The organism is Streptomyces siamensis (assembly GCF_039543605.1).
Taxonomy (GTDB): domain Bacteria; phylum Actinomycetota; class Actinomycetes; order Streptomycetales; family Streptomycetaceae; genus Streptomyces; species Streptomyces siamensis.
The window spans coordinates 55,728-113,398 of sequence record NZ_BAABKB010000032.1; the positions used below are offsets into that span (position 1 = coordinate 55,728).

Consider the following 57,671-nt stretch of genomic DNA (forward strand, 5'->3'; position numbering starts at 1 on the left):
AACTAAACCGAGCGGTTCGGTATTGCAAGTGAGCCGGGTGGAGAACACCGTCACGGGCGGGACCTGCCCCAGCGCGGCGCCGCCCGACCGGGGGTCTGCGGACGTCACAGCCGTCGTCGACGACTTCGCCGGGCACTTCGCCCGTGCCCGTGGCATGGCGCTCATCGGCCCGTGCCCGGCCGGCGGCGGCGCGTCCGGCCAGGTGATCGGCGGAGAAGCCGCCCAGCAGAGGGACCAGGGCGAGCCCACCGTGGCGAGCGCGTTGCAGGCGGAGGCATCAGGCCACTCCTGAGGCGTCGCGGGAGCGTCAGGGCGCGGACAGGACGCTGTGCACCTTGAGGGCGAGGTGGACCTGGAGGGCGTGGTCGCCGTGGCGCCATTGGTCGCCCAGCAGGGCGGTGACGCGATCGATGCGCTGATAGGGAGTGTTCACGGAGGCCGTCGCGCGCACAGGAGTCGGCAAGGTCGACAAGAAGACGCTGCGTAAGCGTTTCGACATCTGATCCTGCCGTCCCACACGGCGTCTCCGACGTGCAGGACACACCGCCCGCACGCACAGCTCGCCCGGAACTGGAGCCCACCCATGCACCAGAGCCGACGAAGCACCCTCCTCTCCGCTGCCCTGCTCGCCGCGTCCACCGACAAGGGCAACAGTGGCCCCGACTTCTACCCGGCCAGCCGGACTGTTCCCAGATCCGCCTCAGGCGACCTCGTCAACACCCGCTCACTGGACTGATCGTCCGTCGCACCAGGCCTCGGCATGGGCTTCCCCCCTGCCGGGGCCTGCGCATGCCACAACGGTGAGGACCCACACGCCCGACCGCCGCGAGGTGGGGTGCGACTCCATTACGGCCTCCGACAGGCCGGTCGTAGCGTCCCCGTAACCCCCAAGCCATGCAACCGCATTCGGAGCAGGAGTACGGCTGCTTTCAACCTCCCCACCCGTCGCGATCACCCAGGTGGCACGATGAACCCCACATCCCCCCATCCGCTGCCGCGCCGCAAGTGGCGCCGGACGCGGCCGCGCCCCGCCTCCGCGGCCGACGCTGGTCCTGGGACTCTCCCCGGCCCCGGCGCAGGCCGCGAGCCTGCAGCAGGTCACGGGCTTCGGCTCCAACCCGGGCAATCTGCAGATGTTCCAGTACGCCCCCGACAACCTGCCGTCCGGCGCGCCCCTGGTCGTCGCCCTGCACGGCTGCACCCAGAGCGCCGGCGACTACTACAGCCACTCGGGCTGGCCCAAGTACGCCGACATGTACGGCTTCGCCGTGGTCTTCCCGCAGACGACCAGCTCCAACAACGCCAACTCCTGTTTCAACTGGTTCCAGTCCTCCGACTACACACGGGGCCAGGGCGAGGCACTGTCGATCAAGCAGATGGTGGACTACGCCAAGTCCCACTACGGCAGTGATTCCAGCCGCGTCTACGTCACCGGGCTGTCCGCCGGCGGCGCGATGACCTCGGTGATGCTCGCCGACTACCCTGACGTGTTCGCGGGTGGCGCGATCGACTCCGGCATCCCGGCGGGCTGCGCGACCGACCTCTTCAGTGGCCTGACCTGCCAGAACAGTGCGGTCAGCAAGACTCCGGCACAGTGGGGCGACGCGGTCCGCAGTGCCTCCGGCGGCTGGGGCGGGCCCTGGCCTCGCGTCGCGATCTGGCAGGGCACCGGCGACACCACGGTCAACCCGGCCAACGCCACCGAGGAGCGCGACCAGTGGACCAACGTCTGGGGCATCAGCCAGACCCCGTCCTCGACCACCACCCTGACCGGCGGTACCACACAGGCCGTGTACGACGACGCGAGCGGCAAGCCCGCCGTGGAGACCTTCTCCGTCTCCGGCATGGCACACGGCCTCGCGGTCAACCCCGGTTCCGGCACCGACCAGTGCGGCAGCACAGGCACGTACTACCTCAACTACATCTGCTCCTCGTACTGGACCGCGAAGTTCTGGGGCCTGGACGGCGCGGGCGGGGGAGGCACCGGCAGCCTCCCTGCACCGCCCGGCCTCACCGTCACCGGATCGACCGACACCACCGTGGCGCTGGCCTGGTCCGCGGTGACCGGTGCGGCGTCGTACAACGTGTACCGCGGCGGCAGCAAGGTCGGCTCGACCACCGGCACGTCGTACACCGACACGGGGTTGGCCTCCGGCACGAAGTACACCTACACCGTCGCTGCCGTGGACTCCGGTGGCGCGGTCGGCACCCAGTCGTCGGCGGTCGCGGCCACGACCACCGGTCACCAGCCGCAGTGCTTCACGGACAACAACTACAACCAGGTCGCGGCGGGCCGAGCCCATCAGAGTCTCGGCTACGTCTACGCCAACGGCTCCGACCAGAACATGGGTCTCTACAACGTCGCCGTCACTCACACCCTTGAGGAGACGTCGTCCGGCTACTACGTGATCGCCGACTCGGGCTGCCCGTCCTGACGGACGGGGCAGGCCGTGCCGTGCGGCGGTGGCTTCACCCTCGTCCGGTGAAGCCACCGCCGCATGTCGGTCACTTGGCGATCAGCAGCAGCGTCGCGCGGGCATGGAGGGTGTAGACGGTACCGGCGCCGCCGACAAGGCTCTCGGAGCCGGGCCGGGCGACCTGGTCGGGGCCCTCGGCCCAGGAGGACGTGTCGGTGACGCGATACCAGTTCTTGCCGGCTCCCGGCGAGGGCAGGGCGAAGTCGACGTCGCCGGACCAGCCGTTGTAGCCGACGTACAGCGCGGCGGTCGGGTCCGAGAACTCGGTGCCGTCGATGCGCCAGGCGAGAGCGTGGTTGTTCGGGTCGGACCAGTATGTGCTGTCCGGAGTGGTGCCGGCGGGGGTGAACCACTGCAGTTGGCCCATGCCGTTGCCGTTGCCGTTGGTGTCGGAGGCCGTGTAGAAGGCGGTCGGGCGCAGCGCCGGGTGAGCCTTGCGGAAGGCGCTCAGCCGCTGGGCGTAGGTGCGGAAGGTGCTCTGGTCGCCGGTCCACGCCGTGGTGAGCCAGTTGGCGGAGGAGTCCAGGTTGTAGGGATTGTTGTTGCACTTGAGGGAGCGCAGGTACTCGTCGCCGCCGGTGATCATCGGGGTTCCTGCGGACAGCATCAGGAACGCGAAGCCGTTGCGGGCGGCCTTGCGCTGGTCGGCGGCGACACCCCCCTGGTCCCAGGAGAGGTTGTGGTCCGAGCCGCCGTCGGAGGGGCCGTACGGCCAGGGCTGGTTGTCGTTCTTGGTGTTGCACCGGTAGAGGTCGGCGAGGGTGAACCCGTCGTGGGCGACCATGAAGTCGATGGAGTTGGAGGGGGCGCGGCCGTCGTCCTGGTAGAGGTCGGAGGAACCGCTGAAGCGGGTGGCGAGCTCACCGGGGGTGACGTTCTCGACGCCGAGGGTGTTCTGGCTGCGGCGCAGCGTGTCGCGGAACTTGTCGTTCCATTCGGACCAGCCGACCGGGAAGTTGCCCACCTGGTAGGTGCCGCCGCCCAGCGCCCAGGGCTCGGCGATCCAGTCGGTGCCGGTGCCGCCGCCGGCGGGCCGGGCCGGCATGAGGTGCGTGATGCGGTTCAGGGCGGTACCGGGGTCGGTGCGGCCGTACTGGAAGCAGCCGTGCTGGCAGGTGTTGCCGAGGACCGGCGCGAGGTCGAAGCGGAAGCCGTCGACGCCGAGGGAGTCCTTCCAGTAAGCGAGCGAATCGGTGATCAGGTCGGCGGTGACCGGGTTGTAGGTGTTGACGTTGCCGCCCACGCCGGTGTTGTCCCAGGGGCTCTGCATGTCGGACGTCAGCGAGTAATAGGTGGGGTTGTCCAGGCCGCGCAGTGACAGAAGGCTGTAGGTGTTCTTGTCGCTCGCGTTCCAGGGGCCGCCCTCGCCGGTGTGGTTGTAGACGACGTCCGTGAACACCTTGATGCCGGCGTCGTGGTACGCCTTGACCATCGCCTTGAACTCGCGGGTGGGGCCGCCCGGGCTCCTGTCGGAAGCGTATCTGCGGTCGGGCGCGAAGTAGTCCAGGGTGGAGTAGCCCCAGTAGTTGTCCCCGTCGGTGGACGTCGGATCGACGTCGTTGGCGTCGTTCTGGGTCTCCTGGACCGGCAGGAACTCCACGGCCGTGACGCCCAGTGCGGTCAGATCGGCCGCTTCGCGGGCGGCGCCCGCATACGTGCCGCGTTCGGCGGCGGGCACGGAGGAGTCGTTCTCGGTGAGGCCGCGGAGATGGACCTCGTAGACGATGTCGTCCTTGAGAGCGCGCGTGGGCTTGGTGCCAGTGCTCGTGGTGTCGGCGGCCAGCACGATGCCCTTCGGGGCGAGGGCGCCGTCGTCCACCGCTCGGAACGGCGGGCCGGTCCCGTAGGCCGTGCTGTCCGCGCCGCCCGGGGTGCCGGGGTCGTGGCTGAGTTCGCGGGCGTAGGGGTCGGTGAGGAGTTTGTTGGGGTCGAAACGATTGCCGGCCGTGTCGACGTCGCTGACGAAACCGGCGCTCGATCCCTTCGTCCAGGCAGGATCGTACGGCCAGTTGGGGCCCCAGGCGCGATAGCCGTAGTAGACGGCGCCGGTGATTCCGTACTGGCCCTGGATGGTGGACACCGGCACACTGGCGGACCAGACGTCGGTGGTGGAGTCCTTGGTGAGCGGGACGACCGCGGCCTCCTGGCTGCCCAGCGCGGTGCGGTAGAGATACAGGTCGATGCGCGTGGCCCGGGATGAGAAGACCCGGAAGTCGATCGCCGTCCCCGTGGCGTCGTAGTGCGCGCCGAGCGCCCCTCCCGTCGCCGCCACCGCACGTGCCACGAAGGGGCCGGGGAGGGTCGGACCGCCGATGCCGGTGGCCAGAACCAGGGCCGCTGCCACGGTGGCGAGACGGCGTCGCCATCGCGGCAGGGCAGGGCGTATCGAGGTCATGGCGGCTCCCGGGGCAGGCGTGTGAATACAGCCTCGGAGCCGTCCACCGCGCCGATGGCTGAAATCCTTTGCAGAACGTTGCCGCAAGATAGTGCAGGCGCCTCGGGCGGTGAAGACCTCGCGCAGGGTTCCGTGCGTGCTTCGACAGCGAATAGCGGCAGGGAGCAGACGAACCAAACGTGACCGCGGCAACCTGTCGCACGTACCGGGCAATGCTCGGGGAGCCCTGCTCGGATCGCGCCAGTTGGTTCGTCGGTGACCGCGGGGCCCAACCGGCCCATTGTCTGTCCATGCCCGAGGGTCAGGTCTTTGCGCGGTGTGTCGCTGCGAATGGTGGCAGCTTGCTGTCAGTGCCGCAATCGGCCACGGATTGGTCTTCCTCCGGGTCGGCCCGGCCAGCACGATGATCGCTTGTTTGCTGCAGGAACCCGCTATTCCCGGCGGGTTCTTATGACGCTCGGTCAAAGGACACGTATCGTGCAAGCTTTGAGAAGGGCGGCGTTGGTGTTTGCGGCCACCGGCGCGCTTTCCATCGGCGGGTGGCTGCCCGCATCGGCGGCTTCCGGCCATCCGGTCGCCAAACCGGTGCCCATAGCCTCCGGCCAGTCCGTGACGGTCACCCTGGTCACCGGAGACCAGGTGTGGGTACGAAATCCGAAGTCGCCCCACCCGATGGTGAGTGTGACTCCCGCGGCCATCCCGGGCCGCTCCGTGTTCTTCACCACCTCGACCGGGAGCGGCGGGCACATCAGCGTCGTGCCCAGCGACATGATGCCGCTGATGGGCTCGGTGCTGGACCCGAAGCTGTTCGATGTCACCGAACTGATCAGTGAGGGGTACGACAACGCCCACGGCGCGGCTCTCCCGCTGATCGTGCAGCACGCCGCCGGTGTGCGCGGCGCAGCAGGAACGCTTGCGGGTGCGTCCCTGCACACGGTCCGGGAGCTGGGCAGCATCCATGCCACTGCTGTCCGGGAGTTGCACAAGGACGCGGCGCAGGGTCTGGGCAAGTCCCTCTTCGATGCCGGTCGTGCGGCGATGAACCGGCACCGTGCCGTGCGGAACCTGGGCACCGCTGGCCCGCTGGCAGGCGTGACCCATATCTGGCTCGACGGCCAGGTCAAGGCTTCTCCCATCGCCAAGCAGAGCGCCGGTGAGAAGGCCGCCGACGACGCCCTCGACTGGAACCTCACCAAGATCGACGCCCCTGGGGCCTGGGCCACCGGCAACGCGGGCAAAGGTGTCAAGGTCGCCGTCATCGACACCGGTATCGACGCCACGCACCCCGACTTGGTGGGCAAGGTGGTCAACTCCGCCGACTTCACCGGCTCGTCCGATGTGAGCGACCACTTCGGCCACGGCACCCACGTCGCCGGAACCATCGCCGGCACGGGGGTGGCCTCGGACGGTCACCGCAAGGGCGTCGCCTACGAGGCGGAACTGCTCAACGCCAAGGTTCTCGGCGACGACGGCTCGGGCACCATGTCCGGGATCATGGCCGGCATGGAGTGGGCCGCCCAGCACGGCGCGAAGGTCGCCAACATGAGCTTGGGCAGTGTTGCTGCCAGCGACGGCAAGGACCCGATCAGCCTGGCCCTCAACCGGCTGACCGAGCAGTACGGCACCCTCTTCGTCGTGGCGGCCGGCAACCAGCCGAATGTGACGGTGTCCGCCCCGGCGGCTGCAGACGACGCGCTGTCGGTCGGCGCGACGGCCTCCGACGACGAGATGGCGCCCTTCTCCTCGCCCGGCCCCCGCCTGGGCGACTCGATGCTGAAGCCGGAGATCTCCGCTCCCGGCAAGGACATCGTCCAGGCCCGCGCGGCCGACGGCATCATCGGCGACCCGGTCGACCAGTACTACACGATGATGTCCGGCACCTCGATGGCCACTCCGCATGTCGCGGGCGCGGCGGCCACGCTGGCCCTCGCGCACCCGGACTGGACCACGGCGCAGCTCAAGGCCGTGCTCCAGGACAGCTCGGACGCCTTGCCCACCAGCGTCTACCGCGCCGGTTCGGGTCGGCTGAACGTCGCCCAGGCCCTGCAGCAGCAGGTGGTCCCGGACCGCGGCGCCTTCGATTTCGGCATGCTCGACTGCACCGTCAAGGCGCCGCTCTCACGCCAGGTCACGCTCAGCAACACCGGCGACAGCGACGCCACCTACGAGTTGGACCTGAAGATCAGTGACTTCCGGGGCCGCACGGCCCCGGCCGCTGCGGCGAGCCTCTCCGATTCCCGGATCACCGTTCCGACTGGCAAGTCGGTCTCGGTCCAGGTGACCGTCGACCCGTCCCAGCTGGGCACCGGTCCCTACTCCGGACAGGTCGTCGCCACTCCGGTGGGTGACGGCGTCCCGCTCCATCTGGCCGTCGCGCTGTGGTCGTCGCCGCAGTACTGCCCCGTCCACCTCTCCGCGCTGGACCGCAACGGGGCCCCGACTCCGGCCGTGATCCAGATCATGAACAAGGACAACGGCGACTTCGGCTACCAGCCCATCGACCCGGCCGGTACCACGGTGTACATGCAGGAGGGGCAGCACTTCAGCATCGCCGCATCCCTGGCAGGCTCCTCTGCCGACGGCAAACCCGAGGGCGTCCTGCTGGACCTGCCCGAGGTCAAACCCTCTTCGAACGACCACATCGTCCTCGACGGACGCAGGACGCACCCGTTCTCCGTCAGCATCCCGGGGCGCAAGGCTGCTCCCAGCATCAATCAGGTCAGTGTGCGTCACGATGCCGAGAGCAACCACGGGTTCTACGCGAACCTGGCGCTGGGATCGGTCTACGGTTCGCTGGACGGCGGCGTGGACCTGTACGCCGGACAGGGTTCGGACGTCCCGGCGGCACCGGGTACCTCCCACACCATGGCGTACATGCGGCTGAACGACGCCCAGGCTGCCAACCGGCCGTGGACCGCCACCACTGTGTACGACCTGGCCTGGGGCGGCAGCTCCTTCGGCGACGACCTCGCGCACAGGCTCACCTCGCGGGACCTGTCGCGACTGGCCCGGATCGAAGCGGACTTCCGCCAGGCGGGTGCCTACGGTGACCGCCTGAAGGAGTCCCGTGGCCCTGCGATGACGGGTGCGACGTTCGAGCAGATCCTGACGGCCCCGAGCCACCGCACCGACTACGTCACCCCCGGAATGGACTGGGAACACGCATTCCGCGTACAGGGCTCCTACGCCGCCGGCACGGTGGACTTCGACGAGACCGAGCGGTACTCGCAGGGCGAGCAGAGCGAGACCAGGCTCGGCGGACCGTTCGGTGCCACCCTGATGGGCAGGGTCGAGGACCCGGGCGGCAGCCGCAACATGGACCTCGACTTCACGCACATGGCCTCCTCCGGCGGAGAGGGACTCACCGACAGCGCGCCGGGTGTCGGCGAGAACGACCGCAGGCGTTTCGTCTACCAGATCTCGGAAAACGGCGAGCCCTTGCTCAACCAGGAGGGGAGCACGCCGCTCGACTGGACCGTGCCGAACATCCCCGCGGAGAAGACCGACTGGGAGGTGCACGGCGACCTCAACCTGCCGGGTGTGTTCGCCGGATCGGGTACCGAGGCCCACACCACCTGGGACTTCAGCACCGACCTGACCTCTGCCGGCAGCAAGCCGTACACCGCGCCGCTGCTCAACCTCGGCTACAGTGCGGCGCTTGACGGGAACAACAAGGCGAAGGCCCGGAAGGCGATGGAGATCGGGCTGACCGCGCAGCGCATCGCGGGCGCGGGGCCCAGCAAGGTCACTGCGATGAAGGCCGCGTGGTCCACCGACGGCGGAACACAGTGGCACAACGTCCAGCTGGTCCGGACCGGTGACGGCCGCTACAGGATGCACCTGCCCGCTGCGGCGCTGGTCAAGGGTGGCACCGTCTCCCTGCACGTGAGCGCGCGGGACGCCGGTGGCAGCAGCATCGACCAGGTCCTGCCCAAGGCGTTCTTCGTGACAGGCTGACAGGGATAGCCCCAGCGCCGGTGGGCCGGGCATCCAGTCCGGCCCACCGGCGCTCCCCGGCCGGTCGCCTACCGCACTGGCGACCGGCGGTCCGACGGCGCATCGACTGGCTGTGCTTTGCGCACTTCGACTCCCGGGCGGTCTTTGCCCGACTTTTGGGAGCTCAGGCAGGCCATCGGTCGATCCGCTCCGCCGGCCCCTACACCGTCAGGCGGCACCATTTCGAGCGCAGCCTGGTGCTGTGCACGGGTCCTCCGGTCAGTCGGCCGGGCGGCTGGGTGTGCGGCCGGGCGCAGTGGTGGAGCCCAGCCCCAGCAGGTATCCGGCCTGGAAGCGGGTGTTCGCCTCGGTCCGGTCCATCAGGGCGGCGACACGACGGCGCACGGTGCGCAGGCTGAGTCCCAGGTGCCGGGCGGCGGCCTCGTCCTTGAGGCCGGAGGTCAGCAGGTGCAGCAGTTGCCGATCGTCCTCGGTCAGTCCGGCTGCACGCGGCAGCTGATCTGCACCGGTGTAGGGCTTGGCCTTCTCCCATAGCGAGGCGAACAGGCTGCACAGCGCGTCCAGCAGGCCGCAGGGGCGGACGACTATGGCTGCTGCGTCCTGTCCGGAGGACAGCGGTATCAAGGCGATCCGCCGGTCGGCGATCAGCATTTTCATCGGCACCTCGGGCAGGATCCGCGCTTCGTCGCCCGCCTTGCGGAACTGTTCGAGCGTCTGGACGGCGTGGTCCTGGTTCAGTGCTTTGCTGGAGTAGATCACCCGGCTACGGACCCCGCGGGCCAGCAGGCCCAGCTCGTCCTCACTGGGGGTGAAACCGCCTGAATAGGGAGGAGCGCTCAACACCTCTATCTGGCCGATGACTTGGCGCTCTATCAGGCGAACGCGTGCGTCGACCTCGCTGGGGCCTCGGACCACTTCCACGATGTCCCGGGCCTGCCGTCCATGGGCGGTCAGGCGATAGCGGTCGGCCAGCAACGCCGAATGCAGTCGCATGCGTTGGAGCTCCCCCTCTTTGCGCCTGATGAGCGCCTCAAGCGAGAGGTCCGGGGCGATCACCGAGAAGGCCGCCGGGTCGTCGGGATCCTTCACCACCAGTCCCAGCTCCTGCAATGCGTTCAGCAGGTCCTGCACCACGGTGTCCTCCAGGTCCAGCTCCCGGCTGATCTGGGGGCGGTGGCGAACCTGACCTTGCACCAGGTACTCGTACAGGTCAGCCTGGCGGTCCGTCAGACCCAATGCCTCGTACACGATGGGTTTCCTTGCTCGGGGGGCATGCCGGCGTCCGAAGAGGACGAGGCGCCATCCTGCTGGTGGAGGCCGGAGCATTCAAGATCTGTTCCGGCGCCTGCGGAGTGGCAGGGCGTCCTCCGGCCGGCGGCCACAGAGGGGCCGGACGCGGCCCAGCAGAGTTGGCCGGACCGTCTGGACGGCCGCCCACCTGCCCATGAAGGAATCCCAAGACCACCGCGACCCACCCCCGCCTCTGCCACAACCGGCGTTGCGGCGGAGCCCGCCTGGCCCGATCCAAGGGAATTGCGTCCATGTGACGAGCCATGAAGTGGCCAGCCCGGGTGGTTGAACTCCACCGGCGCGCACAGCGCTCGGATGCACGCGTGGGACGACCCGGAAAGGCAATCACCATGTTCTGCTCCCCTCGCCGTTGTTGCCGGTTCCGCGCCGCGAGTGCACATCGGCGGCCGGAAGCCCCGGTTCACGGCCAAGGTGGCGAGTCGTAGCCAACCGCTGACCGTTTCGGCGACCGCTCCACCTGATGTGTCGTCAGGTAGGCCGGCATCTGATCAGCATCCGTCCCTGCATGTTCCGAGACGACCGTTCGAACGGACGCCTGGTCGGCGGCGTCACAACAGCCTGGGGCCCGCAGAAGCGTAGGCAGGGAGCCCTGTACCAGAGTGAACCGGTCTTCCTCGCAATCTTCGAGGCTGACGCGTGCCGGTGTACAGTGAAGAACGCCCTTGACCTGCACAAAGCCGGCAGGGAGCCGTCTTTCAGGAGTCCAACATGCTGCGCACCATGTTCAAGTCCAAGATCCATCGCGCCACCGTCACCCAGGCCGACCTGCACTACGTCGGATCGGTGACGATAGACGCCGATCTGCTCGACGCCGCCGATCTGCTCCCCGGCGAGCTCGTCCACATCGTGGACATCACCAATGGAGCCCGGCTGGAGACGTACGTCATCGAGGGGGAGCGCGGCTCCGGAGTCGTCGGCATCAACGGAGCGGCCGCGCACCTCGTCCACCCGGGCGACCTGGTGATCATCATCAGTTACGCTCAGGTCTCCGACGCCGAGGCGCGGGCGCTGCGGCCGCGGGTCGTGCACGTGGACGGCGACAACCGCATCGTGGACCTCGGCACCGATCCGTCGGCGCCGGTGCCGGGCTCGGACCAGGAGCGCAGTCCGCAGGCTGTCTCCGCCTGAAACCCGGCCGAGGACAGCAGGACAGAGCGACCGAGGCCGCGACGACCCGAGGAGCGTCCATGAGTGACATCGAGATCCGCGACGACCGGGAGGCCGGCCGGCTGGAGGCGTTCGCCGGGGAGGAAGTGGTCGGTCACATCGAGTACTTCGTCCTCGAGACTCCCGCACGGGCGCTCGTCCCGGTGCACACCATCGTGGAGCCCGAGCACGAGGGCCAGGGCATCGCGGGCTCGCTCGCCCGGGAGCTGTACGCGATCGCCGGGCGTGAGGGCGTGGTCGTCGCTCCGCTGTGCCCGTACGTCGTGAAGTGGGCGGCCCGGCACCCCGATGAGGCACCGGCGGCCGACCCGGAGCTGCTCAAGTCGGCGGTCCAGTGGCTCAAGGCGCATCCGGGACGCTTCTGATGACGCGGGCCGGACCGCTCGCCACGGGACGGGAATGGCCCGGACCGCTCGCGCTGCTGCACACCTCGCCCGCGCACATCCCCGTGTTCGAGGGGCTGCGCGACCAGGACCACCCCGGTCTGGAGCTGCGGCACACGGTCTCCGAGGAACTGCTGGCCCGTGCCCGGGCCGAGGGGCCCGACTCGGTGGCCGCGGCGGTGCGGGCCGCACTCGACGCGGCCCTCGCCGACGGTGCGCGGGCCGTGCTCTGCACCTGCTCGACCATCGGCGCGGTCGCTGAGGACGCGGGTGCCGCGCTGCCCGTGCTCCGCGTCGACCGTCCGATGGCCGCCGCCGCGGTCGCCGCGGGCGCCCGGATCGTCGTCCTCGCCACGGTGGAGAGCACCTTCGCGCCGACCGTCGCCCTCGTCGAGGAGGAGGCGCGCCGTGCCGGGCGCCCCGTGGACGTGCGCACCGTGCTCGCCGGAGACGCGTGGGCCCTCTTCGAGGCAGGTGACACGGACGGCTACGCCCGCGCCGTGGCCCGTGCCGCCGACGCGGTCACCGGGGCCGACGCGATCGTCCTCGCCCAGGCGTCCATGGCCCCGGCCCAGCGGCTGACCGCCACCTCGGTCCCCGTGCTGTCGAGTCCGCGGCCGGGTCTCGCCGCGGGGGCGGTGGCCGTGCGCGCCGGGCGGAACGTCGCCTGAGCGGCGCCGACCAGGCCCACCTGGTTGCCATCCCTCACGCGACGGGGTGAGTGGGTGCGCCGGTGCCGGGTACGCGTGGGACAAGTCCAGGGCCGACGTACCGACTGGCTGGAGGACACCATGACGCATCCGTTCCCCGACCCGGTGAAGCCGGGGCCCACCCCGGGGCCGGGCCCCGACCGCCCGCAGCCTTTCCCCGACCCCGTCCCCGACCCGGGTCCGCACCCCGGTCCGGAGCCCGTGCCGACTCCGTCCCCGATCCCGAAACCGCCGGGCCCCGACCCGGTACCGGAACCGGATCCCCAGCCCGGGCCGATCTCCTGAACCGAGCCCGGTCCCGGGCTCGAGCCGACGCCCCGCGCCGGCTCGGAAGCCGAGGCTTGCCTAACAGAGGGTGAGTATTTCTCATCCCGCAACTCCATTGCGTGACCGCCCGGTCCCTGTCAACGTGGTCTCCAGGGGCGCGTACGACGTTGTCCCCGAGGGGCGTGTGGTACGGGGACGGGGGTCCGCGATGGGGGACGTGGCGAGCACGGGCGCGGGCGAGGTGGAGACCGAGGGCGCCGAGGGCACGCAAGCCGATGGCGCCGCGGCGGAGGCCCGGCACGAAGGCGCCGGCGGAGCTGGGGCCGGGCACGAAGGCGGGGTCCAGGGGCGTCCGGCGCGCGTGGAGGTCGTGGAGCTGCTGGTGCCCGGCCTCGGACCCGTCGACCGGGAACGGCTGATCCGGCCCCCGGCGACCGTCGGGAGGGTCAGCGGCGACGAGAAGGCCGGCCTGTACCGGACCGTGGTCGACCTGAACAAGGCACCCCACAAGGTCGTGCGCGAGGTCTACGACTGGACGCGGCTCACCATCGGTGGCGCGTCCCGCGCGCTGTGGCTGTTCCTGATGCCTTTCCTGCTCATCAACCTCGTGGCCTGGATGCAGCCGCGCTGGCCCTGTGGCAAGGACAAGCGCCGACGCAAACTGGCGGGCGGGGTCTACGAGTTCGGCGCCCGGCTGCTGGCGCTCTCGCTCACGGTGCTGGTGGTGGGCACCGTCGGCCAGCTGGCGATGGACCAGTTCGCCTGGCAGTGCAGCCCGCAGGCCGGACAGGACGTGTGCGCCGACGACAATCCGGCCGTCCGTATCCTTCGGTCCTGGGACACCGCGGGACCTCAGTGGGGATTCGTGGTGGCCGCCCTGGCCCCCGCCCTCGTCGTGTTCGTCCTGCTGCTCGCGGCCCGCGACACCAAGCAGGAGTATCTGCCGGTACTGGAGACCGTGTCGGAGGAGGAGGCCGAACTGGCCCGGCTGCAACGGGCCGGGAAGGGAGAGGACGGCCACCCGCTGGAGCTGCCCGGGTTCTGGGAGCACAACCGCCGCGACCCCGGCATGGCCGCCCAGCACGTGTGGGCCGGACTCCTCACCACCGCGGGCCTGCTCACCTGGACCCCGCTGCACCAGGACCTCCACGGGAACGGCCCCGAAGGCCTCGGCCGTGCCCTGTTCGCGGTCATCCTGTTCATGACCCTGATCCTGCTGATCTCCGTCCCCTGGGTGCACCGCAAGGCCTGCCTGCCGCTGCCTCCGTCCTCGCTCCGGTCACGACTCCTGGATCGGATCCCGCTCGTCCGGGGGAAGATCGGCGAACGCCGCAGCGGTGGGCGGTACTTCCCGCTGTGGCCCACGCACTATCCGATCGTCGCGGGCATCGTCTGCGCCTGCGTCAACGTGGCCGCGGTGCTCTACTGCCTGGTCCCCGACCGGCGTTGGACCGTGGACCGGGTGCTGCCCGGCATGCAGGTGCAGTCGACCGTACTGCTGCTCGTCCAGGCGTTCGGGGTCTGCCTGCTGACCCTCGCCTCCCTCGTGCTGCCCGTTTCCGGGACACGGCGCGGCATGGCGCTGCTCGGCCTCGCAGGCCCGGCCATGGGGGTCCTGGCCTGCTTCGTGGCCTGGCTCTACACGACGGCCTCCTCCCAGTGGACGGGCTCCTGGCTCGCACGGACCGGCAGGCGTACCGACGTGCCCCAGCCGGTGGACGTCATGGGCATGGTGCTCGCCCCCGTGCTGGTGCTCAGCGCGGTGTGCGGCGCGGTCGTGTTCGCCCTCGTCTGGTTCGTCCACGTCGCGGGGCCCGCCGCTCCGGGGCCCGACGGCCGGCCGGGGCCGGGCCTGGTGAAGCGGTTCGTCCGCGAGTACCGGGCGGACTCCCGGGAGGAACGTGACGACCGGCGGCACCTGCACGAACTCAGAGCCGCCCGGCGCAAGCACACCTATCTGTTGCGTGAGGCGGACTGGATGACGGGCACCGCCGCGGTCCTCGTCGTGGTCGTCACCGGAGCGTTCTACTTCCCGCTGGGGATCCGGCCGGGGCTGCGGGACGCGCGCGACCTCGCGGCCGGAGCGCTGGGCTCGCTGAGCATCCCGCTGCTCGCCGGGCTGGCCGCGCTGATGCTGCTGGCGTTCCGGACGCTGGCCATCCGCTCCGACATGCGTCAGAACGCCGGTCTCGCCTGGGCGTTCGGGGCGTTCTGGCCGCGCGCCGCGCACCCCTTCGCGCCGCCGTCCTGGACGGTCAGGGCCGTCCCCGAACTCGTCCACCGGCTGCACGTGCTGCTCAAGGACGAGCGTGGCCGGGTCCTCGTCCGGGCCAACTCCATGGGCACCGTCCTGGTGATGGCGGCCGTGTGGCAGCTGGACGCGGCGTTGCGCGCCCGGATCGCGCTGATCACCACGGGCTGTCCCGTCGGCATGTTCTTCTCGCGCAACTACCCCGCCTTCGTCTGCGTCGAGTCGATCGACGCGCTCGGTCCGCGCGGTGAGCGGCCCGGGCTGGCCGGCTGGATCAACGTCTGGCGCGACACCGACCCGCTGGGCGGACCCGTCGGCATCGAGGACGTGGACGTCCGCTGGGCCGACGACGCGGAGGGCGCGGACGGGGGCCCGGGCGCGTACCGGCGGACGCGGGAGGCGCCGGTGTTCCCGCCGATAGAGGGCCATCGCGGTTACACCGGCGACAGTCGACTGATGCCCCTTCGCAACCGGCTCCTGGCCGAACTGGTCGCCTCCCGACCACCCGAGCCGCCCCCGGGACCGACCGCGGGAGCGGAGCCGACGGTGCCGCCCGAGCGGGCCGGTTCGCCCGAGGTGCCGCGCACGCCCGAGCCGCCGGGGGTGCCTGGGGCGACGGACCTGCTTGAGCCGGCGAGGGAGGGTGAAGCGACCAGCTCGCCTGAAGCGACCAGTTCGCCTGAGCCGACCAGTTCGCCTGAGCCGACCAGTTCGGCTGAGGCGACCAGTTCGGCTGAGGCGTCCGGTGCGCCTGAGGCGGCCGACCCGGCCGACCCGGCCGATTCGTTCGGCGTGACCGGCGTGACCGGCGTGACCGGCGCGACCGGCGCGACCGGATCAGCCGGACCGGACGCCCCCACCCCCGTGGCCCCCGACGACCCCCCTGTCGTCCCCGGCCCCGGACGCGGAGAAGCCGCCCCGGCCCCGGGACGAGGCACGTGACGGCTTCGGTGACAGCTTGGCGCCCTCGCGCCGCACCCCGGGTGCCGGCGCCGGCACCGGCGTCAGCGCCGATGTCAGCGCCGGCACCGGCGTCAGCGCCGGTACCGACGTCAGCACCGGCACCGGCGTCAGCGCCGGACGGCGGCGCACCCACGTGCGCCGCCGCGACGGCGATGCCCGCGTGCTACGCCTCGACCTCCGACCGGTCCCCGCCCCACAGCGTGTGGAACGAACCCTCCCGGTCGGTCCGCCGGTAAGTGTGCGCCCCGAAGAAGTCCCGCTGCCCCTGCGTGAGGGCGGCGGGGAGCCGCTCGGCGCGCAGCGCGTCGTAGTAGGCGAGGGCGGCGGAGAAGCCCGGCGCGGGCACGCCCTGGCGGGTGGCCGCCACGAGCACCTCGCGCCAGTCGTCCTGGGCCGCGGCGATCTCCTGGGCGAAGGTCTCGTCCGACAGCAGGCTGGGGAGGTCGGGCCGGGCGTCGTAGGCGGCCCGGATCCGGTCGAGGAAGGCCGCCCGGATGATGCAGCCGCCGCGCCAGATGGACGAGACGGCGCCCAGGTCGATGTCCCAGTCGTACTCGTCGCTGCCCGCCTGGATCTCGTGGAAGCCCTGCGTGTAGGAGACGATCTTCGACGCGTACAGTGCCTGCTCCACCCGGTCCGCGAACGCCGCGGCCTCCGCCTCGTCGAGCTGCTCGGCCTTCGGACCGGCGAGCCCGCGCGATGCGGCGCGCAGGTCGGCGTGCCCGGACAGCGAGCGCGCGAAGACCGCCTCCGCGATGCCGGAGACCGGTACGCCGAGGTCCAGGGCGATCTGCACGGTCCAACGGCCCGTGCCCTTCTGCTCCGCCCGGTCCTGGACCACGTCGACGAACGGCTTGCCCGTCGCCGCGTCCACGTGTGACAGCACCTCGGCGGTGATCTCGATCAGGTAGGAGTCGAGCCGGCCGGTGTTCCAGGTGCGGAAGATGTCGGCGATCTGCGCGGGGGAGTACCCGGCGACGTCGCGCAGCAGCTGGTACGCCTCGCCGATCAGCTGCATGTCCGCGTACTCGATGCCGTTGTGGACCATCTTCACGAAGTGTCCGGCGCCGTCGGGGCCGACGTGCGTCACGCAGGGCGCCCCGTCCTTCGCCTTCGCGGAGATCTTCTCCAGCATCGGTCCGAGCGACGCGTACGACTCCTTCGAGCCGCCCGGCATGATGCTCGGTCCGTGCAGCGCGCCCTCCTCGCCGCCGGAGACGCCCGTGCCCACGAAATGGATGCCCTGCTCGCGCAGGGCGCGCTCACGGCGCCGGGTGTCGGCGAAGTGTGCGTTGCCACCGTCGATGATCATGTCGCCGGGCTCCAGGAGGGGGGCGAACTCCTCGATCACCGCGTCGGTCGGATCGCCCGCCTTCACCATGATCACCAGGCGTCGCGGCCGTTCCAGCGCGGCCACGAAGTCCTTCGCGGTCTCGGCCGCCACGAACTCGCCCTCGTGGCCGAACTCCTCGACCAGCGCGTTCGTCCGCGCCACGGTGCGGTTGTGCACGGCGACCGTGTAGCCGTTGCGCGCGAAGTTGCGGGCGAGATTGCGCCCCATGACCGCGAGACCCGTGACGCCGATCTGGGCTGAAGTGCTCATACGGTTGGCTCCTAAGGATCCTGGAATCGGTGTTGCCAGTCGTGCTCGTCAGTGCTGCCGGTCCTGCTCGGCCAGTATTGCCCCCTGCCATCCTGACGCGTGGTGGGTGGGTACGCACGGGAACGCCGGGCCGCGCCGTGCGCCGCCCGCGGGGGGCGCACGGACCCGGCCACACGACCGGAGGCCGTGGCCGGGGTACGGCCGGCCCGTCGACGGCCTCCGGACCGCCCGCGGCCTCGGGAATCGGCGGATCGACGGCCGCCGAACGTTTTGCGCCGCGCCGCCGAGCGGACGTCCGTGCCGTCGGACGGGCCCCGCGCCGGCGTTCCGCGCCGGCCGGCCGGTCCGCCGCGTTGCCCCCGGAGGACGGCGTGGAACGGGCCGACTCGCCTCTCTACTGCGTCGGGTCGGTGGCCCACTGCACCAAGTACGGCCAGGACGGCCTCCGCCCGCCCCCGCGCCCGGTGCCCGCACGACGCGCCCGCACCCTGCGTTTCACCGCTCGACCGCCGTTTCGGAGCGACCGGTTGCCGTCTTGTCCTGGCCTGTTCCGCACGCTTACTTTTGCCGCTCCTGACGCATGTCGAGGGGGCTCGCTCATGGCCGAACGCGGTCGGCACCGCCGGTATCAGCCGAACAGGATCAACCGGGCGTCGCTGACCGTCACGGCGGGGGGCGCGGGCATCGCACTCCCGCTCGTCGGGGCCGGTTCCGCCCACGCGGCCGACGTCGGCACCTGGAACAAGGTCGCCGCGTGCGAGTCCAGTGGCAACTGGAGCATCAACACGGGCAACGGCTACTACGGCGGTCTGCAGTTCACCCAGTCGACCTGGGCGGCCTACGGCGGCACGGCCTACGCGCACCGTGCCGACCAGGCCACCAAGGACCAGCAGATCGCCGTCGCCGAGAAGGTGCTCAGAGGCCAGGGGCCCGGCGCCTGGCCGGTGTGCTCGGTCCGCGCCGGGCTGACCAGGGGCGGCGGCACCCCCGACATCCACCCCGCCGGTTCGGCGCCGCGGACGGCTCAGCGCACCGTACGGGACGTGAAACCGCAGACGACGCCCCAGTCGCAGGCGGGCACCGCCGAGATGTACACCGTCGTCCAGGGCGACACGCTGTCCGGCATCGCCGACGCACGGCACGTCCGGGGCGGCTGGCAGGGCCTGTACGCCGCGAACCGCGGGACGGTGGGTGCCGACCCGGACCTGATCCTGCCCGGCCAGCGCCTCGACCTGCACGGCGCGCACCGCACACCCGTCCGCAAGGAGCGGTCACCCGCCCCGGCGCACCGGTCCACGACCGACAGGACCAAGGCGCAGAAGACCGAGGAAGAGCGGGCCGAGCAGGAGAAGGCCAAGCAGGAGAAAGCCAAGCAGGAGAAGGCCAGGAAGGCCCCGGCCGTCGTCGCCCCCGTGAACGCGGCGACCGGGACGCCCTATCACGCCGCCGGGTCGTCGTGGTCGAAGGGCTACCACACGGGCGTGGACTTCCCCGTGCCCACCGGCACGTCCGTGAAGGCGGTCGCGGCGGGCCACGTCGTCAGCTCGGGCTGGGGCGGCTCCTACGGCTACCAGGTGGTGATACGGCACGCCGACGGCCGCTACACGCAGTACGGCCACCTGTCGGCGATCTCCGTGAAGGCGGGGCAGAACGTCGTCGGCGGCCAGCGGATCGGCCGCTCCGGGTCCACGGGCAACAGCACGGGCCCGCATCTGCACTTCGAAGTGCGGACGGGGCCCGGCTTCGGGTCCGACATCGACCCGGTTGCCTACCTGAGGGCGGGCGGGGTCAGGATTTGACCCTCGTGCGGTGGTGGTTCACGAACGGGATCGGCAGGTAGGGCCCGCCGTACATGGCCGTGTAGCGGGGCAGTTCGTCGACCGCGGAGTCCTGCGACGCGCCCTGCGCCGCCGCGGTCGCCGGCGTCCGCCGCGGGGCCGGCAGGAGGACGTCCTCGACCACGGACGGCTCCGGAAGCCCCGCCAGGAGCTCCTCGACGTCCGCCTCGCCCGCCGTGAGGGCGGCGAGACTCGAGTCCGCCTCCGCGGCCGCGACGACCGCCAGGTCGGCGTCCAGCCCTAGAGGCACCTGGTCCGGGAGGGCCAGATCGGCCGGGAGTACCGCTTCGGCGACGACGGGAACCGCGAGGGGTTCTCCGCCGCGACCCCGCGGGGCCGCTTCCTTCGTGAGCTGCGCCGGAACGGGCGCGCTCTGCGGACGGCTGCCGCCGATCCGCTCGGTCGTGAGGAGGATCAGCCCGCCCGCGGCGACGACGCCGCAGCCCAGTGCGAGGGCGGTGCCGGTCGTGCCGTAGCGGAAGGTTTCGCCGAACATCGTGATGCCGACGGCGGCCGCCACCACGGGGTTCACCACCGTCAGGGTGGACAGCGGCGCCGCCAGACCGCCGCCGCGGTAGGACGCCTGCGACAGCAGCATGCCGGCCGTCGCGAAGACGCCGATCACGGCGAGGCTGGACAGGTCGGAGAGCGAGACCTGCTGCGACCAGTCCACGGCGACCGTCTTGGTGAACACCGAGGACATGCTGAACGCGACGCCGGCCGCCACGGCGAGCAGCACACTGCGCACCGCGGGGTGCCGGTGCGCGGCCCGCCCCGCCACCATCAGCGCGACGACCGCGCCGGCGGAGACCAGGGCCAGTGCCACACGCTCGGCACCGCCCAGGGACTGGGCGTCGGAGGAGCCGACGAGAGACAGCAGGCCCGCGAGACCCACCGTGGCCATGATGGCGCCGCGCCATGCGGTCGCCCCGGCCCTGCGGCCCACGAAGAGGGCCGCCATCGGCAGCGCGAAGACGATGGTCAGCGCGCCCAGCGGCTGTACGAGGCTCAGCGGTCCGTAGGCGAGTGCTGCCACGTGCAGCAGCCCGCCGAGGCCGTTGAGTGCCACCGCGGCCCACCAGCTCGGCCTGCGCAGTGGTGCGTAGGTCTGACCCGGAGAGGTCAGGGCGACCTGCTCCTGCACGATCGCACCGCCTGCGTACGCGACGGCGGAAACGAACGAGAGCAGCACGGACAAAGCGAGGGCGCTCATGGGTCCCTCCTCTGCGTACGGCGTGGGCGCTCGGCCCGGCGCGACGAACGGTCGGCTTGCATGGGAACAACGATGCCTCGTGATTTAGTTCGCGTCGTCGTCCCTGAGCAGTCATTGGGTCCTACTGCCGATGGAGTACGAATCGCCCTCGCTCCTCCCCAAGGTGGGCGACATGAGGCCCGGACCCGCTGGTGGTCACCCCTAGGGGACTTGGTACTACTGCTCTTCGTGGACCTCGACCCCCGGCTCACGGCGCTCGGCGCGCTCGGCGGCTTCTCCGTACTACGCACCGGCGTACCGCCGCGCGGCCCGCTTCCCACCCTCCGGGAGGCCTACGCGGCGACTTCAGAAGATGCCCGGGAAGATGTTTATGAGGATCCGGTAACTTTCCGCGTACGGAAGATCACACAGAGTCTCCGCGCGCCCGAGGCGCGCGTCGCGGTCTCCGTGGCCCAGCAGGCCCTGGCCGCCCGGCTGTGGTCCGTCGCGCTCGGTGCGGCGGCTCTGTACGGGCAGGTACCCGATCTCGCCCCGGAGCTGCTGCACTGGGACCCCGACGGCAGCGCCCCCGAAGACCTGTGGCTGGCCGAGGTGCGGCCGCTGCCCCACACCGCCGTCGGCCGCCTCGTCCTGGACGCCCACCTCGCCCCACTGGCAGCCGTCCTGCACTCCCGCTACCACGTCTCACCAGGCCTGCTGTGGGGCAACGCGGGCTCGGCCCTGGCCGGCGCGGCACGCCAGCTCGACCGCTGGGCCCTGGCGCACGGGCGCAGTGACGTCGGGGAGCGGGCCCGGTCCCTCGCCGCCGGGCTCCTCGCGGATCCCCGTCTCGCCGCCACCCTCGCCCCGGGGACGCTCCGGCGTCGCAGCTGTTGCCTCTATTACCGGCTGCCCGGCGGCGGGCTGTGCGGCGACTGCTGCTTCGACCGCCCGCCCCGCAAGAAGCCCGCCGGTCCCTGAACGCGCCCGTCGTCCGCCACAGCCCCGACCGGCGGTCTTCCCCAACCGCCCCGACTGGGTGACCATGAGGGCACCAGTCGCCAGATGGGGGGTTCTGTGTGCGCGTGGGACTGCTGACCCGGGAGTACCCGCCCGACGTGTACGGCGGTGCGGGCGTCCATGTCGAGTTCCTCGCACGGGAGTTGCGCAGCCTCACGGAACTCGACGTGCACTGCTGGGGCGAGGGAGGCGCGGGCGGGGTCGTCCGCCACCGGCCCTGGTCCTCGCTCGACGGCGCCAACGACGCCCTGCGCACCTTCTCCGTGGACCTCTCCATCGCCGCCGCGCTCGAAGGCCGCGAACTCGTCCACTCGCACACCTGGTACGCCAACCTCGCGGGCCACCTCGGCAAGCTCCAGCACGGCATCCCGCACGTGGTGACGGCCCACTCGCTGGAACCCCTGCGCCCCTGGAAGGCCGAGCAACTCGGCGGCGGATACGCCCTGTCCAGCTGGGCCGAGCGCACCGCCATCGAGGCCGCGGACGCCGTGATCGCCGTCTCCGGCGCGATGCGCGAGGACATCCTGACCTGCTACCCGGCCCTGGACCCGGCCAAGGTCCGCGTCGTGCACAACGGCATCGACACCGCGCTCTACCGGCCCGACCACGGCACGGACGTGCTGGACCGCGTCGGCATCGACGCCGCCCGCCCCTACGTCCTGTTCGTCGGCCGCATCACCCGGCAGAAGGGCGTGCCCCAACTGATGCGCGCCGTACGGGACATCGACCCCGCCGCACAGGTGGTGCTGTGCGCGGGCGCCCCCGACACCCCGGAGATCGACCGCGAGTTCCGCGACCTCTTCCGGGAGCTGAGCGCCGTGCGGGAGGGCGTGCACTGGATCCCGCAGATGCTGCCGCGCCCCGACGCCATCCAACTACTCACGCACGCGGCCGTGTTCGTCTGCCCGTCGGTCTACGAACCGCTGGGCATCGTCAACCTGGAGGCGATGGCCTGCGGCACCGCGGTGGTCGCCTCACGGGTCGGCGGCATCCCCGAGGTCGTCGACGACGGGACGACCGGCGTTCTCGTGCCGGTCGACGACGACTTCGAGTCGGGGCTGGCCCGTGCCCTGGACGCGCTGATCGCCGACCCGGACACCGCCCGGCGCATGGGCGAGGTCGGACGGGGGCGCGCGGTGCGGGAGTTCGGCTGGGACGCGGTGGCCCGGCGGACCGTCCAGTTGTACGAAGAAGTCCTCAAAGCGGGGTAACCATCGGACAGGCACAGTTCAGCGAGAGGGCCGGTCCGGGACCGGACGCGGCCCGACCGGGCGTAGAGGGGCGGCGGTTATGCGGCGCGGTGGGCCTTCGGTGCTGGGAATCGTACTGGCGGGTGGAGAGGGCAAGAGGCTCATGCCCCTCACCGCGGACCGCGCGAAACCCGCGGTCACCTTCGGCGGCACGTACCGCCTCGTCGACTTCGTGCTCTCCAATCTCGTCAACGCCGACATCCTGCGCGTCTGCGTGCTGACGCAGTACAAGTCGCATTCGCTGGACCGGCACGTGACGACGACCTGGCGGATGTCCAGCCTGCTCGGCAACTACGTCACACCCGTCCCTGCACAGCAACGACTGGGCCCGCGCTGGTACTTGGGAAGCGCCGACGCGATCCTGCAGTCCCTGAACCTCGTGTACGACGAACAGCCCGACTACATCGCGGTGTTCGGTGCCGACCACGTCTACCGCATGGACCCGCGCCAGATGCTCGCCCAGCACGTCGAGGGCGGCGCGGGCGTGACGGTGGCCGGGATACGGGTGCCGCGCGCGGAGTCCTCGTCCTTCGGGGTGATCAGTCCGGGATCCGACGGGCAGACCGTGCAGGGCTTTCTGGAGAAGCCCGCGGACCCGCCCGGCCTGCCGGACGACCCGGGGTGCGTGTTCGCCTCCATGGGCAACTACATCTTCACCACCAAGGCCCTCATCGAGGCGCTCCAGCGGGACGCCGAGGACGAGCACTCGGTGCACGACATGGGCGGCTCGATCCTGCCGATGCTCACCGAGCGGGGCGAGGCACAGCTGTACGACTTCAGCGACAACCACGTCCCGGGCGAGACCAGCCGGGACCAGGGCTACTGGCGCGACGTCGGCACCCTCGACGCGTACTACGAGGCCCACATGGACCTGATCGCCGAGCGGCCGGCGTTCAACCTGTACAACCGCAGCTGGCCCGTCTACACCCACTCCGGGCAGCTGTCGCCCGCGCGATTCAACGCCGGTGGCATCGCGGGGGAGTCCATCATCAGCGCGGGCTGCCTGATCCGCGGGCAGGTCACCCGGTCGGTGCTCTCCCCGGGCGTCGTCGTGGACCCGGGAGCGGTGGTGCAGGGGTCGGTGCTCCACGACAACGTGCACATCGGCCGGGGCGCCGTGGTGCGCGGCGCGATCCTCGACAAGAACGTCGAGGTGCCGCCGGGGGCGACGATCGGCGTCAACCCGGAACGGGACGCGGACCTCTACACGGTCTCCAAGAGCGGGGTGATCGCGCTGGGCAAGGGCCAGCGCGTGTCGTAGACCCGCCGGTCCCACGGCCCCCGGTGCGCCTTTCCGGCACCGGGGCCTTCGGCGTGTCCGCTCGCCGCCGCGATCCCGGCGTGCCGTGCGGGCTTCCGTCGGGTCCGGCCGCCATGACCCGCGCCGTGCGACGCCGCCCTGCCCCTGTCAGGTCCCTGGACAGGAAGCGGAACCCCGTGTTGTCATGCCAACTGCTCCCGTTTACAACGTTGTTCCACACGTGCAAGTGCCCACACACCCGTCCTCGACGAGGAGGATTCGTGCGCACCACCAGACTCGGAAGACTCAGGAGCCGCCTCGCCGCGCTGCTCGCCGTGGCACTGGGCCTGGGCGGACTGGCCGCCGCGCCGGCGGCGGCCGACGACCCCGTGGAGATCCACGGGCTGAAGGGCGAGTACTACACCCAGTCCGCGCCCGGCGCCTTCGACTTCCACGAGCTCAAGGCCACCGGCTTCGACCCTCAGGTCGACTTCGCCGACCTCGAATCCCGGCTGCGCTTCACCACGGGCCAGGACAACGATGTCAGCGTCCGCTGGACCGGCCGGATCGTGCCTGAGGAGACGGGTCCCACCACCTTCTCCGTCATCGGTGACAACGGCTTCCGCCTCTGGATCGACGGCCGGCTCGTCATCGACCACTGGGTGGACGACTGGGACCGCGAACAGACCGCGCAGCCCGTCGATCTGACGGCCGGTCACGCCTACGACATCAAGCTGGAGTACTTCGAGCACTACGGCGGCTCCAACCTCCATCTGCGCTGGACCGAGCCGGGCGGCAGCAAGGTGGCCGTGCCGCCGTCGGCGTTCCGCCTGCCCGACGGCTACGCCTACGACGGCGCCCTCGCCGCGACGGTCCTCGCCGACGGGCGCACCCTCAAGCTCGACTTCGCACGCCCCCTCGACCGCCTGCCCAGCGGCCTGACCGAGCACGTCGAGGCGGTCGTCGGCGGCGCCGAATGGCCGCTCGGGAAGGCCCGGCCCGACCCCGCGGACCCGAGGTCCGTGCTCGTCGCGCTCAAGGAACCCGTCGTCGGCAACAAGACCGGCACCGCGCGTGGCACCGCCGACATCCGCTACGACGGCAACGGCGGACTCGCCGCCGGGGGGAAGGCGATCGGCGCCTTCTGGAGCAGCGGCCCCAACCGCTCCACGTACGAGCTGCGCACCCGGTGGGCCGACGAGGTCGGACCGGACAACGCGCTGCCCGAGTACCCGAGGCCCCAACTGACGCGCACCGCCTGGAAGAACCTCAACGGGCGCTGGCAGTTCGCGGCGGCCGAGGCCGGTGAACGGCCGCCGGTGGGCAGGACCCTGGGCGAGCGCATCCTCGTCCCGTACCCCGTGGAGTCACAGCTCTCCGGCCTCGAACGCCACGAGGACCGCATGTGGTACCGCCGCACGTTCACCGTCCCGACGGACTGGCGGATCGGCACCGGCAAGCGGCTGCGGCTCAACTTCGGCGCCGTCGACTGGCGGGCGAAGGTGTACGTCAACGGCGTCGAGGTGGCCGAACACCAGGGCGGCTACGACAAGTTCTCCGCCGACGTCACCGACGCGCTGAAGCCGGGCCGCACCCAGGAGCTGATCGTCGGGGTGTACGACCCGACCGACGCGTCCGACGGGGAGAACCCGCCCGTCGGCAAGCAGCGCCTGGACCCGAGCGGCATCTGGTACACCCCGTCGTCCGGGATCTGGCAGACGGTGTGGATGGAACCGGTCGCGGCCGACCACGTCGACTCGCTGAAGCTCACGCCGGACGTCCCGGGCGGCAGGGTCACCGTGGAGCCCAGGGGAGTGCGCGACGGACTGCCGTTCACGGCGACCGCCTACGACGGGAAGCGGAAGGTCGCGACAGCGACCGGGCGCACCGGGCGGCCGCTGGCCCTGGACATCGCGGAGCCGCACCTGTGGTCCCCGGACGACCCGTTCCTGTACGACCTGGTGGTCACCGTGGGAGCGGACCGCGTCGGCAGCTACTTCGGGATGCGGTCGATCGCCGTGCAGAAGGTCGACGGCACCCCGCGCACCCTCCTCAACGGCAAGCCCGTGTTCATGATGGCCACGCTCGACCAGGGCTTCTGGCCCGACGGTCTGCACACCGCGCCGACGGACGAGGCCCTCGCGTACGACCTGCGGATGCACAAGCAGCTCGGCTACAACGCGGTGCGCAAGCACATCAAGGTGGAGCCCGACCGCTGGTTCTACTGGGCGGACCGGCTGGGCCTGCTGGTCTGGCAGGACATGCCCGCGATGACCGCCGGGGTGAACCCGAGCGCCGCGTCGCGCGCCGAGTACGAACGCGAGATGAAGCGGATGATCGAGGACCACGTCAGCAGCCCGTCGGTGGTCATGTGGGTGACGTTCAACGAGGGCTGGGGCCAGTACGACGACGCCCGGATCGCCGACCAGGCCAAGGCCTGGGACCCGACACGGCTCGTGAACGGCATGTCGGGCCTCAACCTCGGGGCGGACGGCGGCACCGGCGACATCATGGACGAGCACGGCTACCCGAGTCCCGCGCTGCCACCCTCCCCGGACGGCGAACGCGCCCTCGTCAGCGGCGAGTACGGCGGTCTCGGCCTGGCGGTGCCCGGGCACGCCTGGTCCGTCCAGCAGTCGTACGTGGATGTGGACCCCGCGGCGTACACCGACGGCTATCTGGCCCGCCTCGACGAGGTGCGCGCACTCGCCTGCCGGGGCGGCAACGGCGCGGTCTACACCCAGATCTCGGACGTGGAGGGCGAGCTCAACGGCCTCATGACCTATGACCGCCGGGTCGTGAAGCCGGACGTGGCCCGGGTGCGGGCCGCCCACGAGGCGCTCATCCGTGACGCGTCCCGGGCCGCGCCCGAGGGCTGCCCCGGAACCTGATCCGGCGCAGCCTCCCGGCCGGCCCGCGGGCCGGCCGGGAACCCGGCCGCACCCGTGTGCCGGGCTGCCCGCGCGGCCGCCCGGCACCCGTTCCCCGGCCGCACGGCCGGCACCTGTCACCCGGCAGGCCCGCCGGCCACCCCGAACGTGAGGACAACGATGTCGACCCACCGGAGGTCTCCCGCATGAGATGGACCCGGCGCCTGCGCCTGTGCACGGCCGGGCTGGTGGCAGCGTCCGCGCTGTTCGCCCTGCCCACCGCACAGGCCGCCGAACCGAGCGACGGCCGCCTCACCGATCTGGTCAACCCGTTCATCGGCACCGAGAACGAGGGCAACACCTACCCCGGCGCCGCCGTGCCCTTCGGCATGGTGCAGTTCTCGCCGGACACCGGCCACAACACCGGCTACGACTACTCGCAGAACCACATCCGCGGCTTCTCCCTCGTCCATCTCTCCGGTGTCGGATGCGGCCTCGGCGGCGATCTGCCCGTACTGCCGACCACGGGCGACGTCACGCGGACGGACTACGCGCAGTACCAGGCGGAGTTCGGCCACGAGAGCGAGCAGGCCGAACCCGGCTACTACCGCGTCGGCCTGAAGACGGGCATCGACGCCGAGCTGACCGCGACCGCGCGCACCGGCGTACAGCGCTACACCTTCCCGGCCACGGACAAGGCCAACGTCCTGCTGAACACGGGCCAGTCGCTGCACAGGACGCTCTCCACCCAGGTCGAGATCCTCGACGACCGCACGGTGCGCACGGCGATCACCGGCAGCGGCTTCTGCCAGGACACCCGGCCCTACACCGTGTACACGATCACCCGCTTCGACCGGCCCTTCACGACCTCCGGCACCTGGAACGGCGACACCGTCACCGAGGGCTCCAGGAACACGACCGGCGCCGGACGCGCCGGCGCCTTCGTCCGCTTCGACACCACGAAGGACCGTACGGTCGAGGCGACCACCGCGCTGTCGTACGTGGACGCGCACGGCGCCGCGGTCAACCTCCGCTCCGAGGGCGGCCGTTCGTTCGACGCCGTCCGCGCGGGCGCCCACCGCGCGTGGGAGGACCGGCTCGACGACGTACGGGTCCGGGGCGGCGCGGACTCCCTGCGCCGGACCTTCTACTCGTCGCTCTACCGCTCCTTCCTGGCCCCCAACGTCGGCAGCGACGCCGACGGCCGCTACACCGGCTGGGACCAGAAGATCCACCGCGCCCAGGGCTTCACCTACTACCAGAACTGGTCGCTCTGGGACACCTACCGCACCCAGTCGCAGCTGCTGTCCCTGCTGGCGCCGCGCGAGGCACGGGACATGGCGATCTCCGTCATCAAGATCGACGAGGAGAGCGGCTGGCTGCCCAAGTGGGGGTACGGCACGGTCGAGACGAACATCATGACCGGCGACCCCGTCACCCCGTTCCTCACCAACGCCTACCAGCAGGGCCTGCTCAAGGGGTACGAGGAGCGGGCCTACCGGGCCCTGAGGAAGAACGCCGACGGGGTGCCGCCCGCCGACTCGCCCGCCGTGGGACGCGAGGCGAACAAGGAGTACGTCGCGAACGGCTTCGTGCCCTACGTCAAGGACCGCCCGCACGTGAAGCCCGGCGACTCGGACTACGACCACGGCGCCTCCGCGACGCTCGAATACGCCCTGTCGGACGCGATGCTCGGGGCGATGGCACGCGACCTCGGCCACGACGCGGACGCCGCCCGCTATGCCGCGCGGGCCCAGAACTACCGCAGGATCCACGACGGTTCGACCGGCTTCTTCCGCGCACGGGACGCCTCGGGCGCCTTCACCGGACCGGCAGACCCCGCGCTGAGCGAGGGCTTCCACGAGGGTACGTCCTGGCAGTACCAGTGGCTCGTGCCGCAGGACCTGCCGGGCATGGTCGGGCTGATCGGCGGCAAACAGGCGGCGAACGACCGGCTCGACTCGTTCTTCGCGTACGACCAGCTGCTGAAGGACCCGGCGAAGACCGCCCGGGAGGTGTGGGTCAACGGCCCGTACGACTACTACAACGCGGACAAGTACAACCCGCAGAACGAGCCCGACCTCATCGCCCCGTACACGTATCTGTCGACCGGGCAGCCGTGGAAGACGACCGACGTGGTGCACGCGGCCCTGACCTTGTTCACGGACGGGCCGACGGGCATGACCGGGAACGACGATCTGGGCACGATGTCCGCCTGGAACGTGCTCTCGTCCATCGGTGTCTTCCCGGTCCAGCCCGGCTACGACACCTGGGGCCTGTCGACCCCCGTGTTCGAGCGGGTGGACCTGACCCTCGACCGGCGCTACTACCCGCGCGGCGCCCTGACCGTCACGGCGCCGGGCACCTCGGACGGTGACCGGTACATCCGGTCGGCCCGGGTCGACGGGACACCCTACGACCGGACGTACCTGACCACCGACACCCTGCGGGACTCGCGCGCGCTCTCCTTCACGGTGGGGGCCGAGCCGTCCGAGTGGGGGACGTCCGACGGAGCCGCGCCGCCCGCCCTGCACTGACCGCCGCCGCGCCGGGAACACCGGTCGCGCCCCACGAGTCCCACGCGACTCAGTAGTCGCGCAAATGTCCCGCCCCTCACTCTTGGGGCGGGACTTAATCTGCTGTTAACTGTGCGTAGCTTGATCGTACTTGACCGTAATCGCCTGTCGGGGTTTGACTGCTTGTCTCCACCCCCGTCGTCGACGCGAGAGCAAACCTTTGACTTCAGATCCGCTGGCACCACTCGACCTGGCGTTCTGGAACATCGAGTCCGCCGAGCACCCCATGCATCTGGGTGCCCTGGGCGTCTTCACCGCCCACTCGCCCACCGCGGGCGCGCACGCCGCGGACCTGCTCGCGGCCCGCGCCGCCGCGGTGCCCGGGCTGCGCATGCGCATCCGCGACGTGTGGCAGCCGCTGGCCCCGCTCGCCTTCGGCAGCGCGACCCGCGAAGCCGCCCCCGACTTCGAACCGCTCGACCACGTCCGGCTGCACGCACCGACGGACGACTTCCAGGCCGCCGCGGGCCGGCTCATGGAGCGTCCGCTGGAGCGCGGCCGTCCGCCGTGGGAGGCGCACGTCCTGCCCGGCGCGGACGGTATCTCCTTCGCCGTCCTCTTCAAGTTCCACCATGCGCTCGCCGACGGCCTCAGGGCGCTGATGCTCGCCGCCGCGATCATGGACCCGATGGACATGCCGGAGCCCCGCCCGCGCCCCGCGGAGGCCCCCCGGGGACTCCTCCCCGACGTCCGCAAGCTGCCCGGCCTGCTCCGCGGCACCCTCACCGACGTGGGCCGTGCCCTCGACATCGGCACCTCGGTCGCCCGCGCCACCCTGGACGTGCGGTCCTCGCCCGCGCTCACCTCCGAGCCCACCGGGACCCGCCGCACCGCGGGCGTGGTCCTCGACCTCGACGACGTGCACCGCGTCCGCAAGACCGTCGGCGGCACGGTCAACGACGTCCTGATCGCCGTCGTCGCCGGCGCCCTGCGCTGCTGGCTGGACGAGCGCGGCGACGGCAGCGAGGGAGTCGCCCCGCGCGCCCTGATTCCCGTCTCCCGGCGTAGACCGCGCACCGCGCACCCACAGGGCAACCGGCTCTCCGGTTACTTGATACGGCTTCCCGTCGACGACCCCGACCCGCTCGGACGGCTGCGCGCGGTGCGCACGGCCATGGACCGCAACAAGGACGCGGGGCCCAACCGGGGAGCGGGCGCGGTCGCGCTGCTGGCCGACCACGTGCCGCCGCTCGGGCACCGGCTCGGCGGGCCCGTCGTCGGACAGGCGGCCCGGCTGCTCTTCGACATCCTCGTCACGAGCGTGCCGCTGCCCAGCCTCGGCCTGAAGCTCGGCGGCTGCCCGCTCGCCGAGGTCTACCCCTTCGCCCCGCTCGCCCGCGGGCAGGCGCTGGCGGTGGCCGTCTCGACCTACCGTGGCCGAGTTCACTACGGACTCGTCGCCGACGCGAAAGCCGTGCCCGACCTGGGGCTGCTGGCGCGTGCGCTGTCCGAGGAGGTGGAGACCCTGATCACCGCCTGCCGTTCCTGATCACCACGGGTTTGGTGCCGCGCGCGATTGCTCCGTAAAATTCCGCCTTCGACAGCGAGCGCGGTTCGAACGCGGCGCACGGACCCGAGGAACGGCCAAGGCGATGACGGTGACAGAGGACGGCCAGGCGACCCCCGCCGTGGACACGGCAGAGGCGGCGGGGTTCTCGTACGGCCCCGGTATCGACCCGGAGCGGCTGGCCGTCTGCCTCAGCGTGCTCGACGAGCTCGACAAGCTGGAGGTCGACCACCCCGACGCCGTCACCGTGCGCCGGGCCACCGCCGGCATCTACCGCACGGTGAAGCAGCGCCGCCGTCAGGAGCGCCGGGCCGCCAAGACCGCCCACGACAAGGCGGTCACCGAGGCCACCGCGACCGGTTCCGCCCAGCGCATCGACGACGAGACCGAGGGCATCCTGCCGTCGTCGGTCACCGGGGCGGGCCAGGTCGCCGGGATACTCCAGCGCCCCCGGTCCTGCTACACCTGCAAGGCCCGCTACGTCGAGGTCGACTACTTCTACCACCAGCTCTGTCCCGACTGCGCCCGGACGAACCGCGCCAAGCGCGACGCCCGCGCCGACCTCACGGGCAAGCGCGCCCTGCTCACCGGCGGCCGCGCCAAGATCGGCATGTACATCGCGCTGCGGCTGCTGCGTGACGGTGCCCACACCACGATCACGACCCGCTTCCCCAAGGACGCCATCCGCCGCTTCAAGGCCATGGACGACTCGGCGGACTGGATCCACCGGCTGGAGGTCGTCGGCATAGACCTGCGCGACCCGGCGCAGGCCGTCGCACTCGCCGAGCAGGTCACCGAGGCGGGTCCGCTCGACATCCTGATCAACAACGCGACGCAGACCGTGCGCCGCCTGCCCTCCGCGTACGCGGCCCTGGTCGACGGCGAGAGCGCCCCGCTGCCCGCCGGGGAGCTCCCCGCCCACCACGTCATCGGCGCCTTCGGGTCCGGCGCCGTCGACGGCATCGCCGCACTGCCCCTCGGCAGCAGCGGACTGGACGCGCAGAAGGTCGCCGACCTCGCGCTCGTCGCGGGCAACGCCAGCGTCGCCCGGCACCTCGACGGCACCGCCATCGACGCCGGCGGCCTCGTCCCCGACGTCGTCGACACCAACACCTGGGTGCAGACCATCGACCAGATCTCGCCGGTCGAACTGCTGGAGACCCAGCTGTGCAACTACACGTCGCCGTTCATCCTGATCAGCGCTCTGCGCCCGGCGATGGCGGACGCCGCGAAGAAGGCCGCCAGCGGCCGTTCCTACGTCGTCAACGTCTCGGCGATGGAAGGCGTCTTCGGCCGCGGCTACAAGGGTGCCGGGCACCCCAACACCAACGCCGCGAAGGCGGCCATGAACATGGTCACGCGGACCAGCGCCCAGGAGATGTTCCAGACCGACGGCATCCTCATGACCTCCGTCGACACCGGCTGGATCACCGACGAGCGTCCGCACTACGACAAGCTGCGCCTCGCCGAGGCCGGATTCCACGCCCCGCTCGACCTCGTCGACGGCGCGGCCCGCGTCTACGACCCCATCGTCCGCGGCGAGCACGGCGAGGACCTCTTCGGCGTCTTCATGAAGGACTACGAGCCGGGCAAGTGGTGAGCGCGGGCAGGGAGTTCCGGGGCGCGGCCTTCCGGACCGCCGTGTGACACGCCGTACGTCCCGGGAGCCGGACGGGGTACTCCCTCGGGTTCCCGGGCTCCGGCCCGCAGCGCCCGGCGCACAGCGACGGGCGCCACGAGTCCCGTCACCGTGAACAGGGCGCCGACCACGTACCAGCCGGGCCGGCCCCAGGTGATGCACAGGGCGATGAGCAGACCGGGCCCCACGGCCTCGGCGAGCCCCGCCCCCAGACCGAACACGCCCAGGTACTGGCCGGTGGCGTGTTCCGGTGCGAGGGAGAAGGACACCTCGAAGCCTCCGGCGGCGTGCCACAGCTCACCGATCGTGTGCACCACGACGGCGGTCAGCAGCAGGGTCGCCGCCGCCCCGGCGGGCAGGCCCGCGGACAGGGAGATCAGGGAGCACGAGGCCAGAAAGGCCACGCCGGAGCGGCGGTAGGCGCGCCCCCCGGCGGTGGGGGAGTCGACGCTGCGGCTCGCCACCACCTGGAACACGATGACGAGGGCGGTGTTGACGAGCATGGTGCCCGACATCAGCCAGCGCGGGGCGGTGGTGGCCGTGACCAGCCACAGCGGGACGGCCACGGTCAGTACCTTGAACTGGATGGCCATGACGCCGTCCAGTGCGGTGAGCAGCAGATAGGGGCGGTCGCGCAGCGCGAGCCGGCGGGGGCCGCCCGGCCTCGGCCGGGGAGCGACCGGCGGCAGGGGCACCAGGATCGCCGCGGCGGCGGCCAGCGAGATCGCGTTGCCGAGCACGAGCAGCTGGTACGCGGTGTGCGTGCCCACCTGCACGGCCCAGCCCGCGAGGAGCGCGCCCAGGGAGATGCCGATGTTGGTCACGGCCCGCAGATGGGCCCGGAAGGCCTGCGGGCGGCTTCCGCCGTAGTGCCGGATGAGGGGACTGCGTGCGGCGATCCCGGCGGCCTTCGCACCCGTGGCGGCGCCGACGGCGAGCACGAAGGACCAGAAGCCGTCCACCAGCACGAAGCCGGCCGTGGCCAGCGCCTGGACGGTCAGGGTGGCCGCGTAGACGCCGCGGGCGCCGCGTCGGTCCGCGAGATGGCCGACGGCGATGCCCAGGACGAGCGAGACGACCCCCGCGATGCCGAGGCCCAGCCCCACCTGGCCGGCCGGCAGACGCACCTCCTCGGTGAAGTACAGGACTCCGGCGGTCAGATAGAGGCCGCTGCCGACGGTGTACACCAAGTTCGAGGCGACGATGACGCGTTGGGGGCCGGCTTCGGGCAGCAGTGAGGGCATGGCGTGGCTCCGCGACCTGTTCGGGCGGTAAGGACCGGACCAGCTTGTTGCATATTACTTGCAAGAGCAAGAGGATGGCGACAAGCGGTTGCTCGGCCGGTGTCCCGTGTCGTCCGGCGTCCCCCGCCGCGCGGGGTCGGTGGGCGTCGTTCGGTGTGTGCCCCCGGGTTCGGCCCCGGTTCGCCGGTGCCGCGCGTGTGCGGTCCCGGCTAGTCGGCGCCGGGCCCGGAGTCGGGGGTGCGGGTCCGCAGACGGTCCTGGACGGCCCGCCCCGCCCCGCCCGGGCCGTGCGCGGCCCGGACGCGGGTTCCGCCGTCGACGAGCAGATCCGCCCCGGTGATCCACTCGGCCGCGTCCGAGGCCAGCCAGACCACCGCGCGGGCGATGTCCTCGGGCAGTCCCAGTCGGCCGAGCGGAAGTCCGGCCCCCAGTTCCTCCTCGGCGCCCTCCCACACGAAGCGGGCCATCTCGGTGCGGACGAGTCCGGGGGAGACGGAGTTGACCCGGACCTTCGGCGCCAGCTCGCCCGCGAGCTGGCGGGTCAGGTGCAGCAGGGCGGCCTTGCTGGTGCCGTACGCGCCCACCCGGGGGCCGACATGGCCGGCACCCTCCGTGCAGACGTTGACGACCGCGCCGCCGTGCTCGCCCATCCATGCCCGCCAGGCGTGCTGCACCAGACGCAGCGGTGCCTCCACGTTCACGGTGAACGCCGCGCGCCAGCGGTCCGGGTCGGCGTCCATCAGGGGGCCGTAGGGCTGATTGGTCGCCGCATTGTTCACCACGACGTCGATGCGTCCGAACTCCGCGAGCGTGCGATCGGTCAGCTCCCGCAGGTGTCCGGGATCGGCGACCGAGCCCGCCAGCCCGATGCCGCCCACCCGCTGCGCGGCCCGGTGCACCGCGTCCGCGTCCCGCGCGGTGACGCACACCCGGGCCCCCGCCCCGGCGAGCGCCTCGGCGACGGCGAGACCGATTCCGCGCGAGGCGCCCGTGACGATGGCGACCCGGCCCTCGAACCCGTGCGGAGACGTCGGAGTCATCCGCGTACCGTCTCATGACGGACCGTCAGTCGACAGCCCCGAGCCGCGCATGCTGTGCGGCGACCAGCTCCAGCACCGTGCGCCAGTCCTCCATGACCCCGGCGTCCAGGCCGACCACCTTGCCCGCGTCGTCGGCCTGCCCCAGCGTCACCGCGTCCTCGGCCAGCGGATCGTGCTCGAACGCGGCCGCCTCCCGCGGTGTCATCGGTCCGCCCTGGCGGGTCGGCGTCAGCGCGCTCTGCGGGGACAGCGCCCGGCCCGGTGACGTGGCGGCGAGGTAACGCTTGGCCGTCACGTGCAGGCGGACCAGACGGGAGACCCGCTCGCCGAGCAGGGGACGGACCGCGTCGGCGGCGTGGCCGGCGTGCCCGGCGTCGTCCCCGGGCCTGAGCAGGTGCCCGATGTCGTGGACCAGGCCGGCCACCTGGAGCTCCTTGTCACTGGGATGGCCGCGCCGCAGCAGCGCGGCGGTCTGAAGTGCGTGATCATGCAGATCGACGGGGTCGCCGCTGCGGTCCGGGCTGTCCCAGGCGCCCCGGCAGGCGTGCAGCAGATCCATCAGCTCCTCGACGCTGCGCAGTTCCATGCGTCAGTCCTCCCGCGAGAAAAGCCGTTGCCGTGCGTCAGCAGATCATGGCCGCCTTGCGTTTCGGCCAACGGGACCTGAACTGCGCGCCCGTGTTCGGAAGCGGCCCCGATGCCGGTCCCGTCGGCCGTCGGTTCCCGAGTCGCCCCTCGATGGTCGGAATTGAGCCAAATGGGTGGTGGCGAAGAGGGCATCATGTTTCAAATCGCCGCAGATCTGGGCCTGATGGGCGCCTCGCGACTTGTGACAGTAACGTTTTGTTTTCGGCCCCATCGAGCGGCCGCCCGCTCATTTGGTTAACCTGTATCGGACGGACAGCCCTTCTGGTGTTCCACCCACACCCACGGTCCGTCCCGGGACAAGCCGGTCACCACGGCCTGCTCTCACACGAGTTACCGGCGCCACCGCGTCCTCTCACTGCCTTCGACTCAGACCCGAGCGGGCGTCAGGCGACCGGAGCGACGGTGGTGACGTCCCGAGGGTGACCCGACACATAAGGAGTGCGCGGTGACACCGGAGAAGAATCGCGATCAGCGCCCCAAGGAACAGACGGAGCGCACGGGCCGTGGGACCGAGAAGAAGCTCGGCAGCCTGGACGTGTGGGCCAGGTCCGCCCCGATCCGCCTCGCGGGGTACGAGGACGACCTCGCCGAGCCGCACATCCTGCCCAGCGTCGACTGACGCTCCGCGGGAGGCACGTCGCGATCATCGTCGGCATGGGCGTGCCAGACTCACGCCCATGCTGATCAGAGAAGCCGCGGCCGACGACTGGGCGAGCATCTGGCCTTTCTGGCACCGTATCGTCGCCGCCCGCGAGACCTACGCCTGGGACCCGGACACCTCCGAGGAGGCGGCCCGCGTCCTGTGGGCGGGGCCGGGCAAGCGTGTGTTCGTCGCCGAGGACGACTCCGGGACCGTGGTCGGATCGGCCTACGTCGCCCCCAATTACGGCGGCCCCGCCGCCCGGATCGCGAACGCCGGTTTCATGGTCGACCCGGACCACTCCGGACGCGGCATCGGCCGCGCGCTCGCCGAGCACATCCTGGCCGAGGCCAGGTCCGACGGCTATCGGGGCATGGTCTTCAACGCCGTCGTGGAGACCAACCCCGCGGTCGGACTGTGGACTTCGCTCGGCTTCCGGATCCTCGGGACGGTGCCGGACGCGTACGAGCACGCCCGGTTCGGACTGGTGGGGCTGCACATCATGTACCGGGATCTCTAGGGCCCCTCTTCATGTGCCGGATTCTCCGGGACCGTTCCGTATGCACAGGGACCTCTGGGGCCTGTTCGTGTGTACCGAGACATCCGGGGCCTGTCCGGTCGGACAGGCCCCGGGGTCGTCCGCGCCGCGGGAAGCGCCCGCGTCCGTACTACTCCACGGGCGCGGTCCGTCGCCACGGTCGCGCCTGTTCCAGCCGGCCCGCCAGATCGAGGAGCAGGGCCTCGGAGCCGGGGCGGCCCACGAGCTGCACCGCGCACGGAGCGCCGCCCGGCAGCGTGCCGAAGGGCACCGACATCGCCGGCCAGCCGGTCAGGTTCCACGGCGGAGTCATCGGCGAACAGGCGCTGTTGGCGAGCAGATTGCGCAGCCAGCCCCGCTCGTGCCAGGCCGCGGCGGCCGGACCGCGCCGGGCGAGCGCCGGTGTGAGCAGGACGTCGTGCTCCTCGAAGAACGGCTCCAGGCGCCGGCGCAGTTCCTCGCGGCGCCCGCTGGTGCGCACCCCGGCGACGAAGCGGCGTCCCACGGCGGCGTGCACGCGGGTGCGCCGGGTGAGCCGGCGCGGGTCGAGGTCCTCGGCGTCCACGGCGGTGCCCGCCGTCCAGTGGGCGAGCGAGGTCGTGCCCAGCCACAGGGGATAGGGAGGCTCGGCGGCCCGCACCCGGTGGCCCGCACCGGCCAGCGCCTCCGCGGCCTGCCGGGCCGCGGTCGTATACGGCCGGGTGACGCGCATTCCGGCCAGGGGACTGCGCACGGAGAGGGCGACCTTCCGGGCGGTGGTCTCCCCGGGGTCCGCCGCCCCGCCGTCGGCGAGGACCGAGAACATCAGCCGCGCGTCCTCCACCGTCGTCGCCAGCGGGCCGTTCTCCGACATGCCGAACCAGTCGCCGTGACCGATGTCCGCCGGGATCACCCCGTGGCCCGGCTTCAGGCCGACGAGACCGCAGTGGGCGGCCGGGATGCGCAGCGAGCCCATGCCGTCGTTGCCGAGGGCGATCGGCACCATCCCGGCGGCGACCGCTGCGGCGCTGCCGCCCGACGAGCCACCCGCCGTGCGCGCGGTGTCCCACGGGTTGCGGGCGATGCCGTGCACACCGTCCGTGGTGCCGAAGACGCAGAGTTCGGGCACGTTCGTCAGGCCCACGACCACGGCGCCCGCCGCGCGCAGCCGGGCCACCGTCACATGGTCGTGGGCCGCGGGAGTGTCCGGGGTCGCGGCGGAGCCGTTGCGGTTCGACTCGCCCCGCACCGCGAGGTTGTCCTTGACCGCCACCGGCACGCCCGCGAGGGGAAGTCGGTCGAGGTCCCGCGCGGCCAGCGCCTCGGCCTCGGCGAGGGCGGACCCGGCCCGGACGGTGCGGAACGCGCCGATCCCGCCGTCGAGGCGTTCGATCCGCGCGAGGTGCTCGGCCACCACCTCGCGGGGCGTGACCCGCTTCTCGCGAACGGCTGCGGCGATCTCGGCGGCGGTCCGGCCGACCCAGGTGGTCACGGGCGCTCCTAGGGCTCGTACGTGTGCGTCTCGTGGTGTGCGTGCGCGCTTCTTGTTGCTCGTGCGCGAACGCTCGGCCGAACTCGCGCGCGCACGGGGTGTTCCGTGCACGTCGACGAGTCCGTACTCGTGAGTAGTGCGAGGAGCACTCTGCCCGGGCCGGGGCGCCGCGTCGAGAGGTACCGCCTCCCGGACCTGCGCCGCGGACCTGGTGGACACCGGTGGTGCAGCCCTCATGGGTATCCGACGGTCGGGAGATCATCCGATCACTGCTCCAACTTCCGTTCCTGCACGCCCCATTGACAGCTTTTTGCGGCGCATCAATCATCAGACATCCGATGAATGGAGCCGCTCATGAGCATGCATCCAAGACGTCAGGTACTGGGAGCCGCGGCGGGAGCCGCCGCCGCGGCCGCCCTTCCCCTCGCCGGCCCGGCACACGCACGGACCGCGGAACAGGCACACCCCGCGCAGGCCGGGGCCGCCGGCGAGGCAGCCGCGGACCAGTGGGTCACGGTCCCCTCTCCGGTTCCCGTCCCGCTCGACGCGCACTTCGACAACGACGGCCTCGACACCGCCGCGGCGCGCGGCGGGAACTTCGACGGCTCCGGCTACACCTTCCCGGGTGAGGAGCTCCCGGCCGGCCCCGTCGAGGTGAACGGCATCGCCTTTCGGTTCCCCTCCTCCGGTGCGGGCGCCCGGAACAACGTGGTCGCCCTCGGGCAGCGCGTCGACCTGCCCAAGGGGCGCTACCTGTCCGCCCTGTTCCTCACCGCGGGCAGCTACGGCAACGCCTCGGGCCGGGCCACCGTGCACTACGCCGACGGCTCCACGACGACCGCCGGACTCGGCGGCTCGGACTGGTACGCGGGGGGCGGTTCGCTGTCGGCGCCGTACCGCTACAAACCGGACGGCACCAAGGACGCGCACCCCGTCGGGATCGGCACGGCGGAGGTCTGGATGGACCCGCAGCGCGAGGCCGTCGCCCTGACCCTGCCCACCACCGACCCCGCCGAGGCGAACAAGACCTCCCTGCACGTCTTCGCCCTCTCCCTGCAACCCGCCGCCCAGGGGAGGGCCCTGGCCCTGCGGGACGCGCACTCCACCTTCTCGCTCCTGGAGTCGAGCGGCGCCCAGAGCGTCGAGGCCACCGTCGTCAACGCGGGCTCCGTCACCCTCCTCGCCGCGGACCGGGTGACGGTCGGTGTCGACGTGCCGGGCGCCCGCACCGTCGAGCCCGCGCGCGTGACCCGCCTCGACCCCGGCGAGCAGGCACGCGTCAGGGTCGGCATCCGCAACCGCGTGGGCACGACACCGGGAACCGCCCGGCGGGGCACGGTCACCGCCGACGGACGCGGCGGCCGGGCCGCCTCCGCCGCCGCCGACCTCACGCTCGGGACTCCGGACTACCGGCCCACCGAGGAGTCGCTCTCGGGCCACCAGGCCCCCTACTGGTTCCACCGCGCCAAGTTCGGCATCTTCATCCACTGGGGCGTCTACTCCGTGCCCGCCTGGTCGCCCGTCGGCAAGCAGTACGCCGAGTGGTACTGGAACCACCTGCAGAGCCCGGACAACGCCGTCCACGCGTACCACCGGGACACGTACGGGGAGGACTTCGCCTACGACGACTTCATCCCGATGTTCACGGCAGAGCGGTTCGAGCCCCGGGCCTGGGTGGAGCTGTTCCGTGACGCGGGCGCCCAATACCACGTGCTGACCTCGAAGCACCACGAGGGATTCGCCCTGTGGGACACCAAGGTCGCCGACCGCAACGCCGTACGGATGGGCCCGAAGCGCGATCTGATCCGCGAACTCTTCGACGCCTCCAAGCGGTTCACGCCGGAACTGCACCGGGGTCTGTACTTCTCCATGCCCGAGTGGTTCAACCCCGACAACCCCTGGATGGGTCACGCCCCGCGCAATCCGTACACCCAGGAGCCCGTGCCGTACACCGGATACACCGCGGGCAAGGACTATGTGAAGGACTATCAGGCCCCGCAGATGCTGGAGCTGATCCACGGCTACGACCCGTCCGTGCTGTGGTGCGACATCGGCGGCGCCAACGACAGCCTGAACGTGCTCGCGGAGTACTTCAACCACGGCAAGAACCGCCCGCAGCCGTACGAGGTGGCCGTCAACAACCGTGCGGGGATCGGCTTCCACGACTTCACGACACCCGAGTACACGACGTACGAGAACACCGTCGTCGCCAAGTGGGAGTCCAGCAGGGGACTCGACCCGTTCAGCTACGGCTACAACCGGGCCACGCCGGACGCCGAGTACATGACCGCGGAGGAGGTCGTCCGCAGCCTCGTCGACATCGTCTCGAAGAACGGCAACTTCCTGCTCGACATCGGCCCGCGCGCCGACGGCACCATTCCGGAGATCATGCAGACCCGGCTGCGCGAGACCGGACGCTGGCTGCGGACCAACGGCGAGGCCATCTACGACACCACGTACTGGTCGCGGATGGCACAGCTCGGCGAGGACCTGCGGTTCACGGTGCGGCAGAACGAGGCCTTCTACATCCACTCGCTGGCCACCCCCGGCGCCCGGCTGACCGTCGAGGCACCGGTGCCGGTCCGCGCCGGGGACAAGGTGACCATGCTCGGCCACGACCGGCCGCTGAGCTGGACCGTTCGCGACGGCGCGCTGGTGATCGACGTACCGGAGGCCGCCCGCCGGGCGGGACGGTACGTGTGGGTGTTCAAGGTGGACTGGCAGGTGTAGCGGGCGGGGAGCGGGGCCCGGGATGCGCCGGGCCCCGCGGAGGCCGACATTGGAAGCACAGCCCGCGCTCACGAGGAGGACCTCACGTGACGCTTCGTCCGTACGCAACCGGGCCCACGCCCCGGTGAGCCCCGGCGCCCGCCCGTCGTCGTCATGAGCCCGGACCGGCACGACCCCGCGCCGTCGCACGCGACGGCGCCACCACCCATGTCCAAGGAGGCCTTCCGGTCCCTGTACGACCGGCTGCGCGCACAGGCCCTCGCCGGCGGCACGGACCGGCGGAGCGGAACGCTGAGCCGACTCACGCCCGAACGCGTGGTGGCCGCCGCGGCCGGGGTCCGGTCCGGACGCACCGTGTCGCTCGCCGCTCCGGTCGAGACCAGCCCGGGCCCGGACGACCCGCACCCGGCGTCCCACTCGATGATCGCCCCGGCGGACGGGGACGCCGACGGGCACGGACTCCGGTTCGCCCTCGACAGATTTGCCATGAACGTGCACGGCGACGCCGACAGCCACCTGGACGCGCTCTGTCATGTGATCTTCGACGGTGAGCTCTACGGCGGTGTCCCGGCGAGCACCGTGACACCCGACGGCGCCGGAGCGCTGACGGTGGACCTCGTGCGGGACGGCATCGTCGGCCGTGGGGTCCTCCTGGACATCCCGCGGCTGCGGGGCGTGCCGTGGCTCGACCCCGGGGACGCGGTGACCGCCGACGAACTGGCGGCCGCGGAGGCCGCCCAGGACGTCACGGTCGGCCCGGGCGACCTGCTGTTCGTGCGCGTGGGGCACCGCCTGCGCCGTCGCAGCCTCGGTCCCTGGGACGCGGCACGGGCACGTGCGGGCCTGCATCCGGGCGCGATGGACTTCCTGGCCGAGCGGGGGGTCGCCGCCCTCGGATCGGACGGCAACAACGACACGGCCCCGAGCGTGGTGGCCGACGTCGCGTTCCCCGTCCACGTACTGGCCGTACAGGCCATGGGAATGCACCTCATGGACTACCTGGACTTCGAGGAACTCGTGCCGGTGTGCGAACAGTCGGACCGCCGGCACTTCCTGTGCGTGGTCGCGCCCCTGCGGCTGCCGTCGGCCACGGGCTCACCGGTGAACCCCATCGCCGTGCTGTGACGGACGGCGCCCGACGGTGCTCCGGGTGCCGCGGCGCCGCGGGCCGTATATGTTCGAGGAGGGGAGGGCCGAGGCGGATTCCGGCACCGCTCCGCGACCGCACGAGCGAGGACGGTGGTCGCCATGGGCGACTTCCCCCACTATGACGTCATCATCATCGGCACCGGCGCCGGCGGAGGCACACTCGCCCACCGGCTCGCCCCCTCCGGCAAACGCGTCCTCGTCCTCGAACGCGGCGACTACCTGCCGCGCGAACGGGACAACTGGGACTCGACGGCCGTGTTCGTCAAGGGCAAGTACCGGGCGCCGGAATTCTGGCTCGACAAACACGGCAACGAATTCCCGCCCGAGGTCAATTACTACGTCGGCGGCAACACCAAGTTCTACGGCGCCGCGCTGTTCCGGCTGCGTCCGGAGGACTTCGGGGAACTGCGCCACCACGACGGCGTCTCTCCCGCCTGGCCGATCCGCTACGAGGACCTGGAGCCGTACTACACCGAGGCCGAACACCTCTACCTGGTGCACGGCCGGCACGGTGAGGACCCGTCGGAGGGCCCGTGCAGCGGTCAGTACGCCTACCCGCCGGTCGAACACGAGCCGCGTATCCAGCAGTTGAGCGACGACCTGGAGAAGCAGGGACTGCACCCCTTCCACCTGCCGATCGGCGTCGACCTCACCCAGGACGCGAGCGGCCGGGCCACCCACTCCAGTGTCTGCATCCGCTGCAACCGGGTCGACGGCTTCCCGTGCCTGGTCCGCGGGAAGTCCGACGCCCAGGTGATCTGCGTGGAACCGGCCCTGCGGCACCCGAACGTCGAGCTCGTCACCAACGCCCGTGTGACGCGGCTGGAGACCGATCCGACGGGCCGCAGCGTCACCGCGGTGGTCGCCCAGCTTCCCGGGGCGGAACAGGCCCGCTTCTCGGGTGACGTCGTGGTCGTGGCCTGTGGGGCGGTCAACTCCGCGGTCCTGCTGCTGGTCTCGGCGAACGACCGGCACCCGGGCGGACTGGCGAACAGCTCGGACGTGGTCGGCCGGCACTACATGCGTCACAACAACCTGGCCCTGATGGCGATTTCGAAGGAACCCAACGACACCCAGTTCCAGAAGACCCTGGCCCTGCACGACTGGTATCTGGGCGCGGACGACTGGGACTACCCCCTCGGGGGAATCCAGATGCTCGGCAAGTCGGACGCCGAGCAGATCCACGGCGAGGCCCCACGGTGGGCCGGTGCGGTCGCACCGGACATGCCGTTCGAGGTCCTCGCCCATCACGCCGTCGACTTCTGGCTGTGCGGGGAGGACCTCCCGCAGCCCGGCAACAGGGTCTCCCTGGACACCGACGGCCGTATCCGTCTGACGCTCGACGAGAAGAACAACATCGCCGGTCTCGACCGCCTGCGGCACAAACTCCAGCAGATGCTGAGCCACCTGGGCATGCGCGAGCACCATCTGCTGTCCCACAGCATCTACCTGCACAAGGGCATGCCCATCGGCGCCACCGCCCACCAGGCGGGCACCGTGCGGTTCGGCGACGACCCGGCGTCCTCCGCCCTGGACGTCAACTGCAAGGCCCACGACCTCGACAACCTCTACGTCGTGGACACGAGCTTCTTCCCGAGCATCGGCGCGGTCAACCCGTCCCTGACGGCCATCGCCAACGCCCTCCGGGTCGGCGACCACATCGTCGAGCGGCTGTCCTGAAGCACCGCCGGCGCCCCGCCTCCGACCGGGCGACGTTCCTCAGCCGCCCAGCGCAACACAGTGGCTCCCGACATGCGCACACGCGTTCACGGTGATCGTGTGACACCGAGATCTCCGGGCCGCGGCCCGGCCGACCGGGTCCCGTGATCGAGGAGAGAGTCATCGTGAGTTCCGAGGGCGCACCTCAGGGCGTGGTCCCCGCACACCTGCTCAAGGGCCAGAAGGCGCTGGTCACCGGCGCCAACTCCGGGATCGGCCGGGCCACGGCCGTCGCGCTGGGCCGCGCGGGAGCGGACGTGGTCGTGAACTACGTGGCCGGCGGCGAGGAAGCCGAGAAGGTGGTCGAGGAGATCACCGCCTTCGGGGTGCGGGCGGCGGCCTACGAGGCGGACGTCTCCGACGAGGACCAGGTCGTCGCCATGACGGACCGGATGGTCGAGGAGTTCGGCACCATCGACATCCTGGTCGCCAACGCCGGGCTGCAGCGTGACTCCGCCTTCACCGAGATGACCGTCGCCCAGTGGCAGAAGGTGCTGGACGTCAACCTCACCGGCCAGTTCCTCTGTGCCCGGGAGGCGACCAAGGAGTTCCTGCGTCGCGGCGTCGTCCCCGAGGTGTCACGCGCCGCAGGGAAGATCATCTGCATGAGCTCGGTGCACCAGATCATCCCGTGGGCCGGGCACGTCAACTACGCCTCCTCCAAGGGCGGCGTGCAGATGATGATGCAGACGCTGGCCCAGGAACTCGCCCCGAAGAAGATCCGGGTGAACGCGGTCGCCCCCGGCGCCATCAAGACCCCCATCAACCGCAGCGCCTGGGAGACACCGCAGGCCCGCGAGGACCTCCTGCGGCTGATCCCGTACGACCGTATCGGCGACCCCGAGGACATCGCCCTCGCGGTCGTCGCCCTCGCCTCGGACCTCATGGACTACGTCGTGGGCACCACCGTCTACGTGGACGGCGGGATGACCCTCTTCCCCGGCTTCGCCACCGGCGGCTGACACCCCTCGTCGCGTCGGCCCTGGAGAGACTCACATGCACATCGCTGTCGCCCTGCTGACGGACGCGCCGACGCAGATGCTCCCGGCCAGATCGATGATGGCCTTCACCCTGGCCTCGCACATCATCCTCGTGCCGCTGGGTGTGGCGCTGCCCCTGATCACGCTGGTCATGCACGGCTACGGGCTGCGCCGCGGCGACCCGGAGGCACTGCTGCTGGCGCGGCGGTGGTCCGCGGTCATGGCGGTCCAGTTCGCCATCGGGGTCGTCACCGGCACCGTGCTGTCCTTCGAGTTCGGACTGCTGTGGCCCGGCATGATGGGCCGGTGGGGCGACGTCTTCGGCATCGGGTTCGGCGTCGAGGCCTGGGCCTTCTTCCTCGAAGCCGTACTCATCGCCATCTATCTCTACGGCTGGCGAAGACTTCCGTCCCGCACCCACTTCCTGCTCGCCCTGCCCCTGCCCTTCGCGGCCCTGCTGGGTGCCTTCGGCATCCTGGCCGCCAACTCCTGGATGAACACCCCGCGGGGCTTCACCCTCGACTCCGCCGGCAACCCGACCGACGTGAAGATCTGGAAGGCGATCTTCACGCCCATGTTCGGGCCGCAGTACTGGCATTTCGTCGTGGCGATGTTCGTGACGGCGGGCTACGTCGTGGCCGGCGTCTACGCGGTCGGTCGGCTGCGCGGGCGCCGGGACCGGTATCACCGGCTCGGCTTCACCGTCCCGTTCACGGTGGCCGCGATCCTCACGCCGGTGCAGTTCGTGCTCGGCGACTCCATCGCCCGCCAGGTGTTCCACAAGCAGCCGGTGAAGTTCGCCGCCATGGAGATCGTCTGGGACACCGACACCCATGTGCCGGAGTACCTGTTCGGCCGGCTGCACCCCGACGGCACGGTCTCCGGCGGCATCAAGATCCCCCAACTCGACTCGATCCTCGCCGGTTTCCGCCCCGACACGAAGGTGACCGGACTGACCTCCGTCCCCGCGAGCGACCGGCCCACCGCCACCCAGGCCACCATCACGCACTTCGCGTTCGACGTCATGGTCTTCATCGGCTCACTGCTGCTCCTGCTCGCCCTCTGGTACGGCGTCCTGTGGCTGTGGCGCCGCCGACTGCCCACCTCCCCGTGGTTCTTCCGCGGCGCGGCGTGCGCGGGCGTGGCCTCCGTCGTCGCCGTCGAATGCGGCTGGATCACCACCGAGGTGGGGCGCCAGCCCTGGATCGTGTACGAGAACATGCGGGTCGCCGAAGCGGTCACGTCGACGCGTTCCACCGGCCTGTGGATCACCTTCGGCCTCGTCGTCGTGGTGTACGTCTTCGTCTTCGGGTCGTTCCTGGCGGTGCTGCTGAAGATGCGGACCCGCTGGCGCCTCGCCGACGAGCGCTCCGGCCCCGCCGCACCCGTGGAGACGCCGGAGACGGACACCCCGTACGGGCCGCGGTCCGCGGTCGCGGCGGCCGGCACCTCCCGCCCCGGCGGCGACGGACCCTCCTCCGCCCCGGGAGGCCGACCGTGATCGCCGGAGTCGTCGCCGTCGTCCTGCTGCTCGTGATCACCGCCTACGCCTGCGCCGGGGGCACCGACTACGGAGCCGGTTTCTGGGACCTGACCGCGGGCGGAGCCGAACGCGGCAGGCGGCCCCGCCGGCTCATCGACCACGCGATGGCCCCCGTATGGGAGGTCAACAACGTCTGGCTCATCTTCGTGCTGGTCATCATGTGGACGGGGTTCCCGGTCTTCTTCCAGCAGGTGTTCACGGCGATGTGGCTGCCCCTGGCGCTGGCAGCGGTCGGCACCGTCCTGCGCGGCGCCGGCTTCGCCCTGCGCAAACCCAGCCGGCGGCTGGCCGGCCGCCGGCTGTACGGAGCCGTGTTCGCCGTCTCGTCGCTGCTGACGCCGTTCTTCCTCGGCGCCGCGGCCGGGGGAGTGGCCTCGGGCCGGGTGACGGCGGGGACCATGGCGGCGACCGAGGCGTGGGCCAACCCGACCTCGCTCCTGTTCGGTCTCCTCGCCGTCGCCACGACGGCCCTGCTCGGCGGTGTCTTCCTGGCGGCGGACGCCCGGCGCTTCGACGAACCCGATCTCGACGGCTACTTCCGGCGGCGCGCCCTGGGCGCCCTGGCCGTCGTCGCCGTCCTCGCCCTGGTCACGCTCTTCGTCACCCACGGCGACGCCCCTCACCTGTGGCACGGGCTCACGCACGGCGTCGGCCTGGTCTTCGTCGTCGTGGCCGCGCTGAGCACGCTCACGACGGCATGGCTGCTGATGCGTCCCTCCGGCGGCTGGGCCCGGGTGAGCGCCGTCACCGTGGTCGCGTCGTCCGTCATCGCCTGGGGCATGGCACAGCGCCCCTACCTCATCCCGACATCGATGACGATCGCCGAGGGCGCGGGCGCGCACACCACACTGCGCTGGCTGACGTTCGTCACCCTCGTCGCGGTCTTGCTGATCATCCCCGCGGTCGCCCTGCTCTACTGGCTGGACACCCAGGGCGAACTGGAGGGCCTCACCGACGCCGACCTGCGCCGCGGCGGCAGCGGTGACGAGGGCTGACCGCATGGCGGCCACGCACCGGACACGCGCAGGAGCGACGCCGCGATGACCGAGGACGACATCCTGCTCGGCACCGGTCTGACCGTCCTGCTCGCCGTGGGCTCCCAGATCTTCGCGAGCCGGTTGCGGATCCCGGCCCTGATCGTGCTGCTGCCCGTCGGGTTCGCCGCCGGAGCCCTCACCGACGTGGTCCATCCCGATCAGCTCCTCGGTGAGGCCTTCTCACCACTGGTGTCGCTGTCGGTGGCGATCATCCTCTACGACGCCGGTCTCGGGCTGGACCTGCGCCATCTCAAGGGCGCCACGCGCAAGGTCGTCGTACGGCTCATGGTCACCGGCGTGCTGCTCACCTGGGGAACCGTCCTCGCGCTGGGGCCCGCCCTGCTCGGAGTGCCCCTGGCCGTGGCCAGCGTGATCGGCGTCGTCCTCGTGGTGTCCGGACCGACCGTGGTCGGCCCGCTGCTCGACCACGTCAGGCCGTCGGACAAGGTGCGGCGGATCCTGGTGTGGGAAGGGTCCCTGATCGATCCCGTCGGGGGCATCCTCGGCGCCGTCGCCCTGCACTCCATCGTCTCCGGCGGTCTCCAGGCCGGTCATTTCCGCTTCGGTTCGTTCGTCGCCGGCATCGCCGTCGGACTGGCCGGCGGCGCGGTCGGCGCCGCACTTCTGTGGTTCACCCTGCGCGTGCTCCGCCTCGGCGAGACGCTCGGCACGCTCGCCCAGCTGGGCACCGTCGTCGTGGTGGCCGCGGGCTGCGACATGGTGTTCGCCGACACCGGGCTCATCGCCGCCATCATCGCGGGGCTGACGGTGGCGAACGTCCCCGGCTTCGACCTGCCCGCCCGCCGGCCGTTCTTCGAGACACTCGTCCAGCTGATCATCGGCCTGCTGTTCATCGCCATCTCGGCCACGGTGGCGCCGAAGGCGGTCGTCCCGGTCCTGCTGCCCACACTCGTGCTCGTCGCCGTGCTCGTCCTCGTGGTCAGACCGCTGGTCGCCCTGGTGTCCACCGCCGGGACGGACGTCGTCGCGCCCGAGCGCGCCTTCATCGGCTGGCTGGCTCCGCGCGGCATCGTCGCCGCGTCCACCGCCACGACCTTCTCCGCCTCGCTCGCCGCCGCCGGCCTGCGGGGCGCGGAGAAGATCCTCCCCGTCACCTTCCTGGTGATCGTCGGGACGGTCGTGGTCTACGCGCTGACGGTGAGACCGGTGGCCACGAGGCTCGGCATCGCCCGCCCCGAGCGCGCCCGCCCGCTGCTGGTGGGTGGCACACCGTGGGTGGTCGATCTCGCCCGGACACTGCGCGGCGCGGGACTCGACGTGCTGATGTGGGCCGGATCCGTCCAGGACAGGAACCGCATCGAGGAAGCCGGCATCGAGCTGGCCGCCGGCGAACTCGTGTCCGCGGCCACCGATCCGCAGGCGCGGCTGGAGGGTGTCACCGCGCTCTACCTGCTCACGGACGACGACGATTTCAACGCGCTGGCCTCGATCGTCATGGCGGACAGCGTCGAGGGTCCGGTCCACCGCATCGGCCCGCCCCCCGACAGCCGGGGCGTCGTCGCCCCCTACACGGTCGGTGACACGCTCTTCGGCCCGGAACTCGTCCGCCACGCCGTGGCGACCCGCTACGCGCAGGGCGCCCGGTTCCACGTGTGGCCCGCCGCGGACCCGACTCCGCCGGGCCACGAGACCCTGTTCGTGGTACGGGGCGACGGGCGGCTGGAACCGGTCACCGGGGCACAGGCGGTCACCGCCGTGGCCGGCGACGCGCTCGTCCTGCTCGGACCCGTGCCGGTGCCGGGCGCGCCGGTGCACGGCTGACCGGCTCCGGTCACCTCCGGTCGAGCGAGGCGTTCAGCGTGATGGCGGCATCGATGAGTGCGAGATGCGTGAACGCCTGTGGAAAGTTGCCGAGTTGGCGGCCTGTCAGGTCGATCTCCTCGGCGTACAGGCCCAGATGGTTGGCGTATCCCAGCATCTTCTCGAACACCAGCCGGGCCCTGTTGGTCCGCCCCGCGCGTGCCAGCGCGTCGACGTACATGAACGTGCACAGCGAGAAGGTGCCCTCCGTGCCGCGCAGCCCGTCGGGCGAGGCCGCGGGATCGTAGCGGTAGACCAGGCTGTCGCTGACCAGTTCCTGTTCCATGGCGTCGAGGGTCGAGATCCACAGCGGGTCCTCGGGGGTGATGAACCCCACCGTCGCCATGCGCAGCAGCGAGGAGTCGAGCACCTCACCGCCGTAGTGCTGGACGAAGGCCCGGCGTTCCTCGCTCCACCCCTTGGCCATGACCTGCTCGTAGATGTCGTCGCGCGCTCCGTGCCAGCGTGCTGCCGCTGCGGGCCGGCCGTTCGACTCGGCGAGCCTGAGAGCGCGGTCGAAGGCCACCCACGACATCACGCGGCCGTACGTGTAGTTCTTGCGTCCGCCGCGGCTCTCCCACAGACCGTCGCCCGCCTGGTCCCAGTGGTCGGCCAGCCAGTCGAGGTTCGTCAGCAGCGACGTCCATCCGTGGTGCCCGAGCTGGATTCCGTGCCGGTCCGCGAAGTGGATGCTGTCCAGCGCCTCGCCGTAGATGTCCAGCTGGAGCTGCGTGGCGGCGCCGTTGCCGATCCGCACCGGCGCGGAACCTGCGTAGCCCTCCCAGTGGTCGAGAATCTGTTCCTCCAGGTCGGAGGAGCCGTCGACCTTGTACATGATGTTGAGCGGTCCGGAGTCCCCGTCGCTGCCCGCCCGCTCCTTGACCCGGTTGCCCAGCCATACGATGAAGGCCTTGGCCTCCTCGGTGAAACCCAGTCCCAGCAGGGCGTACACGGAGAAGGAGGCGTCACGGATCCAGGTGAAGCGGTAGTCCCAGTTGCGCTCGCCGCCCAGTTGCTCGGGCAGTGCCGCCGTCGGGGCGGCCACCAGCGCGCCGCTGGGGGCGTAGGTCATCAGCTTCAGAGTGATCGCGGAGCGCTCGACCGCCTCCCGCCAGCGTCCCGAGTACCGCGACTGCCCCATCCAGGAACGCCAGAACGCGACGGTGTCGTCGAAGAGCCGCTGGTAATCGGCGAGACGGAACTCGTGCGGAGGTCCGTCGGCGCCCGACTCCAGGATCAGCCCGCGCTGCTGGCCCGCTCGCAGGGTCAGTGAGAAGTGCAGGTCGTCCTGTCGGTCGATGCGGACGTCGAGCATCCGTTCGTCCTCCGGTTCGCGGATGGAGTGCACGGTGAGTTCCGTGCCGTCCTCCGCGGCGAACACCGCTCCGTGCTCGGTGATGTGCATGCGGTGGGCCTTGCGGCCGTAGTCGAACCGGGGGGCGATCTCGATGTCGAACGTCATGCTTCCGCGTACACAGCGGACCATGCGGACCAGCCGGTGGCGGGACGTGACCGTCCTCCCCGTCACCGGCATGAAGTCGAGCACCTCGCCGGCACCCGCCTCGGTCATGAACCGGGTCACCAGGACCGCCGTGTCGGGGAGGTACAACTGCCGGGTCGCGTACGTCGCATGTATCGGGCGCACCGTGCAGTGGCCGCCCTTCTCCTTGTCGAGGAGTGCGCCGAACACGCTGGGGGAGTCGAACCGCGGGACGCAGAACCAGTCGACCGTACCGTCGGCGGTCACCAGCGCCGCGGTCTGCAGGTCGCCCAGCAGGCCGTGGTTCTCGATCAGCGGGTAGTCGTCCATCGGCGCGCCCTTCCGGTACGGGATCCACCCGAACGCACCCCCCCTGATCAGCCTAAGTCGAGGGCCGGACTCCGTCCCGCTGGGCACGGAGCGGAGCAGGACGGGCGCGGCCCGGCCGGCCCGCCGCCTTCTGCGCCGGTGCGCCCCGGCCTTCCCCGCCGGCGCTACGGACGCCCGGCGGTCCTGCGGGCGACACGGCGCCACAGGCGACGCTGAAGACGCAGGGTGAGCACCCCGACGCCCACGAGAACGACCACGTTGAGCAGCAACTGGAGCAGCGATCCCCGTGCCTGGCGCCATTCGGCGAAGGCGACCGAGACGGCGATGTCGGAGGCGGCGGGAATCGTCGTCACGGAGATGAACACCCCGAGCAGGGCGCTGCCGCGGGCCTCGGTCAGCGAGACGATCCCGACGACGCCGGCGAGGAAGGCGACGACGACGGAGAAGAAGTCGGGCGTGTCGATGAGGTGGGAGACCGGTCGCAGACCCAGCTCGTAGGCCTGGGACTGGAGGTGGGCGGCGCGCGACAGCACGGCGAACACGAAGGTGACCGCGATGGCCAGCAGGAAACCGGCCGTCAGCGCGCGCGTCCCCTCCCGGACCCGGCGCCGGTTGCCCTGGTCGAGTCCGAGGGCGATGCTGGTGATCGCCCGGTACTCGGGACCGACCACCATGGCGCCCACGATGAGGATCTGCGAGTTGGTCATGATACCGACGGCCCCGATGATCCCGGCGATGACCAGGAACAGGTAGAAGGACGGCGGGTAGGTCCCCTCGGCCCGGATACGGGCCTCGACCGCGGCCCACAGCGGCGCGTGCGCGCCGGGCCGGGAGGACTCGATCCGCTCCGCGCCGCGCGAGAACATCAGGTCCACGCCGTCGACGGCGATCGCCCCCGCACGGTCGACGCCCAGCGCGCGCAGGTCTCCCAGCACCGTGTCGGCGGCGCCCTTCAGCACGTCGCACTCGACCGCGTCGCCGTCCGGGACACGAACCGACCGCACGACGACCACGTTGAGGACACGATCGTCCGAGGTGAGCAGGTCGAGCGCGGGCCGGGTCAGTGCGGCCGGCATGACCATCCGGAAGTGGATCACGTCCATCCGGGCCTCCGGCGGTCGGGAGCCGGAGGGGCCACCGGTCGGGCGGGGTCCTGGTGCGTGACGGGCCGCGGACCGCCGGGGCGGCCGTCCGGCGCGCGCTGCGGTACCGAACCGGTCGACCGGGCCACGGGCCCGCTACCGTTCCGCGGACACGGGTACGTGTCCGCCGTCACCCGGAGCGCTCCGTGCGGCCCGGCGCGGTACCGGCGCCATCGCTCGTGCACCCGGGCTCACCGGTCCTCCCAGCCCTCGTCGCGCAGCCGTCGCCAGAGGTTCGTGCGATGCAGCACGTAGAGGGCGCCGACCAGGGAGATCACCTGCAACCCGACGGCGAGCAGCCAGAAGACCACGCCGCTCTCCAACTCGTCCGTCAGATAGGTGAAGTTCATGCCGAAGTACCCGGTGAGGAAGGACAGCGGCAAAAAGATGGTCGACACGATGGCCAGCCGGTTGATCACGCCGTTCTGTTCGCCGGAGACCAGGGACGTGTAGCTGGCGAAGGCGCGCCGGCTGGCGTCCTGGAGCGACTCGATGTCCTGGAGCACCAGCCTGCATCCCTGCTGGAACTCCCGGGCGAGCCGCTGGCGTTCCTCGGGGAAGGTGCTGCTCAGCATGCGCCGCGTGATGACCTCGTCCATCGTCTGGAGGTAGGGCAGCAGCGAGTGGTGCAGGAGGGCCGCTCGCCGCCTCAGCTGCGAGAGTCGGTAGACCTGCTGCGCCTGCCGGTTCTCGAACATCTCGTCCTCGAGGTCCTCCACTGTCAGAAGGGCCGCCACAGCGGCCCGTCGGAAGGTCTCCAGCGCCGCCTGAAGCATCAGGAACAGCACGGCCACGGCGTCGGCGGGCCTTTCCTCCCGCAGTTGCGAGGTGAGGCTCTCCAGTGGCTCGACCTGCCCCCGGTGGGCCGTGACCAGGTACCGCTCGGTGACCAGGACGTGGACATGGGCGACCCGGTCCACCAGGTACATCGGTACGACGAAGGTCGCCCTGTCCCCCTGGTACTCGGCCCGTACGGGTTCACCCTTCCTGCCGAACCAGGCGTAACGTCCGGCGTCGAGGCCGAGCTGGGGTGCGAGAAGCTCTTCGTCGGGTGCCGCTTCTTCGGGGAGCTCGACGTCGACGAGCAGGAAGGCGGACGTGGCGAGACGCTCACGTGCCTCCGTCGCGTCCGTGCGCGTGACGAGCCCTTCCGGCATCGACACCACCGATACGATCATCGCCCCTCACCGTCGTCACGAAGTCCGTACGTCCCACCGTGCGCACACTCGGGCGGGCACGCACGCGGACGGAGGCAGCCGCCCCGGAGGGTGCCCCGAACGGGTGAAGTCGTGTGAAGTCGTGAGGGGCGAGGCAGGGCGCGGGCGCGGAGTGGGACAGGCGGGACGCGGGCCCGGAGTAGGGCAGGCGGGACGCGGGGCGCGCGGAGTGGAGCAGCCCGCACGCGGGGCGCGCGGCGCCGGCGGGAGGGCGGGACGCTGGGCGCGAGCGGGACGGGCGCGGGGCGCAGACGGCGCGGTGGGACGGGGCGGCCCGTCGGACGGCCGCCCCGTCCGGTCACGCCCCGCAGCGGCCCGTGCTGTCCCGTTCGATCAGGCGCGGCACCGGTACCTGCACCGTACGCGCCGGACCGCCGTCGAGGAGCGCGGTCAGCTCCTGCGCGGCGGTGCGCCCGAACTCCACCGTGTCCCGGGAGAGCGCGGACAGCCAGGGCTTGACCATGCGGCACAGCGCGGAGTCCTCCCACGCCACCACCGACACCTGGCCCGGCACGGAGAAGCCCAGCTCGGTGGCGGCGGCGACGCCGGCGACGGCCATCACGTCGTTGTCGTAGACGAGCGCGGTCGGCGGGGTGCCGCCCTCCAGCACGCGGCGGGTGACCGCGGCGGCCTCCGAGTCGGAGTAGTCGGTGGGCACCGAGCGGACCTCGGTCAGACCGCGCCGCTCGGCCTCCGCACGCAGCGTACGGATCCGCCGCTCGGTGTGGGCGAGCCCCGGCAGACCGGCGATGTGCACGATCCTGCGGTGGCCGAGCGAGTACAGCTCGTCGACGACCGAGGCCATCGCACCCGCGTCGTCCGCCCACACGGTCGACAGGCCGGGGTGCCGGGCGTCCGGCACCCCGCCGATCACCACGGCGGGCAGGCCCAGTTCGTCGAGCAGGTCCGGACGCGGATCGTCGACGCGCGGGTCGACCACCATCACTCCGTCCACCCGGTGCTCGGCCCACCAGCGACGGTAGACGGCGCACTCGGCGTCCACGTCCTCGACCACCTGGAAGAGGAGGCCGAGATGACGCTCCGCCAGCACCTCCTGGATGCCGGAGATGAGCTGGAGGAAGAAGGAGTCCACGCCGAGCGTGTCGGCGGGGCGCGCCACCACGAGGCCGACCGTGGCGGCTCCCTCACCGGACAGCTGGCGTGCCGCCGTGCTGGGCCGCCAGCCCAGCTGTTCGGCGACCCGGCGCACCCGGTCGCGCGTGACCTCGGAGACTCCGGGCCGGTCGTTGAGCGCGAAGGAGACCGCGCTCTCGGAGACCCCGGCGCGTCGCGCGATGTCCTTCATCGTCGGCCGGCGCGCGGGTGACCGCTTGGCTGGCACCTGACCCCCCATTTCTCCGAGCCATGCACTAATGCGCTTGAGTGATCCAACCCTAAAGCGCATTAGTGGGAACCTGCAAGTGTGTGATGGCGCGCTTCTGACCTGGACTAATGCTCTGCGGATTCATTTAGTCCGCACGAATCCATTGACTTTTCCGAAGCGTGCCGGGCAAGGTCGCTGGCGCCACCTCCACGCACCACCCGCCGACGCCGCAAGGGAGCCGTGTCACCGTGCCCATACCCCGCAGAGCCCTCGTCGCCGCCGCCGTCGCCCTCGTCCTGCCGCTGAGCGCCTGCGGCTCCGGGGACGACTCCAGCGGCTCCACGGACGCCTCCGGCAAGATCGAGGGCGACATCACCTTCCAGACCTGGAACCTGAGGGCCAACTTCAAGCCGTACTTCGAAGGCGTGATCGCCGACTTCGAGAAGAAGTACCCCGGCACCCACGTGAAGTGGATCGACCAGCCCGCGGAGGGCTACGCCGACAAGATCAGCGCCGACGCCGCCGGCGGCACCCTGCCGGACGTCGTCAACGTCTCGCCCGACCTGGTCGCGCCGCTCGCCAAGGCGGGCCTCGCGCTCGACCTCGACAAGTCCGCCGCGCAGTACAAGAAGGAGTACCTCGACGGCGCCTGGGCGAGCCACCAGATCCCGGGGATGAACGGGACGTACGCCTTCCCCTGGTACCTCAACACCGGGCCGCTGTTCTACAACAAGTCGCTGTTCAAGGAGGCCGGGCTCGACGCCTCCAAGCCGCCCACCACGTACGACGAACTCTTCACCGAGGCGCTTCAGCTGGCGAAGAAGAGCGACGGCAAGGTCGCCACGCTCGCCAACGTGCCGACCATCGAGGACTTCGGCCGCTATGGCGTCGAGCTCATGAACAAGCAGGGCACGGGCTTCGCCTTCAACGACGCCAAGGGCGTCGAACTCCTCACGAAGTACAAGGAGTTGTACGACGCCAAGGCGCTCGACCCGCAGGCACTGACGGCGACCCCCGAGTCGTCCGGCAAGAAGTTCCTCACCGGCGCCGTCGCCATGAACCCGGGCAGCGCGCTGGACCTCGGAAACTTCAAGAAGCAGGCGCCGAACCTGTACAAGAACATCGGCATCACGGACCAGATCACCAGCACCGGCAAGGTGAACATGTACGTGATGGGCGTGATGGTCAACGCGCGCACCAAGCACACGCCGGCCGCCGTCGCCTTCGCGCACTACGTCACCGACGCGCAGAACCAGATGTCCTTCGCCAAGAAGGTCGCGATCTTCCCCAGCACGGCCGGATCGCTCGACGACCCCTACTTCACCAAGGAGGACGGGACCGACGAGACGCGGGTGCGCATCGCCGCCGCCAAGTCCCTGAAGAACGCGGTGAACTACACCCCGGTCCTGTTCAGCGAGCAGATGAAGACGGCGCTGCGCAACGAGGTCGCCAAGGCGCTGCAGGGCAAGGAGAGCCCCAAGGCAGCACTTGACAACGCTGTCAAGGCCTCCGACCGGCTGCTCCAGCAGCAGGGCTGATCAGGCATGGCGAGTCCCTCCAGTACCGCACGGGTGCCGCGCTCCGCAGCTCGGGGGCGGCACCCCGGCTCCGCGACCCGCGAGCAGGGCCCCGGCGCGCCCCGGCCCGGCTCCCGGGTGAGGCGTCAACTGCCCACCAGCCCCTGGCTGTTCGCAGCACCGGGCATCCTGGTCGTCGGCGTCTTCATCCTGTACCCCTTCGTCTCCACCCTGGTGAACGCCTTCACCGACCGCCGGACCCTGATGCCCGGCGAGTACGTGGGCCTGGCCAACTTCCGGGAGCTGCTGCACGACGAGATGTTCTGGACCGGGCTGCGCAACAGCACGCTGTACGTCCTCGGGGTCGTCCCCGCGCTCGTCCTGCTGCCGCTGCTGCTCGCCCTGCTCGTCCAGAAGAACATCCCCGGCATCACCTTCTTCCGGTCGGCCTTCTACACGCCGGTGGTCGCGTCCATCGTCGTGGTCGGCCTCATCTGGGTGTGGCTCCTGGACGAACGCGGCCTGGTGAACGCGCTGCTGGAGGCGATCGGCGTCGGCAAGGTCGGCTTCCTCAGCGACCAGTGGCTGCTCCTGCTGAGCGCCATGGCCGTCACGGTCTGGAGGGGCCTCGGCTACTACATGATCATTTACCTGGCTGCGCTCGCGAACGTCCCGCGCGAACTGCACGAGGCCGCCCAGGTGGACGGCGCGGGCGCCGTGCGCCGCTTCTTCACGGTCACCGTGCCCGCCGTCCGCTCCACCATGGTGCTGGTCGCCGCGCTCTCCTCGGTCTCCGCCTTCAAGGTGTTCTCCGAGGTCTACCTGATGGCGGGACCCGACGGTGGCCCGGCCGGCGAGGACACCACCCTCGTGATGCTCGTGCAGCGCACCGGCACCGGGCTGACCGGCCGGGTCGGCTACGCCTCCGCCATCTCGGTCGTCGTCTTCCTCGTCACCGTCGTCCTGATGCTGCTGGTGCTGCGCGCCGACCGGAAGGAGGAGACGTGAGCGTCACCGAGAAGGCACCACCCGCCGAGACACCCGCCACCGTCCGCGCGCCCCGGCTCCGCGACGAGCACGGCCGGCGCATCCGGGTGTGGGAACTCGTCCTGCGCTACGCGCTGTTGCTCGGTGTCCTGGCCCTCACCGTGGGCCCGTTCCTGTGGCAGCTGTCCACCTCGCTCAAGGGCCCGCACGAGGACATCTTCAGCTCCCCGCCGCGGTTCCTGCCGGGCGATCCGACCCTGCACAACTACCAGCGCGTCGCCGACACCATCCCCGTGTGGGACTACGCCCTCAACTCGCTGAAGGTGGCGGCGGCCAACGTGGTGACCAACTGCGTGGGCTCCGCCCTCGCCGGGTACGCCCTCGCCCGGCTGCGCTACCGCGGCCGCAGGCTCGCCACCCTGGTCTTCGTCCTCGCCATGCTCGTGCCGGCGGAAAGCATCATCATCGCCCAGTTCACGACCATGCGGGAGCTGGGCC

General features: G+C 71.2%; 41 protein-coding genes (1 of these 41 only partly in view). 28 read left to right on the forward strand and 13 right to left on the reverse strand.

Annotated features, from left to right (window positions below):
* The first annotated feature begins 28 nt into the window (after positions 1-28).
* Positions 29-292, forward strand: coding sequence for a hypothetical protein (locus ABEB03_RS33895; RefSeq protein WP_345656677.1), 264 nt, complete (start codon positions 29-31; stop codon positions 290-292).
* 15 nt (positions 293-307) lie between these two features.
* Here ABEB03_RS33895 and ABEB03_RS33900 read toward each other — a convergent pair whose 3' ends face one another.
* Positions 308-433 carry a helix-turn-helix domain-containing protein gene (locus ABEB03_RS33900; protein ID WP_345656678.1) on the reverse strand — a complete coding sequence of 42 codons (126 nt, stop codon included), beginning with the start codon at positions 431-433 and terminating at the stop codon, positions 308-310.
* 150 nt (positions 434-583) lie between these two features.
* On the opposite strand from ABEB03_RS33900, the gene ABEB03_RS33905 reads away from it, so the two are divergent.
* Both ABEB03_RS33905 and ABEB03_RS33910 read left to right on the forward strand, forming a co-directional pair.
* Complete coding sequence (locus ABEB03_RS33905) at positions 584-736, forward strand: hypothetical protein (protein WP_345656679.1); 153 nt, start codon at positions 584-586, stop codon at positions 734-736.
* A gap of 310 nt (positions 737-1,046) precedes the next feature.
* Positions 1,047-2,435, forward strand: a complete 1,389-nt coding sequence (locus ABEB03_RS33910) for an extracellular catalytic domain type 1 short-chain-length polyhydroxyalkanoate depolymerase (protein WP_345656846.1) — start codon at positions 1,047-1,049, stop codon at positions 2,433-2,435.
* Positions 2,436-2,505: 70 nt separating this feature from the next.
* On the opposite strand, the gene ABEB03_RS33915 is transcribed toward ABEB03_RS33910, so the two are convergent.
* Positions 2,506-4,872 carry a glycogen debranching protein gene (locus ABEB03_RS33915; protein WP_345656680.1) on the reverse strand — a complete coding sequence of 789 codons (2,367 nt, stop codon included), beginning with the start codon at positions 4,870-4,872 and terminating at the stop codon, positions 2,506-2,508.
* Between the two features lie 477 nt (positions 4,873-5,349).
* Between ABEB03_RS33915 and ABEB03_RS33920 the strand changes: the two genes are divergently transcribed.
* Positions 5,350-8,829, forward strand: coding sequence for a S8 family peptidase (locus ABEB03_RS33920; RefSeq protein WP_345656681.1), 3,480 nt, complete (start codon positions 5,350-5,352; stop codon positions 8,827-8,829).
* 258 nt (positions 8,830-9,087) lie between these two features.
* Here ABEB03_RS33920 and ABEB03_RS33925 read toward each other — a convergent pair whose 3' ends face one another.
* On the reverse strand, positions 9,088-10,077 hold the full coding sequence (locus ABEB03_RS33925; RefSeq protein ID WP_345656682.1) for a helix-turn-helix domain-containing protein: 990 nt from the start codon (positions 10,075-10,077) through the stop codon (positions 9,088-9,090).
* 771 nt (positions 10,078-10,848) lie between these two features.
* Between ABEB03_RS33925 and panD the strand changes: the two genes are divergently transcribed.
* The 4 genes from panD to ABEB03_RS33945 all read left to right on the forward strand — a co-directional run bounded on the left by panD (position 10,849) and on the right by ABEB03_RS33945 (position 15,860).
* Complete coding sequence (gene panD, locus ABEB03_RS33930; protein ID WP_028798813.1) at positions 10,849-11,268, forward strand: aspartate 1-decarboxylase; 420 nt, start codon at positions 10,849-10,851, stop codon at positions 11,266-11,268.
* Between the two features lie 59 nt (positions 11,269-11,327).
* Positions 11,328-11,672 (forward strand): GNAT family N-acetyltransferase, encoded by a 345-nt coding sequence (locus ABEB03_RS33935; protein WP_345656683.1) that lies wholly within the window; start codon positions 11,328-11,330, stop codon positions 11,670-11,672.
* On the forward strand, positions 11,672-12,361 hold the full coding sequence (locus ABEB03_RS33940) for an aspartate/glutamate racemase family protein (RefSeq protein WP_345656684.1): 690 nt from the start codon (positions 11,672-11,674) through the stop codon (positions 12,359-12,361). Before ABEB03_RS33935 ends, ABEB03_RS33940 begins: the two co-directional genes overlap by 1 nt.
* 514 nt (positions 12,362-12,875) lie before the next feature.
* Positions 12,876-15,860: a hypothetical protein gene (locus tag ABEB03_RS33945; RefSeq protein WP_345656685.1), complete on the forward strand. Its 2,985-nt coding sequence runs from the start codon at positions 12,876-12,878 to the stop codon at positions 15,858-15,860.
* A gap of 184 nt (positions 15,861-16,044) precedes the next feature.
* Here ABEB03_RS33945 and gndA read toward each other — a convergent pair whose 3' ends face one another.
* A complete protein-coding gene (gene gndA, locus ABEB03_RS33950; RefSeq protein ID WP_345656686.1) occupies positions 16,045-17,484 on the reverse strand; it encodes an NADP-dependent phosphogluconate dehydrogenase in 1,440 nt (479 codons plus the stop codon).
* Between the two features lie 599 nt (positions 17,485-18,083).
* On the opposite strand from gndA, the gene ABEB03_RS33955 reads away from it, so the two are divergent.
* The gene (locus ABEB03_RS33955; protein WP_345656687.1) at positions 18,084-19,283 is read left to right on the forward strand and encodes a transglycosylase family protein; all 1,200 of its coding nucleotides are present in this window, start codon (positions 18,084-18,086) and stop codon (positions 19,281-19,283) included.
* On the opposite strand, the gene ABEB03_RS33960 is transcribed toward ABEB03_RS33955, so the two are convergent.
* Positions 19,273-20,535 carry a DMT family transporter gene (locus ABEB03_RS33960; RefSeq protein WP_345656688.1) on the reverse strand — a complete coding sequence of 421 codons (1,263 nt, stop codon included), beginning with the start codon at positions 20,533-20,535 and terminating at the stop codon, positions 19,273-19,275. The genes ABEB03_RS33955 and ABEB03_RS33960 overlap by 11 nt on opposite strands.
* A gap of 210 nt (positions 20,536-20,745) precedes the next feature.
* On the opposite strand from ABEB03_RS33960, the gene ABEB03_RS33965 reads away from it, so the two are divergent.
* The 7 genes from ABEB03_RS33965 (at position 20,746) to ABEB03_RS33995 (ending at position 32,577) form a co-directional block, all read left to right on the forward strand.
* A complete protein-coding gene (locus tag ABEB03_RS33965) occupies positions 20,746-21,495 on the forward strand; it encodes a (2Fe-2S)-binding protein (protein WP_345656689.1) in 750 nt (249 codons plus the stop codon).
* A 98-nt stretch (positions 21,496-21,593) separates the two neighbouring features.
* Positions 21,594-22,745 carry a glycogen synthase gene (glgA, locus tag ABEB03_RS33970; protein WP_345656690.1) on the forward strand — a complete coding sequence of 384 codons (1,152 nt, stop codon included), beginning with the start codon at positions 21,594-21,596 and terminating at the stop codon, positions 22,743-22,745.
* 79 nt (positions 22,746-22,824) lie between these two features.
* The gene (gene glgC / locus ABEB03_RS33975) at positions 22,825-24,045 is read left to right on the forward strand and encodes a glucose-1-phosphate adenylyltransferase (RefSeq protein WP_345656691.1); all 1,221 of its coding nucleotides are present in this window, start codon (positions 22,825-22,827) and stop codon (positions 24,043-24,045) included.
* A gap of 260 nt (positions 24,046-24,305) precedes the next feature.
* Positions 24,306-26,915: a PA14 domain-containing protein gene (locus ABEB03_RS33980; protein ID WP_345656693.1), complete on the forward strand. Its 2,610-nt coding sequence runs from the start codon at positions 24,306-24,308 to the stop codon at positions 26,913-26,915.
* Positions 26,916-27,100: 185 nt separating this feature from the next.
* Positions 27,101-29,431, forward strand: coding sequence for a GH92 family glycosyl hydrolase (locus ABEB03_RS33985; protein ID WP_345656694.1), 2,331 nt, complete (start codon positions 27,101-27,103; stop codon positions 29,429-29,431).
* A 199-nt stretch (positions 29,432-29,630) separates the two neighbouring features.
* A complete protein-coding gene (locus ABEB03_RS33990) occupies positions 29,631-30,959 on the forward strand; it encodes a wax ester/triacylglycerol synthase family O-acyltransferase (protein ID WP_345656695.1) in 1,329 nt (442 codons plus the stop codon).
* A gap of 103 nt (positions 30,960-31,062) precedes the next feature.
* Complete coding sequence (locus ABEB03_RS33995; RefSeq protein WP_345656696.1) at positions 31,063-32,577, forward strand: SDR family NAD(P)-dependent oxidoreductase; 1,515 nt, start codon at positions 31,063-31,065, stop codon at positions 32,575-32,577.
* On the opposite strand, the gene ABEB03_RS34000 is transcribed toward ABEB03_RS33995, so the two are convergent.
* The 3 genes from ABEB03_RS34000 to ABEB03_RS34010 all read right to left on the reverse strand — a co-directional run bounded on the left by ABEB03_RS34000 (position 32,556) and on the right by ABEB03_RS34010 (position 35,486).
* Positions 32,556-33,860, reverse strand: coding sequence for an MFS transporter (locus tag ABEB03_RS34000; protein WP_345656697.1), 1,305 nt, complete (start codon positions 33,858-33,860; stop codon positions 32,556-32,558). The two genes, ABEB03_RS33995 and ABEB03_RS34000, sit on opposite strands and share 22 nt — an antisense overlap.
* A 209-nt stretch (positions 33,861-34,069) precedes the next feature.
* Positions 34,070-34,900 carry an SDR family oxidoreductase gene (locus ABEB03_RS34005; RefSeq protein WP_345656698.1) on the reverse strand — a complete coding sequence of 277 codons (831 nt, stop codon included), beginning with the start codon at positions 34,898-34,900 and terminating at the stop codon, positions 34,070-34,072.
* Between the two features lie 25 nt (positions 34,901-34,925).
* On the reverse strand, positions 34,926-35,486 hold the full coding sequence (locus ABEB03_RS34010; protein ID WP_345656699.1) for an HD domain-containing protein: 561 nt from the start codon (positions 35,484-35,486) through the stop codon (positions 34,926-34,928).
* 507 nt (positions 35,487-35,993) lie between these two features.
* On the opposite strand from ABEB03_RS34010, the gene ABEB03_RS34015 reads away from it, so the two are divergent.
* Both ABEB03_RS34015 and ABEB03_RS34020 read left to right on the forward strand, forming a co-directional pair.
* Positions 35,994-36,167, forward strand: a complete 174-nt coding sequence (locus tag ABEB03_RS34015; protein WP_179332661.1) for a hypothetical protein — start codon at positions 35,994-35,996, stop codon at positions 36,165-36,167.
* A 58-nt stretch (positions 36,168-36,225) separates the two neighbouring features.
* Positions 36,226-36,708, forward strand: a complete 483-nt coding sequence (locus ABEB03_RS34020) for a GNAT family N-acetyltransferase (RefSeq protein WP_345656700.1) — start codon at positions 36,226-36,228, stop codon at positions 36,706-36,708.
* Positions 36,709-36,856: 148 nt separating this feature from the next.
* On the opposite strand, the gene ABEB03_RS34025 is transcribed toward ABEB03_RS34020, so the two are convergent.
* Complete coding sequence (locus ABEB03_RS34025) at positions 36,857-38,197, reverse strand: amidase (protein ID WP_345656702.1); 1,341 nt, start codon at positions 38,195-38,197, stop codon at positions 36,857-36,859.
* Positions 38,198-38,551: 354 nt separating this feature from the next.
* On the opposite strand from ABEB03_RS34025, the gene ABEB03_RS34030 reads away from it, so the two are divergent.
* The 7 genes from ABEB03_RS34030 (at position 38,552) to ABEB03_RS34060 (ending at position 49,137) form a co-directional block, all read left to right on the forward strand.
* Complete coding sequence (locus ABEB03_RS34030) at positions 38,552-40,927, forward strand: alpha-L-fucosidase (protein WP_345656703.1); 2,376 nt, start codon at positions 38,552-38,554, stop codon at positions 40,925-40,927.
* Between the two features lie 207 nt (positions 40,928-41,134).
* A complete protein-coding gene (locus ABEB03_RS34035) occupies positions 41,135-42,052 on the forward strand; it encodes a cyclase family protein (RefSeq protein ID WP_345656704.1) in 918 nt (305 codons plus the stop codon).
* 123 nt (positions 42,053-42,175) lie between these two features.
* Positions 42,176-43,756: a GMC family oxidoreductase gene (locus ABEB03_RS34040; RefSeq protein WP_345656706.1), complete on the forward strand. Its 1,581-nt coding sequence runs from the start codon at positions 42,176-42,178 to the stop codon at positions 43,754-43,756.
* A 206-nt stretch (positions 43,757-43,962) separates the two neighbouring features.
* Positions 43,963-44,757: an SDR family oxidoreductase gene (locus tag ABEB03_RS34045; protein WP_425589343.1), complete on the forward strand. Its 795-nt coding sequence runs from the start codon at positions 43,963-43,965 to the stop codon at positions 44,755-44,757.
* 34 nt (positions 44,758-44,791) lie between these two features.
* Entirely contained in the window at positions 44,792-46,276 is a 1,485-nt protein-coding gene (locus ABEB03_RS34050) for a cytochrome ubiquinol oxidase subunit I (RefSeq protein ID WP_345656707.1), read from the forward strand.
* Positions 46,273-47,313, forward strand: coding sequence for a cytochrome d ubiquinol oxidase subunit II (locus ABEB03_RS34055; protein WP_345656708.1), 1,041 nt, complete (start codon positions 46,273-46,275; stop codon positions 47,311-47,313). Before ABEB03_RS34050 ends, ABEB03_RS34055 begins: the two co-directional genes overlap by 4 nt.
* Positions 47,314-47,358: 45 nt before the next feature.
* Positions 47,359-49,137, forward strand: a complete 1,779-nt coding sequence (locus tag ABEB03_RS34060; protein ID WP_345656709.1) for a cation:proton antiporter — start codon at positions 47,359-47,361, stop codon at positions 49,135-49,137.
* A 10-nt stretch (positions 49,138-49,147) separates the two neighbouring features.
* Here ABEB03_RS34060 and ABEB03_RS34065 read toward each other — a convergent pair whose 3' ends face one another.
* The 4 genes from ABEB03_RS34065 to ABEB03_RS34080 all read right to left on the reverse strand — a co-directional run bounded on the left by ABEB03_RS34065 (position 49,148) and on the right by ABEB03_RS34080 (position 54,687).
* A complete protein-coding gene (locus ABEB03_RS34065) occupies positions 49,148-50,986 on the reverse strand; it encodes a glycoside hydrolase family 15 protein (RefSeq protein WP_345656711.1) in 1,839 nt (612 codons plus the stop codon).
* Between the two features lie 164 nt (positions 50,987-51,150).
* Positions 51,151-52,089: a DUF389 domain-containing protein gene (locus ABEB03_RS34070; RefSeq protein ID WP_345656713.1), complete on the reverse strand. Its 939-nt coding sequence runs from the start codon at positions 52,087-52,089 to the stop codon at positions 51,151-51,153.
* 230 nt (positions 52,090-52,319) lie between these two features.
* Positions 52,320-53,306, reverse strand: a complete 987-nt coding sequence (locus ABEB03_RS34075) for a magnesium transporter CorA family protein (protein ID WP_345656714.1) — start codon at positions 53,304-53,306, stop codon at positions 52,320-52,322.
* 337 nt (positions 53,307-53,643) lie between these two features.
* Complete coding sequence (locus ABEB03_RS34080; protein ID WP_345656715.1) at positions 53,644-54,687, reverse strand: LacI family DNA-binding transcriptional regulator; 1,044 nt, start codon at positions 54,685-54,687, stop codon at positions 53,644-53,646.
* A 230-nt stretch (positions 54,688-54,917) separates the two neighbouring features.
* Here ABEB03_RS34080 and ABEB03_RS34085 point away from each other — a divergent pair, with 230 nt between their 5' ends.
* The 3 genes in view from ABEB03_RS34085 to ABEB03_RS34095 are tightly spaced (at most 6 nt apart) and all read left to right on the forward strand, a layout consistent with a single transcriptional unit that may run on beyond the window.
* Entirely contained in the window at positions 54,918-56,207 is a 1,290-nt protein-coding gene (locus ABEB03_RS34085; RefSeq protein WP_345656716.1) for an ABC transporter substrate-binding protein, read from the forward strand.
* A 6-nt stretch (positions 56,208-56,213) separates the two neighbouring features.
* Positions 56,214-57,194, forward strand: coding sequence for a carbohydrate ABC transporter permease (locus tag ABEB03_RS34090; protein WP_345656717.1), 981 nt, complete (start codon positions 56,214-56,216; stop codon positions 57,192-57,194).
* On the forward strand, positions 57,191-57,671 hold the 5' portion of the coding sequence (locus ABEB03_RS34095) for a carbohydrate ABC transporter permease (RefSeq protein WP_345656718.1). It continues 425 nt past the right edge of the window; the window shows 481 of its 906 coding nt (coding positions 1-481); its start codon is at positions 57,191-57,193; its stop codon lies off the right edge, out of view. Before ABEB03_RS34090 ends, ABEB03_RS34095 begins: the two co-directional genes overlap by 4 nt.

What these genes read in the sequence shown, in the direction of transcription:
- ABEB03_RS34040 (WP_345656706.1), top strand. Translation starts at nt 42,176, where the DNA reads ATGGGCGACTTCCCCCACTATGACGTCATCATCATCGGCACCGGCGCC.
- gndA (WP_345656686.1), bottom strand. Translation starts at nt 17,484, where the DNA reads ATGAGCACTTCAGCCCAGATCGGCGTCACGGGTCTCGCGGTCATGGGG.
- ABEB03_RS33945 (WP_345656685.1), top strand. Translation starts at nt 12,876, where the DNA reads ATGGGGGACGTGGCGAGCACGGGCGCGGGCGAGGTGGAGACCGAGGGC.
- ABEB03_RS34075 (WP_345656714.1), bottom strand. Translation starts at nt 53,306, where the DNA reads ATGATCGTATCGGTGGTGTCGATGCCGGAAGGGCTCGTCACGCGCACG.
- ABEB03_RS33905 (WP_345656679.1), top strand. Translation starts at nt 584, where the DNA reads ATGCACCAGAGCCGACGAAGCACCCTCCTCTCCGCTGCCCTGCTCGCC.
- ABEB03_RS33995 (WP_345656696.1), top strand. Translation starts at nt 31,063, where the DNA reads ATGACGGTGACAGAGGACGGCCAGGCGACCCCCGCCGTGGACACGGCA.
- glgC (WP_345656691.1), top strand. Translation starts at nt 22,825, where the DNA reads ATGCGGCGCGGTGGGCCTTCGGTGCTGGGAATCGTACTGGCGGGTGGA.
- ABEB03_RS34090 (WP_345656717.1), top strand. Translation starts at nt 56,214, where the DNA reads ATGGCGAGTCCCTCCAGTACCGCACGGGTGCCGCGCTCCGCAGCTCGG.
- panD (WP_028798813.1), top strand. Translation starts at nt 10,849, where the DNA reads ATGCTGCGCACCATGTTCAAGTCCAAGATCCATCGCGCCACCGTCACC.
- ABEB03_RS33985 (WP_345656694.1), top strand. Translation starts at nt 27,101, where the DNA reads ATGAGATGGACCCGGCGCCTGCGCCTGTGCACGGCCGGGCTGGTGGCA.
- ABEB03_RS33915 (WP_345656680.1), bottom strand. Translation starts at nt 4,872, where the DNA reads ATGACCTCGATACGCCCTGCCCTGCCGCGATGGCGACGCCGTCTCGCC.
- ABEB03_RS34005 (WP_345656698.1), bottom strand. Translation starts at nt 34,900, where the DNA reads ATGACTCCGACGTCTCCGCACGGGTTCGAGGGCCGGGTCGCCATCGTC.
- ABEB03_RS34020 (WP_345656700.1), top strand. Translation starts at nt 36,226, where the DNA reads ATGCTGATCAGAGAAGCCGCGGCCGACGACTGGGCGAGCATCTGGCCT.
- ABEB03_RS34060 (WP_345656709.1), top strand. Translation starts at nt 47,359, where the DNA reads ATGACCGAGGACGACATCCTGCTCGGCACCGGTCTGACCGTCCTGCTC.
- ABEB03_RS34065 (WP_345656711.1), bottom strand. Translation starts at nt 50,986, where the DNA reads ATGGACGACTACCCGCTGATCGAGAACCACGGCCTGCTGGGCGACCTG.
- ABEB03_RS33935 (WP_345656683.1), top strand. Translation starts at nt 11,328, where the DNA reads ATGAGTGACATCGAGATCCGCGACGACCGGGAGGCCGGCCGGCTGGAG.
- ABEB03_RS34070 (WP_345656713.1), bottom strand. Translation starts at nt 52,089, where the DNA reads ATGGACGTGATCCACTTCCGGATGGTCATGCCGGCCGCACTGACCCGG.
- ABEB03_RS34050 (WP_345656707.1), top strand. Translation starts at nt 44,792, where the DNA reads ATGCACATCGCTGTCGCCCTGCTGACGGACGCGCCGACGCAGATGCTC.
- ABEB03_RS34030 (WP_345656703.1), top strand. Translation starts at nt 38,552, where the DNA reads ATGAGCATGCATCCAAGACGTCAGGTACTGGGAGCCGCGGCGGGAGCC.
- ABEB03_RS33955 (WP_345656687.1), top strand. Translation starts at nt 18,084, where the DNA reads ATGGCCGAACGCGGTCGGCACCGCCGGTATCAGCCGAACAGGATCAAC.
- ABEB03_RS34035 (WP_345656704.1), top strand. Translation starts at nt 41,135, where the DNA reads ATGTCCAAGGAGGCCTTCCGGTCCCTGTACGACCGGCTGCGCGCACAG.
- ABEB03_RS34000 (WP_345656697.1), bottom strand. Translation starts at nt 33,860, where the DNA reads ATGCCCTCACTGCTGCCCGAAGCCGGCCCCCAACGCGTCATCGTCGCC.
- ABEB03_RS33960 (WP_345656688.1), bottom strand. Translation starts at nt 20,535, where the DNA reads ATGAGCGCCCTCGCTTTGTCCGTGCTGCTCTCGTTCGTTTCCGCCGTC.
- ABEB03_RS34010 (WP_345656699.1), bottom strand. Translation starts at nt 35,486, where the DNA reads ATGGAACTGCGCAGCGTCGAGGAGCTGATGGATCTGCTGCACGCCTGC.
- ABEB03_RS33940 (WP_345656684.1), top strand. Translation starts at nt 11,672, where the DNA reads ATGACGCGGGCCGGACCGCTCGCCACGGGACGGGAATGGCCCGGACCG.